This window comes from Maricaulis salignorans, from assembly GCF_900103475.1.
Taxonomy (GTDB): Bacteria; Pseudomonadota; Alphaproteobacteria; order Caulobacterales; family Maricaulaceae; genus Maricaulis; species Maricaulis salignorans.
The window spans coordinates 1-55,732 of the sequence record NZ_FNHG01000008.1; the positions used below are offsets into that span (position 1 = coordinate 1).

Below are 55,732 nucleotides of genomic sequence, written 5' to 3' on the forward strand. Positions count from 1 at the left end.
CTCAGGTCCCTCGCGGGCCCTGCCTCGAAATGACCGTGGACGAACAGTCGAGCATTCATGCTGCCCTTCCCCGATCATGGCCTCACCAGAGCTTGAGGATGTCACCCCTCTGCCCGGACGAGCTCCACGCTCCCGATCGCCGCGAATGACTGAGCTCACGCCTCCCGTGCGACCGGAACGGCTGAAGTATGCGCGCACGTTGGAGGGGTGGGGATAAGTTGCACCATAAATCGTCATTCCAGCGCAGGCTGGAACCCAGACTCGCCGAGCGGGTCAGGCGAAAACTGGCGCTTAATCAAAGAGATGTTGGAGCGTGAATCTGGGTCCCGGTCTGCGCTGGAATAACGATGATTGGAGCGCAAATGCTGGATAAGTGGGTGGCGGGAGGGGCAGGTACCTCTGGTACCTGTCCTCAGGGAAGACTCCCCTTTTCCCCGGGGACGCGTACCAGAGGTACACGTCCCTCAACGTTGCTGTTTTTTGAAGAGGCAGGCCCGCCGGGCCGCACCCCACCCCACCCTGAAATCCATGCCAGCATCCGGCCGACGCGTGTTTGAATAGTCAAGGGCGCGAAGCGCCGTTACGCGGTTGAAACCCTTGACTATTCAAACACGCGTCGGCGCCCTCTCGGCAAGACTTTCAGGGCAGCTCCCCCGGCGAGGCCGGCACATCTATCAGTCGGACGCGGGCCGCCAGAGCTTGACGCCGCCGGCCGCCACAGGCTCCATCGCGCCCAAGGAGACCCGCCATGTATGAAAGCCTCTATTTCGCCCTTCACCTGATCATCTTCCCGGCCTGGGCCCTGCTTTTGCTCGCGCCGCGCTGGACATGGACACAGCGCCTCGTCCACACCGCCTTTCTCCCGCTATTGCTTGGCGCGATCTATGCCAGCTTCCTGTCCGCCGGGGTCTTCTTCGGCCAGGCCAGCGAGGGCGCCGGCTTTTCCACCCTGGCCGGCGTGATGGCACTGTTCGCCCACCCGGTCGGCGCCCTGACCGGCTGGACCCATTACCTCGTCTTCGACCTCTTCATCGGCGCCTGGATCGCCCGCGACGCGGTGCGCCGCGACGTACCCTACTGGCTGATGGCCCCGAGCCTCTTCTTCACCCTGATGTTCGGCCCGGTCGGGCTGGCAATCTATCTCATCGGCCGCAAGCTGACCGGCAAGGGCGGCTGGGGGCTGGCGGAGGACGAGTCCCAAGCCCGCGCCGCTTGACGCCCAATCCCGCAGGGCCTACCTCGGCGGCTTACCGCCAACACACTGAAAGCCACTGCCATGACCGCCCAACTCGCCCTGAATGCCAAAGCCTGGCCGTTCGAACAGGCGCGCCTGCTCCTGAAGCGGATCGAGCAGCATGGGCTGGGCGATAAACCGGTCGTGTTCGAGACCGGTTACGGGCCGTCGGGGCTGCCGCATATGGGCACGTTTGGCGAGGTGGTGCGGACCACCATGGTGCGTCAGGCCTTTATTGCGTTGACCGAGGGCCGTTACGAGACGCGGATGATCTGTGTCTCGGACGATATGGACGGGATGCGCAAGATTCCGGACAATCTGCCCAATCAGGACATGCTCGCGAACTATCTGCAGATGCCGCTGACCGTGGTGCCCGACCCGTTCGGCACGCATGACAGCTATGGCGCCCACATGAATGCGCGCCTGCGCGCCTTCCTCGACAGTTTCGGCTTCCATTACGAGTTTGAATCGGCGACCGCGCTGTACAAGTCCGGCGCCTATGACGCGATGCTGGTGCGGGCGCTGGAGCGCTATGACGACATCATGAAGGTGATGCTGCCCACGCTGGGTGCCGAGCGCCAGGCGACCTATTCGCCGTTTTTGCCGATCTCGCCGAAATCCGGCCGCGTGCTCTATGTGCCGATGAAGTCGATCGATGCGAAGGCCGGCACCATTACCTTTGATGATGAGGACGGGACCGAGACGACGCTGTCCGTCAAGGGCGGCGCGGTGAAGCTGCAATGGAAGCCCGATTTCGGCATGCGCTGGGCCGCGCTCGGCGTTGACTTCGAGATGTTTGGCAAGGACCACCAGACCAATGCGCCGGTCTATTCGCGCATCTGCCGCATCCTCGGCGCGGAGCCGCCGACGCAATTTGTCTATGAGCTCTTCCTCGACCAGCAGGGCGAGAAGATTTCCAAGTCGAAGGGCAATGGGCTTTCTGTCGAGGACTGGCTGAAATATGCGCCGCCCGAGAGCCTGACCTATTATAATTTCGTCAAGCCGAAGACGGCCAAGCGCCTGTTTTTTGACGTCATTCCCAAGGCGGTCGACGAGTATATGCAGCATCTGGCCGCCTTCCCGAACCAGACGCCGGCGCAGCAGCTGGAAAACCCGGTCTGGCATATCCATAACGGCAATCCGCCGGCCGATACGCTGCCGATCAGCTTCGCCCTGATGCTCAATCTCGCCTCGGCGGCGAGTGCGCATAATACCGATGTGATGTGGGGCTTTATCGGCCGCTATTGCGAGGGTGCCTCGCCGGAAAGCCATCCCATGCTCGACCAGCTGGCCGGGTTTGCGGTGAAGTATTTCCAGGACTTCGTCGAACCGACCAAATCCTTCCGCGCTGCCGACGAACGCGAGTGCGCGGCGATGCAGGATCTGATCGACCGGCTCGAGGCCCTGGGGCCGGATTGCCGCGATGGGGAAATGATCCAGAACGAGGTCTATGCCGCAGGCAAGGCTGCCGAGTACGAGAATCTGCGGGACTGGTTCAAGGCCCTGTACGAGGTATTGCTCGGCCAGTCGCAAGGGCCGCGCTTTGGCTCCTTCGTGGCGATCTATGGCATTCCCGAAACGGTGGCCCTGATCGAAAAGGGTCTGGCCGGGGATTTGCTCGAGACTAAATAAGTGTTCAAATACAAGGCGGTCCGTTGAGCGGGCCGTCTTTTTTGCTTTGCGGTGTAAAAAATACTCGACATGGTGTTGCCTCTGCCATACATCTTGCCATGTCAAAAATTACAGACATAAAGTTATGGAGAGTAGACATGTCATTTCGTGAAAAGAGCAATGCCCTGATGCTGGGCGCCATGGTTTTGATCTTCGGCAGTTATTTCGGTGATCTGGCGATGCAGGCGCAGGCCGGCCCGGTTGAGCTGAATATCGGCATGCTGGCTGCGGCCGCCTTCGCGCTGGTGTTTGTCGGTATTGCCGGACATATCGCCATGGCGGCCTTCGCGCCGGCTGAAGCCGGTGAGGGCAGCGATGAACGCGACCGCAATATCGAGACGCGTGGCAGCGCTTTTGGCGGCCGGGTCCTGGCCCTCTTCGCCCTCGCCGCCCTGACGCTGGCCGTCCTGGGTTACCCCGTGGTCTGGGTCGCCAATGCGGTGCTGGCCGGTCTGGTGGCCGGCGAGATTGCCAAGGGTGTTTCGGTGCTCATCGCCTACCGGCAGGGCTAGGCGATGAGCAAAGCCACCGCCATCACCAATACGATCCGCTCGCTGCGCTTCCACGCCAATGAGATGACCCAGGCCGATCTGGCCAAGGCCGTCGGCGTGACGCGGCAGACCATACTCGCCATCGAGCAGGGCAAGTATTCACCCTCGCTCGAGGTCGCCTTCAAGATTGCTGCAGTTTTCAAGGTGCCGCTTGACCAGGTGTTTCAGTATCCCGACGCCTGACGCCGTCTCACCCGCATCGGGACTTCAGTGTCCGGCTGCAGGGTAATGCGCATCACCGGGACCGGGTGACGTGTGCCGGCGAATTCGAAGCGCAGCTTGCGCAAGAGACAGGCGAGCACGATCACCATTTCCATCATCGCGAAACGGGCACCGATACACACGCGCGGGCCCAGCCCGAAGGGCAGCCAGGCATGGCGCGGAATGGCGTCGGCGGCCTCGCCAAAGAAGCGCTCCGGCAGGAAGGCATCGGGCTGCGGCCAGAAATCGCGCTGGCGATGCAGCAGCCAGGTCGAGACCAGCACATCGGTATCGGGCGCCACCGCCAGACCGGCCACCGTATCGGCATCGATCGAGGTGCGCGACAGGATTGGCGCGGACGGGTAGAGGCGCAGGCTTTCCTTGATGATGGCCGTCGTCCACGGCAGGGCGTCCATCCAATTGGCCGGATCGGTATCGTCGAGCGGCGCGTCGTCGATCTCGGCCTCGAGGCGTTCGAGCACGTCGGGTGATTGGGAGAGGAGATAGAGCGTCCAGCTCAGCGAGCGCGCCGTCGTCTCGTGGCCCGCTGCGAGGAAGGTGAGGAGATTGTCGACGACCGCGGTCTCATCGAGCCCGGCGCCGAGCAGAAGGTCGAGAAAGTCAGGCGTGCGGCCCGCCGTTTCGGCATCGGGCTGGGCCCGGCGAGCGGCGGCGACATGGGCGACCTGGCGGCGCAGATCAGCGATCACCTGCCGCGCCGCGCCATGGCCGATGCGCGGGATCCAGCCGGGCAGGTCCATCAGATCAAACATGTGTGGAATGCCCGTGATCTCGATCAGGCGGCAGATCGCGGCGCTGAAACGGGTCTTGTCGAGCGCCTCATCGCCGGAGAACAGGGTTTCGATCAAGACGTCCAGCGTCAGATCGACCATCGCATCGGAGAGCGAGATTGTGCGCCCGTCGACGGCCAGGAAAGACTCGGCCGCCTCGTCGCAGACGGTGCGGATCTTGGGCGCGAAGGCATTGACCCGGCGCGGCGTGAAGACTGGCGCGACGGCGTGGCGCGCGGTTTTCCAGACCTCACCCTCGGCGGTCAGCAGCCCGTCGCGCAGAAAGGGTTTTAACACCGCCTGGCGCACCGGATTCATGCGGTAATTGGCGGCATTGGTGACGAAGCAGTGGTGGATCGCGCCCGGATCATTGATCAACAGGCTGTTGCGCCCGAGAAAGCGGAAGGGGGCGACGAGAAATTCGAAATGATGCTCGCCCCAGATCTCGAGCGGATTGCGGCTCATCGCCCGGAAATAGGTCCAGTAGTCGGACACGGTCAGGCGGCCGGTCTGGCTGTAATTGGCATAGGGCGGTTTGGGCGGCTGAAAGGCTTCGCTGCCGGTCATGTCATCGCTCCGCGCTGGCCAGCTCAAGGAGGAAGCTTGCCCGTCCTTGCGGGCTTCGCCAAGGTGCAAATGGTCGCGGGGCTGGACCGAACGCGTCGATATCGGGGCGCAAAACCTCCGCTTCTTTCCATGCTGCAACTGATCTAGAGTGCGCACATGAGAATCTTCACAGCCCTTGCTATTATCCTGCTCACCGCCTCCACCGCCCGGGCCGATATGGATCAGGCGCGCCAGGCCTATGCCGGCGGTCGCTGGCTGGAGGCTGCCGTGCAGGCAGAATTGTCCGGCGGCGCGGAGGGCTATGCCTATGCTGCGCGCGCCCTGGTGACGCAGCTGGTCCTCGAACCGGAGACACCGGATCGCCAGGCCGTGACACGCCAGGCGGTCAATCTCGCCGAGGCGGCCTATCGCGAGGACAATGACAGTGCCGAAGCGCGATTGAGGCTGGCGATCTCGCTGGGCTATCAGGGCCGCTATACGAGCACGATGCGCGCGCTCTTCCTGCGCGTGCCGCAACGCGGACGGGCCCTGCTGGAATCTGTGGTGATGGACGACCCCGGCAATGTCTGGGCGCTCGGCACGCTGGGGGCGTGGAATCTCGAAGTCGCACGGCGCGGCGGGTCGCGCGGCATGGAGATGCTCGGCGCGTCCGTCGAGGCCGGCACCGGGTTTTACAGCCAGGCCATTGCCCTCGACCCGGACAATCCCGCGCTTCGCTATTTTCTCGCCCTCGGCCTGATCGCACTGGGTGACCGGGACCGCACCGCAATGGCGTGGGAGCAGATCGAGATTGCGCTCGAACTGGAACCGCGCGATGCGTTCGAGGCCGGGCTGCTGGCCAATGCCGCTCAATTGCACGCGCTCCGGGATGACCGCGAGGCGGCAACGGCCTGGGCGGTTGAGCGCATGACGCAATAGAGGCGACGGTCAGGCCTATTGGCTGGCCCAGACAATCCGGGCGATCCAGGCGATCTCGACCAGTTTGACGATGCGGTCCGGACCGGACGGGTTGAGCGGCTTGAGCACCACATCCTGCACGCTGCTGCGGCCCAGCTCCCAGCCACAAATCTCGCCATCGCGGGTTTTCACCATGACGCGGTCGCCCGGGCGCGGCTTGTCGTCGGGGGCGATGATCAAGCGGTCGCCGGGCCGGTAGAGCGGCAGCATGGCCTCGCCCTCCACGGTCAGTGCATAGGCTTCGCTCGACCCGAGATCGGGGAAGGGCACGCGGCTCCAGCTTGCGCCGGTCGGCAGGCCGACCGCGTCGAAGGCGGCGGCGCGGTCGCCATCGGCCAGATCCAGTGCCGGGAGGGATTGCGCCCGGCCTTCGCCGCTGACCAGGGCGGCAAAATCGGCGAAACCCAGATTGGCGGCGCTCAGCGCCTTGGTCAGGCTTTCCGTCGAGGGCCAGCGCAATTTGCTGCCATCAGCCGAGATGCGCTTTGACGGGTTGAACGTCGTCGAATCGAGGCCCGCCCGCCGCGCCAGCCCGGATGGGCTGGTTTGCGCATGGGCGGCGAGACGGTCAATCCCGCGCCAGATCTGGTCGTGCGTGAACATGGTGATGTGTCCTTGGAAGCGCGAAAGTTACAGGAAACTATCCGCATGAACCAGACAGGCTTGCGCAGGTTTGCGGCGCGGGCTAACCCCAGCGCATGAGCGACAAGATTGCATACCGATTGGCGACGCCCGACAGCTGGGCTGCGGTCATGATGGCGGGCGTGTTTCACGGCGAGCCGCACGATATCGCCGATGGATTCATCCATCTGTCCGCGGCCGAACAGGTCGAGGGCACGCTGCTCAAACATTATAATGAACATCCGCGCCTGATCCTGGCCGAGATCGATCTCGAGGCGCTGGGCGACAGCGTCAAATGGGAAAAATCGCGCGGCGGAGCGCTTTTCCCGCACGTCTATGGCGATATCCCGGCCAGCGCCGTGCGTGGTGTGCGTCATGTCCGCCGCAATGAAGAGGGCGACTGGGTCCTGCCGTCCGATCTGGGAGGTCAGTGGTGATTCACGATCTGATCGCACGGGCGCTGCACGTGTTCGAGCCGGAGACGGCGCATCGCTTCGGCGTATTGGGGCTGAAGGCCGGCCTCGGTCCGCGCCAGTTTTCGCGCGACCCGGCCATTCTGGCGACCCGTGTCGCCGGTCTTGATCTGCCCAATCCGCTCGGGCTGGCGGCCGGGTTCGACAAAAATGCCGAGGCGCCGGACGCCTTGCTGGCGGCCGGTTTCGGTTTTGTCGAACTGGGGGCCGTGACGCCGCGCGCGCAGGATGGCAAGCCCCGCCCGCGCATCTTCCGGCTGGCGCCCGACCGCGCCGTGATCAATCGTATGGGCTTCCCCAATCAGGGGCTTGATCCGTTCGAGGCGCGGCTGCGGCGACGTCAGGGTCGCGGCGGGATTGTCGGGGTCAATCTTGGCGCCAATCTCGACAGCGAGGACCGCGTCGCCGATTATGTCACCTGCCTTGAGCGCCTGAAGGATCTGGCGCAATTCTTCACCGTCAATATTTCCTCACCCAATACACCGGGCCTGCGCAGCCTCCAGACCCATGGCGCGCTTGATGAATTGCTGTCAGCGGTGGCGAAGGTGCGCGGTCAGGCCCCGGTCTTCCTCAAGATCGCGCCGGACATTGCCGATGAAGATGTCGCCCCCATTCTTGAGGCCATCGCCCGCCACGGGCTCGACGGCATCATCGTGTCGAATACCACGATCCAGCGGCCTGACAGCCTGACCAGCAAACATATGGGCGAGGGCGGGGGCCTGTCGGGGCCACCGGTTTTTGCACGCTCGACCGAGCTGGTGCGCCAGTTCCGCCGCGCTGCGGGCGCCGATCTGGCGATCATTGGCGTTGGCGGGATTGATAGCGCCGATACGGCCTATGCCAAGATCCGCGCCGGTGCCAATGCGGTCCAGCTCTATACCGGGCTGGTCTATCATGGCCCTGGTCTGGTGCAGCGCATCAAGTCCGGCCTGGTCAAGCGGCTTCAGGCCGATGGTTTCGTTTCGGTCGCCGAAGCGGTCGGGGTTGATTGCAACCGGCGCTCAAGCGACGGGTAGGCGATGACCAGCGTGCCGCCGCGCGCGACATAATAGATCATGAAGGCCATCCAGACGCCGTCATTGCCGAAGGCCGGTGTCAGGATGGCATCGGCGATGAGATAGATCACCACCGTCGCCAGGCCGGCATTGCGCAGGATTTTGCCGCTTGTCGTGCCGATGAAGACCCCGTCCATCAGCCAGGCGCCTGCCCCGAGGAAGGGGACGATAGCGCACCAGGGCAGATAGCGGATCGCCGCCGCGCGCGCCTCGGCATCGTCGATCAGAAAGCCCAGGGCCTGGGCACCGAACAACCAGGTCAGCACGGCGAATATCGCACCGGCGGCGAACATTGGCTCGCCCGTCAGGCGCACGGCCCGGCGCAGACCGTCCAGCGAGCGGCGGCCATAGGCGCGGCCGGCCTCGGTCTCGGCGACGAAGGCAAAGGCATCGAGCACGAAGGCCCAGAGGGTGATCACCTGTAGCAGAACGTGATTGCCCGCCAGTATGGCGGTGCCTTGGCGCGCGCCGGCATTGGCGAACCAGGTAAAGCCGAGCACCAGGCTCCAGGTGCGGATCATGAGGTTGAGATTGACGTTGAACATTTGCCCGATGGCGCCCGGATCGAGCAGGCTGGTCCGGTTGAGCACCGAGCTGGCCCAGCCACCCTGGCGCATCAGCGCATGGCCGACGAAGCCCAGGCCGACGAGAAGGCCGGCCCATTCGGCAATCGCGGTGGCAGCGCCGACTCCGCCGGGTCCATAGCCGAGCCCGAGCACGAACCAGAGATCGAGCCCGATATTGATGGCGCTGAACACGGCATAGATGGCCAGTGTCGCGCTATTGCGGCCCAGCCCGATCAGCCAGCCGGTCAGGGCGAAGGTCGCCAGTGCCGCCGGCGCACCCCAGGCGCGCGCCAGCAGGTAGTCCGCGCCCTTGGCCTCGACGCCGGGCGCGCCCTGCAGCACGGCAAACCCGCCCCAGGCGATCGGATGGCGCAATAGCCAGACCGCAATGCCGAGCAGGGCGGCGATGGCGACGGCACGGATCAGGATGCGCTGGGTCTCGGCCCGGTTATGGGCGCCGTCGGCCTGGGCGGTCAGCCCGGTCGTGCCCATGCGCAGGAAGTAGAAGCTCCAGTAGAAGACCGAGAAGATCGCGCCGCCCAGCGCCACGCCGCCGAGATCGCTCTTGTCGCCCGACAGGCCCAGCACGAATGTATCGACCACCCCGGCCAGCGGCACGGTGGCATTGGCTGCGACCAGTGGCAGGGCGCGCTTGATCACGTCGATACGGGTGAGTTCGGGCCGGAGAGTTTCAGTATCGCTGGACATGATCCGCCACTAGCCCGCTGAGGCACGGCTGGCAAGCCGTCCGCGCGGACTTGCTCACGGGCTCAGTCGGACGGAAATCAAAGGGTCGCTAGACGCCGCACACATCATCGCGGCAGCGATCGCGCGGCCGCATCGGGGCGAGCCAGCGATACAGGGCGTCGAGCGGAATGCGGATCGGCGCCGGGCGTGTCAGCCAGGCGAGCGGGCCCCAGCCGGGCACACGTTCCCAGATTGCGATGAAGGCGGGCCAGCCATCGATCAGTTGACCATCGGGGAGGCGGACATGGAGGGATGCGAGCGCCGCCTCCCGATCGACATCATCGGGCAGGTCACCATTCGCATCGTGCAGGCGAATGATGTGGTCACCATGACGGGCGTAATGGCCCATTTCGCGGCGGCAGATCGGGCACAGCGCGTCATAATAGGCGATCAGGGGGCCGGTGGTGTCCATGGGTTCAATCTGCACCGGGGAGCCGGCCGCGGCCAGCGGTCATCCGGTCGCATGCGACGCGGTGCCGCGGCGGGTCTCAACCGGCCGGGTCGGTGCGCCCCGGTGTGATCAGGAAATGGCCGTGCAGGGTGGCGACAGGGGCGCCGCTGCGGCCTTGCCACGCTTCGGCCCGGACGTTGGCGACGCGGCGTCCGCTGCGATTGACGATGGCGCGGGCGTAGACATCCGCCGCGCGGCCCGGGCGCAGATAGTCAATCGCGACATCAATCGGTCGCGGCAAGCGCTCCAGTGATTGACCGGCCAGCAGGGAGGCCGATGCGACGATTTCGAGAAAGGCGCCGATGGCGCCGCCATGCAGCGCCGGGATGAGAGGGTTGCCGACCAGGATTTCCGAATAGGGCAGTATGCCCGTCAGCTCGTCGCCCTTCTGTTCAAGGCGCACGCCAAAGCGCGCCACATAGGGCGCGGCCAGCAGGGTTTCGATCAGGGCATTGCTCATAGCGGCTGTCCCGAGCGCAGGGCTTCAACCGCGCGTTCCTGCGCCGCCTTCGAAGCGCCGGTCACCATGAAGGCGGCCTGGGCGGTGGCGACGGGATCATTGATATCGCCATCATGTGCGGTGGCGCGAACAAAGGCGACCAGGCCGTGGGATTTGAGGCACACCGCCTCGGCTGTGACATCGAGCCCGGGTTTGGCCGGGCGCATGTAATCGAGACGCAGATCAAGCGTCGCCGGTGTGTCCTGCCCGCCAAAACCGCTGAAAGCCGCAAGGCCGCAGACATGGTCGAGCAAGGCCGTAATGACGCCGCCATGCAGGATGCCGGACTCGGGGTCGCCGACCAGATCGGCCGAATAGGGCGCGCGCATCACGGCAAGGCCGGGTTTCAGCGAGACCAGGGTGAGGCCGAGCGCGACCGCATGGGGTGAGCCATCGACAAGCAGTGGCGCCAGCTCGTCGAGCAGGGTCTGCAGATCGCCGGGAGTATCGGTATCGGACATGCTGAACTTCTATTGCAGCGCGGGCGCCCTCGCCAGATGCAATTCAGCGCTGGCCAAGGCGCTTGTCGACGATCATTTCCAGTCCTGTAACGACCGGATCGCGCAATGGATCGCCATTATCGGCCATGCGGATCAGCTGGGCCAGCGCGGCCCGATGCATTTCAACCACTTCCGCCTCGGCAGCGGCGTAGCTGTCCTGCCGGGAGATGAAGCGTTGCAATGAGCGGCCAACGCGAATGGCGAGCGGATCACCGCTCAGCCGGGTTTCATGCGAGAGCGCGAGGGCGGCGCGACGGGCGGCCTCCATCGGCGTGGTCAGCCCGGCTTCGACATCGGAGCTGCGTTTGAAACTCGGCTTGCGTTCGCGGCGCGGCCGGCGGCGGCGGTCAGGCCCGGCAAAGCGTGATGAATCGACGAACGCCCGCTGGTCTGTTTGCAGGGATTTGAGACGATTGATCAGCGTGATCGGTGCCAGGGGCGTCACGAGGTATTCGCTGGCACCGGCGTCACGCGCGCGCTCGATATCGGCACGCGGTCGCGGCGCGGACATCAGGATGACGGGAGTTTCGCGATAATGTGAGCCTTGGGAGGCGCGAATGCGCTGCAGCAACCGCACGCGATCCTCATCGGGATCGGTCTGTTCGGCCCAGTCAGCGACAATCAGGGCCGGCGAAATTTCGCGCAAGGCATGCATGGCGCGGCTGGCATGTGTCTCGACCACGATGTCGCGCACGCCGGCATCGCGCAGCACATTGATCAGGATATTGCGCATGAAACTGTTGGAATTGAGCACAAGTGTCGGCCTGCGACTCCAGTCGCGAGCGACCGGGGCCGCCGGAGCGCTTTCCGCTTCGGTAAGTCTGAGTGGCTCAATATTCATGCGGGGACGTTAGCGCCCGGAAGTTTCGAACCTGCCAAGAAAAGTGGTTAACAGGTGGGAAATCCGGCGTTTAGCACAAAGTCCCGCGCCCTTAGTCGCGCCGCAACGCCTTCACGACCCGGACCACGATCCAGATCGGCACCACGAGGACGGCACCGAGCAGGAGGTAGTCCACCGCCCACAATGCGCTGTCGCTGATGAAGCCGATAAAGCGGCTCCAGGATTCCGCCAGCGTGCCGAAGAAGTCGACCCAGAGGCGTCGTGGATTGACGTGGAAGGCCGCCAGGAAGAAACCCGCCAGCACACACAGAAAGATCAGCCGGATCAGATCCGACGGCGCAAAGCGCAACAGGCGTTGCACAAAGCTGCGCCGGGGCTGGGCTGTTGTCGTGTCGGGTCGGGTGTCATTGTGTTCGGTCATGCGGTCACTTTAGCGCTAAATGCGGCGCAATCGGGGCCGTAGCCCCGATTGCTGACAGGGTTCAGGATTTGCGGGTGATGTGAACTTCGTGCGGGTAGGGAATGGAGATGCCATCCTTGTCGAAGGCTTCCTTGACGTTTTTCATCGCGTCGAAGAAGACGCCCCAGTAATCGCCGGTCGCACACCAGGCGCGGCAGACAATATCGACCGAGGAGGCGCCATGCGCCTTGACCGCAGTGAACACGGCCGGGTCCTTGAGGACGCGCTTGTCGGCCTCAAGGACTTTGGTGATCGTCGCCATCGCCTTGTCGATATCATCGCCATAATCGATCGAGAAACCCAGATCGACGCGGCGGGTTTCATTGGCGGAATAATTGACGATCACACTGCCCCAGCCTTCGCCATTGGGCACGATCACCTTCTTGTTGTCGCCGGTCGCCAGAATAGTGGTGAAGAGATTGATGTCCTTCACCGTGCCCGACTGTCCGGCCACCTCGACCCAGTCGCCCAGCCCATAGGGGCGGAAGAGCACGATCATCACGCCGGCGGCGAGATTGGACAAGGTCCCCTGCAGCGCCAGGCCGATGGCCAGGGTTGCCGCACCGAGTGTCGCCACAAGGCTGGTGGTCTCGACGCCAAAGCGCGACAGGACCGCGATCAGCACCATGATCATCAGGCCCCAATAGGCCAGCGAGGCAAAGAATGCGCCGAGCGTATTGTCGATCCGCTCGCTCTTGTGCACCGCCTTGACGACCGCTTTGCGGACCGTGCCGGCGACAATCAGGCCGGCAATCAGGATTGCTGAAGCGAGCACAATATTGGTGCCGGCATCGAGCGCGCGCTGGGTCAGTACGGCAATGGTTTCGGGGTTGAGAAAGTCTTCGGGAATCATGGGGCGTGTCCTGTCTGGCGATGATGCCCGGACGGGTAGCAAAGTTTGCGGGCGAGGGGAATGGGGGAGGGCGGACCGCCGGACGCCGTTCACGCCGGCGGCCTGATTGTATCTGACCGGCTATCCCGTAACATGGGCAGACCGCAATTCGAGCCGCCAGGGGATAGCATGTTTGGAAGCCGGTTCTTTTTTGCACTCAAGGCCCTGCGTGAACGTCTCTGGGTGAGACCGCTGACCTATGTCCTGATGGCGGTCGGTCTGATCTTCCTGGCGCAGGCGGCGGACCGCTTGGCCATCCCCATGCCGTTGCCCGATATCAGCGCGGAAACAATCGAAAAACTCCTGACCGTGATCTCCGCCAGCATGCTCGGCGTTGCCACATTCGCTGTTGCCTCAATGGTGTCGGCCTATGCTGCTGCTGGCCGCAGCGCCACGCCGCGCGCCTTCTCCCTGGTGGTCGCCGATCAGGTCTCGCAGACCGCGCTGTCGAGTTTCGTCGGCGCCTTCATTTACTCGATTGTCGGGATCGTCGCGATCCGGGTCGGTCTTTACGAGACTGCCGGGCGCTTCAGCATATTCATCACAACACTGGGTATTTTCAGCTGGGTCGTTCTGACCTTCGTGCGTTGGGTCGACAATATTGCCAGGCTCGGACGGCTGGGGAACACGATCGAGAAGGTCGAGGCGGCGACCCGGGCCGCATTCCGGCCCTGGACCGGCGAGAGCGCCCTGGGCGGCGTGGCTGTCCGTGAGATGAGCGAAAGCGGCATGCCGGTCTGCCCGGCGACGTTTGGCTATATTCAGCATATCGATACGGACGGCTTGCAGAGCTGGGCCGAGGAGCAGGAGGTCGCGCTCGATTTGCGGTCTGTTCCGGGTGCCTTTGTCTCGCCGGCGCGGGCCTTGCTGACGATCGATTGGCAGGGGGCGCCACGTGAGCTTGAGGATGCGCAGCGAGCGTGTCTGGTGCGCGCCTTTGTCATTGGCAGCAAGCGCACGTTCGACGAGGATCCGCGCTTCGGGCTGATTGTCTTGTCGGAGATCGGTTCGCGGGCCCTGTCCCCGGCGACCAATGATCCCGGCACGGCAATCGAGATCATCAACAAGCTGACCCATATCTTGCTGGACCGGGACAGTGCGGCGAAGCGCGATGGGGCGAATCCGCCGCGCTGCAGTCGCATTCGCGTGCCGGCGCTCAGTCCGGATGATTTGCTGGAAGATGCGTTCGCAGCAATCGAGAAGGATGGCGTCAATTCTGTGGAACTGGGAATCCGACTGCAGAAATCCTACAGCCTGCTGGCCCGGGCGCAGGATTGCGGTATGCGCAAGGCGGCGAAACGGCGGTCGGGCCTCGCGCTGGAACGTGCTGAACACGCGCTGACCTTCCCGGACGATCTCGACCGTGTGAGACGCGCGGCCCGTGACGGTGCCGGCAGTCTTGTCGACGGCAAATCGGCGGATGCCGAAGACTGACAGCAGCCGTCGGGCCTCAATGCGCGCCTACCGCCACGGCTCCTGTACTCGCGGTCACGGCAGCGACCATCGCCGCCTGTGCTGCCAGAATGGCGGCGAGATCGCCAGCGGCTGCGATCGGTCTGGCCATGCCGGCCTGTGCCTGGGCAAGGCGCAGGGCGAGGCGGGCGGCGGTCTGGCTTGTCGGTTTGGGTTTGAGCTGGGCGACGGCTTCGAAGGCTTCCACCAGGGCATCGGCCATGACGGGGCCATTGCCGCTGGCCGCAAGGATGGCGAGGCCGGTCTTGCCGGTTCCGTGGCGCAGGGCGGGGCGGCCGCGCACGGCGATATTGAGGCTGGTCCAGGCCCCGGCCAGGCCAGCCGGGTCGGGCTGGCTCAGGGCGACTTCATAGGCGGCGGCCACGGCGTGATGGCGCGGGACACCGGCGGTGATCAGGGCCTGGCGGGCGCGGTTCAGATGATTGACCGCGTCCTCGGGTGTTTCGCCCATGGCGGTAAAGGCGGCGGCGAGGACTTCCTCACGCGGCGCATCGCGCTGCCACCAGGGCGCGGCGATGGCGTCGAGCACATCGAAGAACTGGTCGGCCTGCCACGCATGACCCCCGGCGGTGACCAGGGAGAGGGCGGCACAGGCACCCCCATGCGCGAGACTGCGCGCGCCGCGGGCCTTGCGCTGCAGCGCCAGGGCGCGGCGGGTTTCGAGGAATTGCTGTGCCGTGCGGCCACCCGCGACCAGCGCCGCGGCAAAGACCAGACGCATTGGCCGATTGGGTGAGCGCCAGGGCCCAAGCCCGGCATTGAGTTCATCGCGGGTCTCGAAACAGTTTTCGATAAGGGATTCGAGGTCGATCGGGGCATTGAGCACCGCCAGGGCTGCAAAGCGGGCCTGCAGGCGTTCGCCGCGCGGCGCGCGCGTGTGAAACGCGGCGTCCAGGGCCCGAAAGCGTTGCGTGATCGCATGTCCCATGCCGGAAATTCCCTTAATCAATCAGTTCAAGCCAACTCTATGCCGCAGCGAGCGCGTGCGCGGCAGAGGGACGGTTTTGTGCTTTGTCCCCCCTTCGCTGGCGCGCTAAGTCACAGGCATGAGCCCCGTCGCCGCGCCCCCCTCCCTGCCGCCCGCCTTCCAGGCCTGGTTTGCGGCGCGTGGCTGGAATGTGCGTCCGCACCAGATGGCGATGGTCGAGGCGGCGGCCCGGGGCGAGGATGCGCTGTTGATCGCCCCGACCGGTGGCGGCAAGACGCTGGGTGGTTTCCTGCCCAGCCTGATCGAGCTCGCGGCATTGTCGGAAACCACTCCGAAGCAACGCCCCCACCGGCTGCACACCCTCTATATCTCGCCGCTCAAGGCGCTCTCGGTCGATGTCGCGCGCAATCTCACCACCCCCGTCTCCGAAATGGGGCTGGATCTGCGCATCGAGACGCGCACCGGCGATACCTCGCCCTCCAAACGCCAGCGCCAGCGCGCCTCGCCGCCCGACATCTTGCTGACGACGCCGGAACAACTGGCCCTGTTCTGTGCCTCGCCCAATATCTCCACCTTCTTCGCCGATCTCAGACATATCGTGATCGACGAGATCCACGCCCTCGCACCGCAAAAGCGCGGTGACCTCCTGAGCCTGGCACTGTCGGCGATCTCGCGCTGGGCGCCGTCGGCGCGGCGCGTTGGTCTGTCGGCGACGATCAGGGATGAGGCCGAACTGGCGCGTTGGCTGGCACCACAAAGCCCTGGCGGGCCGGAGCGGCAGGCGGCGATCATTCGCAGTGCGCCAGGGGCGCGGCCGCAGGTCGAGATCCTCGATCCGGCCGAACGCATCCCCTGGGCCGGGCATTCCGCGCGCCATGCGATGGGCGATGTCTATCAGCGCATCAAGGCGGCGCGGCTGGCACTGGTCTTCGTCAATACGCGCTCCCAGGCCGAGTTCACCTTTCAGGAGCTCTGGCGCCTGAACGAGGACAAGCTGGCGATCGCCCTGCATCATGGCTCGCTGGCACCGGAGCAGCGGCGCAAGGTCGAGGCGGCGATGGCGGCGGGCAAGCTCGACGCGGTGGTGTGTACCTCGACGCTCGATCTCGGGATTGACTGGGGTGATGTCGATCTGGTGATCCAGATGGGCGCACCGAAAGGCTCCTCGCGCCTGATCCAGCGGCTCGGCCGCTCCAATCACCAGCTGGATACCCCGTCCCGCGCGCTGCTGGCACCGAGCAATCGCTTCGAGCATCTCGAATGCGAAGCCGCGCGCGAAGCCGTCGCCGCCAATGCGCTCGATGGCGAACCCTTGCATGCCGGCGCGCTCGACGTTTTGGCGCAGCACATTATGGGCCGTGCGTGCGGTGAGCCTTTCATGGCCGATGCCCTCCATGACGAGATCCGCACCGCCACCCCATATGCCGGGCTCGATCGCGACACCTTCGACCGCGTGCTCGATTTCGCCGCCACCGGCGGTTATGCGCTCAATTCCTATGAGCGTTTCCGCCGCATGGTGAAATCGCGCGACGGCCTGTGGAGTGCCCGCACGCCACAGATTGCCCAGCGCCACCGGCTCAATGTCGGCACCATTGTGGAAGCGCCGATGCTGGAGGTGGTGGTGTCCTCGCGTGGCCGCGGCGGGCAGCGGCTGGGCCAGGTGGAAGAGTATTTCATCGAGCAATTGGCGCCCGGCGATACTTTCCTGTTTGCCGGCCAGGTGCTGCGTTTTGAAGCCATCGAGGAGATGACGGCGCGGGTGACGCGCAGCCAGGATACGACGCCGAAAATCCCCAGCTATAATGGCGGTAAATTCCCGCTCTCCACCTATCTTGCTGCCCGGGTGCGCGAGATCGTGCAGGATGCCTCGCTATGGGAAAGCCTGCCGGGGCAGGTCCGGGACTGGCTGGACATCCAGCGGCTGCGGTCGGCCCTGCCACGCGCCGACGGTCTGCTGGTCGAGACCTTCCCGCGCGCGGCCCATTTCTATCTCGTCTGCTATCCCTTCGAAGGTCGTCTGGCACACCAGACGCTGGGCATGCTGCTGACGCGACGGCTCGAACGTTTGCGGATGCGGCCGATGGGCTTTGTTGCCAATGAGTATGCGCTGGCCGTCTGGGGGCTGCGCGATATGTCACGGCTCGATCTTGATGCGCTGTTTGCCCAGGACATGCTCGGCGATGATCTCGATTCCTGGCTGGCCGAAAGTGATCTGATGAAGCGGACCTTCCGCAATTGCGCCATCATCGCCGGCCTGATCGAGCGGCGTTTCCCGGGGCAGGAAAAGAGCGGCCGCCAGATCACTTTCTCGACCGACCTGATCTACAATGTCCTGCGCGAGCACGAACCCGATCACATCCTGCTGCGCGCCGCCTGGACGGATGCCGGCACCGGCCTGCTCGATATTCACCGGCTCGGGCAGGCCTTGACCCGCATCCAGGGCCATATCACCCACCAGGCGCTGAGCCGCATCTCGCCGCTGGCGGTGCCGGTGATGCTGGAAATCGGCCGCGAATCCGTTCGGGGTGAGGGGCAGGAGAGCATTCTGGTGGATGCCGCTGATGAACTGATCGCGGAGGCGACCCGTCTTGACTGACCCTGTCCGCCCGCAGGCCCATGCCTTCCGGCTCAATGGTGTCGAGGCCCTGGCCGATGCCGGCGGGGTCTTGGTCCTGCCCGGCGTCTCGACGCTGATCGTGTCCGATCTTCATTTCGAGAAGGGCTCGGCCTATGCCGCCCGCGGCCAGCTCATTCCGCCCTATGACACACGCTCGACCTTGCGGCGGCTGGCCGAACGCATCGCTCATCACCGCCCGCAGCGCGTGGTCGCTTTGGGTGACAGCTTTCACGATCTCGGGGCTGATGGCCGGATGGATGCGGAGGACGTGGCGGCGCTGCAGGCACTGGTCGGCTCGATTGCCGACTGGGTCTGGATTGAGGGTAATCATGATCCCGCCCCGCCGCCGCGCTTTGGCGGCACCATCCTGCATGAGTTGAGCATTGACGCGCTGACCCTGCGACATCTGCCGGCCGAGGGCGCGGCGCCGGGCGAGATTGCCGGACACCTCCATCCCTGCGCCAGGGTGCGCGGCAAGGGGCGCTCCGTGCGGGCGCGCTGTTTCGCGACCAATGGGGCACGTTTGGTCATGCCGGCTTTCGGGGCTTTTACCGGCGGGCTGAATGTTTGCGATGCCGCGTATGATCGCTGTTTCGGCGCCACGCCGGATGCCCTGATCATGGGCACTGAGACCGTTTACCCGGTCGCGGCGGCGAAACTCATCCCGGACCGGGCTCAGTCGCGGCCGAAAATCAACGCGGCGAGGTAGCCGGCCAGCATCGCCAGGGCGACACAGAACAGGCCGTAAATCATCGGTGCATTATGGGCGAATTCATATACCAGCCGTTCGAAGCCGGCCTTCTCGACGCGCAGGCTGGTGGTGCGGCTGGCGACGGGGCGACCATCGCGGAACAGATAGACCTCGGCGGTATAATTTCCGACCGGTGTGCGCGGCGGCATTTTGAGCACGGCGCGGAACAGGCCACCATCGAGTACGTCGACCCCGCCGGGCGTTTCCGCGTAGAGCGCGTCGCGGCCGCCGGCGCGCAGGACCGCGGCACGGTAGTTTTCCAGCTCCGTTTCATCGGGGTCGTCCTCGTCGGGACTGGTCTGCGGATGCAGCAGGCTCTCAAGCCCGATGCCATTGCGCGTCAGTGATTCCGGTGAGGCGATGACGTCGATCGGCAGCGAGCTGGCCATGGCGTAATAGCTGGGCACGGTGGGGAAATCGACCGGGGCCGTATTGACCCAGATGCCGAAACTGCGGCGCTTGCGCATGACGCGCAAATCCTGATCGGGACCGCGCAACACAACCACAATCTCGTCACGCAAGGTCAGGCCGCGCGTAGCGCCATAGAGCACCAGCGATGTGCCGGCGAAATTCTCGCGGATCTCGACCGTCTCCTGGGTCAGGGCGGCCATGATGCCGGGCGCCTCATTGACCATGGGCTGTTGCACCAGCAGGGCGAGGGCGAGCATCATCATCAGCTGCCCCCTCCGCCATGCGGCAGGACGACGAACATGTCAGCCGGTGTCACGACGAGGTCCAGACCCAGCTTGATGCAGACGCCGACCACCATGATCGCCAGCAGCGCGCGCAATTCCTCGGCCTTGACGTGGCGTCCGGCGCGGGCGCCGAACTGGGCACCGATCACACCGCCGACCGTCAGCATCATCGCCAGCACGACATCGACGGTCTGGTTCTGGGCCGCCTGCAGGAAAGTGGTCAGGGCGGTCACGAACAGGATCTGGAAGAGGGAGGTGCCGACCACGACATTGGTCGGCATGCGCAGGATATAGATCATCGCCGGTACGATCACGAAACCGCCGCCAACGCCCATAATGGCCGAGAGGGCACCGACGAAGAAGCCGATCAGAACAGGCGGGATGACGGAGATATAGAGGCCCGAGCGCGGGAAGCGCATCTTGAAGGGCAGGGTGTCGATCCAGCCGCGCTTGCCACGTTTCACACCGCCCTCGCGGCGTTCCGGGGCCTGATTGCGGCGCAGGATGGAGCGCACGCTTTCGATGAACATCAGCGCGCCGATTGTGCCGAGAAAGCCGACATAGCTGAGCGAAATGATCAGATCGATCTGGCCGAGTTCGCGCATGGCGGTGAAGATCTGGACACCGACAATGGAGCCGGCAAAACCACCCACCAGCAATAGCGTGCCCATTTTGGGATCAAGGGTCTGGCGGCGCCAGTGGACCAGCGCGCCGGAGGCCGAGGAGGCAACGATCTGATTGGCCTGGCTCGAGACGGCGACGGCGGGCGGTATGCCGATGAAGAAGAGCAGGGGGGTCAGAAGGAAGCCGCCGCCGACACCGAACATGCCCGACAGAAAACCCACACCCGTACCCAGTCCCAACAGCAAGAAGATGTTTACCGAGATCTCGGCGATCGGGAGATATATTTGCACCGCCCGCTACCCCGCCGCAGCGCGTTCGAGCCGGTCGAGCAGGCCGGAATCGACACGCCCGGTTTGCGGTAATCCCTGGTCGGCTTCGAACGCCATCACCGCATCATAGGTCTGGCCACCGATCATGCCGTCAATCGGTCCGGGCGAATAGCCCAGGGCGGCCAGGAAGCCCTGGGCGCGGTAGATATCATTGGAGTTGGCAATCGGTGCCTGTTCCCAGGGCAGGTCGCGATAGAGGCCGTTGGCCTGGGCATCGATAGGACGCGGCTGGAAGGAGGTGATGATACGGCGGGCTTCCACGAGGGCGGCCGGCTCCATCATTTCCTCGAGCGCGGCGGCGCGCTGGGAGGCGGTCGGGTCAGACTCGCTGGCGGCGATGGAATACCAGGTGAAGGCATCGGGCACGCTCAACGGCACACCCTGGCCGCTCTCGAACAACAGGGCGAGATTGAACTGGGAGTCGCGCAGGCCGAGCAGGGCGGCCTCCTGGAACCAGCGGGCAGCCTCGTCGAAATTCACGGCTGTGCCGGTGCCGTAGTAATGCATCACGGCCAGATTATGCATCGCCCGGCGGTGGCCGGCATTGGCGGCGCGTTCGGTCCAGCGGCGGGCCGCTTCCAGATCGATGCCGACCCCTTCGCCGGTCTCGAGCAATTTGCCATAGCGGTATTGCGCTGAAGGCACGCCCTGTTCGGCGGCGCGGCGCAGCAGGATGGCGGCGGTGGCGGTGTCACCGGCATCAAGACTGCGCATGCCGAGCATATAGCGCGCCACGGGATTGCCATCAGCTGCGGCGCTTTCGAGCGTGTTCGCGCCACCATTTGTGGTGCTGCGCTGGGGGGCGGTGCGGCTGGGCTCCTGGGGAGCGGGCGCGGTGAGCGGGATGGTGCTGCCCGAAGCGTCGGCGACGGCATTGGCGGGCGCCGGCTGACGCTCGCCTGTATTGTCGCCGGTGTTGGCTGTGACAGGCTCGCTGGAATTAACGGCAGGGCCAGGCGCGGCTTCGGTCGCGGCCGGATCGGTGGAGCCTGCGGGCACGGCTGCACCGGGTGCAGCAGGGTCTGCGGTGGCAAACCCGGCCTCGACCGAGGCAACGAAGCTGCGCTCCTGCACCGCATTCGCGGCCTGGCTGGCAGCGTCGCCGCGAATGGCTTCCCAAACCAGGATGGCGCCGGCACCGCCGAGCATGACGAGCGCGATGACGGGCAGGGCGATGAGCAGGGTGCGGCCAAGCTTGGAGGGGCGGCTGCCGTGATCATAATCGGTTGTTGAGCTCTGGGTGCGGGTGCGTTCGCGCGCCGAGGCGAGGAAGTCGGCATCCGCTGTGGCACCGATGCGCTGTGCGGGCCGGGGTGCGGGTTGAGCTGTCGGCTGTGGTGCCGGGGCCGGTATCGGCTGCGGCGCGGGCCGGGCTGCTGCCTGGCGTGCGGGCTCGGCGGCCGGCCGCACGGGATGGGAATGCGTTGATTGCGTCGCAATGACAGCGGCAACCGGGCGCGGTTCTGGTGCCGGCTGAGCAGCGGGCTCAGCGGCGGCCTGCGGCGCGCGCAAGACCGGTGCCGCCAGCGGTTGAGCGGGCGCTTGTAGCTGCGGTGCCGTCTCGGGCACGAGAAACGGATCGGCTTCGTCGGGCGCGTAGTGACTGCGTGGCGTTTCGGCCTGGGGCGGCGGTGCCAGTGGCATATCGAAATCGATCGCTTCGACCTCTGGCTCCGGCGCGGCCGCCTCGGTGCTTGCCTCAGCGTCTGCTGCCGCGTCGACCTCAGCCGCCATTTCGGCGTCAGCGACGGCTTTCGCCTCGTCGTCCTGCTTGCGCGCCTCGATGGCTTCAAGCCGGTCGGCCAGGGCCGACATGGCGCGCTGTACGGGCGAGAGGACTTCTTCTGTATCGGCACGCACCGTGGCGAGGCGATCCTTGACGCCACTCATCGCATCCTCGATGCGCTGGGCGGTCCGCTCCTCGGACTGGCGCAACCGGTCGGCGAGCGCCTCGTCGGAGGCCGCTTTCTTTTCGTCCAGCCGGGCGATGACCTCGGCCATACGGTCGGTCGCGGCGGCAACCGCGGTGGACGATTGCGCTTCGGCATGGCTGATGCGTTCGGCCAGGGCCTTGCCCATACGAGTGACTTCATCACCCATCCGGCGCAGCGATTCTTTGCCCTCCTGCCGGACATCATCCAGCCGGCGGTCGATATTCTGCTCCGAGCGCGTATCGCGCAGGGCGTCCTGGGTGCGGCGCTCATTCTCGGTCAAGCGGCGCTCGATGGCGCCGGCCAGCTTGGTCAGCTCATTGCCGAGCTTGTGCATGCCATCGCCCTGGCGGCGTTCGGCATCATCAATGCGGCCCAGTGCCTGGGTAAGCGCGTTCTCGAGCCGGTCGACCCGGGGCTCGGCGGCGACATTGCTCAGGGCGCTGGCGAGCTGGGAGCGGGTCTCGGCAATCATGCCGGCGACTTCGCTGGACAGGCGGTCGAAGCGGCGTTCCAGTTCGACATTGTCGCCGGAATTGCGCGATTCCAGTGTTTTCAGCCGGTCTTCGAGACGCGAGACCGTGGTGTCGAGCGCGCGCGCGGCATCATTGGTCTGGCGCTCGGCGCCCTCGACCCGCAGACGCAGGCTGTCGGTTGCCCGGTGCAGACCGTTGAGGACTTCGCCCGAGCGCTCATCGCGGCGCTTGGCCTGGTCGGCCAGGTCGGCGGCGCGGTGTTCGGCCCGCTCGAGCTTCAGCGCCAGCGCTTCGGCAGACTTGCGGGCAGCCTCGCCCTGTTCCTTGACCTGCTGGCCGGTGTCGTGCAGCCGCGCGGCAATGTCGTTTTCATGTTCATAGAGCCGGCGCGCCAGCTTCATGATGGTTGTTTCGATGGCCTTGCCGGTTTCCGGATTGCCCGTCGCCTGGCCGGATTCCATCTGCGCGATCCGGCCGGCCAGATCGTCCTGGCCCTGACGCACCCGGCTGAGATCCTCGCGCGTTTCCTCGAGCTGTTCCGCCTGGCGTTCGCTGCTGCGGCCGACCTTGTCGACAAGCTGGTTGATGGCCTTGTCGAGACTGCCGAGTGTTTGGGAGGACTGGTGTTCGGCCGCTTCGATGCGTTCGGTGAGGCGGTTGACCATGGCGCGCAGCAGACGGTCTTCGCCCGGTTCGGCCGGGCTGGTGCCGCCGCCAAAGCCTGGAAAGCCTTCCAGCGCATCATCCCAGCGCGGATTGGCTGGATCGGAATCGTCGAGAATTACCCGGTTGAGCCACTCGCCCAGGGTAACCCCGTCATGACGCGCAGCCGTCTTGGCACGCGCCCGAGCGCGGGGATCGATTCCCTTGACGCTCCAAGGACCTGCAGACGACATGCGAATCGCTCACCTAATTGCCCAGGCTCAAGCTACCGGGCGGTTAATATTGTGTAAACCAAGGCTGGTAACGCTATATGTAGTGTTTCCACACCCAATGCTGGAAAACGACGCCAAAACGCCGAAATCCTGAGTCTGAACAAGGCTCCGACTCGGTTAACGCGGCGTAAAACCTGTGGGTAAATGGCGTTAATCTGTGTCGGTGGGCGGTTCTGTTTCCGCTTCGGTCCCGGCTGGATCCGTGGCCGGTGTCTCGTCCGATGCCTCGACGGGCTCTTCGACTGGCGCCCCGACTGCGGCGTCAACGGGCACTTCGACCACAGCCTCGACCGGGGCCGGGGGCGGGCGGAAATAATTGGGCGCAATCGCCTGCAATTGCGCATTCATCACCGCGGCTTCGCGAACCGGCGGTGTCGTTGCGGCGGCAGGCACGCTGACGGCGATATCAAACAGCATCCAGGCTGATTCGACATCGGCCTGGCTCGCCGCATATCGGCCCGCATGCCAATAGGTCAGCGCGCAATGCGGGTCGGCCTGGGCGCTGGCGGCGAACAGGCTCAACGGATCGAGTTCCGGGGCGTGGGCGGCGTCAGAGGTGCGCAGCGCTGCCAGGGTCTCGGCGGCGAGCAGGTTGGCGGCTGCACCGGCCAGATCACCACGATCGAGATAGGGGCGCAGGCTCTCGAGCGCGGCGGCGCGGTCACCCTGCAGAGCTGCAAGTGTCGCCATCAATCCCTCGAATTGCTCGTCGCCGAGGCCAGCGGCGACGAGCTGGGAAATCCGCATGCACAAGGGTTCGGTCGAGCGTGCCGGGCAGGCGCCCAGGTGATGGGACGCCTGGTACAGCATCAGCAGCGCGCCGGGCTTGTCGCCAGCGCTGGCGGCGGCCTGTGCTGCATCGAGGAAAACTGCTTCATCGGGGCTGCCGCCAGGGTGGGCCGCTGCGTTGAGGCCGGCATGGGCAAGGGATGCGAGTTCCGGATCAGACCATTCATAATCGGCGGCGGGCGCGGCGGGCAGATTCTCGGGCCAGGGAAAGCGCGCCGTGCTCTCGCCGGCGCTGAGCCGGCTCCAGACTTCGCGCCGGCCGTCCGGGCTGCTCGGGCTGAAGACGATGAAGCCAAACCGCTCCGGAATGCCCGTCAGCGTACTCATGATATTGAGGGCGTCGGGATGGATCGGTGTCGTGTGGCGCAGCCAGCGCCGGAAAAGTTCGACATCGGCCGGGCTGCCGTCCTCGCCAGGCGTGACGCCGAGAATGACGGCGCCGTCGGGATTGCGGCGGATTTCCTGCGCGCCGGCGTCTGTCGTCGTGAGCTGCATGGGGACTTCGGCCAGCCGAACGCCCATCGCGGCTTCAATCCAGAAGCGTTCGAACCGGCTGCCATCGGGGCCGGTCACCTCATCGAGTTCGCCGCCACGCGTATAGAAGGTGAAGGTGTCCATCTGGCGGTGGACATAGCCGATCACCGGGCGGTTGCGCATCACCGGTCCGGTCGGGGTCGCGACCCGGGTCAGGATGCGCTCCTGATTGAAATCGATCACGGCCGCGCCGGGGTCGGTGGCCTCGGTGACATAGCCATCGCCAATGACCACTTCGCGCGTCTCGTCTGATTGCTCCGTGCCGTCGAGGTCGAAGCGTTCGATGCGCCAGCGTGTGCGCAGGACGCGCTCCGCGGTCCCGCCGCGGGCGGCCAGATAGTCCTCGCGGCTCAAAAACGCCCCGGCCGGCGCGTAGACCGGGATCTCAACGATGGTCTCCTCCGGCGCGACCGGGCGCCGCTGGACGACAGAAAACGGGTCGTCGGCGGCTTGCTGGGCAAGCGCCGGCGCGGTGACGGGGGTGGCAGCAAGCGCGAGCAGGGCCAGCAGCCAGGGGCGTGTTGATCGGGTCATGGCCCAACATTGCCGCGCGGCGATCCTCGAGGGAAGGGGGGACGGCAAAAACACCTGCGTCTCGTGGCGGAAAATCAAAATGACGTTGACGTTCGCGTCAACGTGTGCGCATAAGAATGGCATGATTGATCCGGTCGCTCCCGATTCCGAATTCACCATCCGCGAACTCGCGCAGGAATTCGATGTCACGCCCCGCACGCTGCGCTTTTACGAGCAGAAGGGCATGATCCATCCGGTCCGGCGCGGCGCCAGCCGCATCTATTCAGCGATCGACCATGCGCGAATCGAGCTGATCCTGCGCGGCAAGCGCGTTGGTTTCGCGCTCGACGAAATCAAGGAAATTCTCGACCTTGAGCCGATCTACCGGGGTGGCCGCGAGCGGCTTGAGCCTGCGATCGAACGGTTCGAGGCGCGTGTGGCTGTTCTCAAACAACAGCGCGAGGATGTCGATCACGCCATCGCCGAACTGCAGGCCGGCCTCGACTGGATGCGCGACCGGCTCGCCGACCGCGAGCCGTCAGAAGATGTGCGCCGCCGTGCCCGTGCTTTCGAGGCGCTGGCCGCGGCGCGTCTCGATCCCTGGTCGAGCCTGAACGCGGAATAGCCTGAACACTTACAACCCACTTTGCCCTTACGCCCCATCGGAGATCTCACCATGACAACCCCTTATCGCGCCCCGGTTCGTGACCAGCGTTTCATTCTCCATGATGTGCTCAATCTGGCTCAATACGGCGATCTTCCCGGCTTTGCCGATGCCGATGCAGACACCATTGATGCCATCCTCGAAGAGGGCGGGAAATTCTGTGAGGGCGTGCTCGCACCGCTTTCGCATGTCGGCGATGTCGAGGGCTGCGTTCGCGACATGGATGGCAATGTCAAAACCCCGGCCGGTTTCAAGGATGCCTTCAAGCAGATGTCCGAAGGCGGCTGGACAGCGCTGTCCTCCGACCCGGAATATGGTGGCCAGGGCCTGCCGCATGTACTCAATCTGGCGTTCAATGAAATGGTTTCGGCCGCCAATATGGCGTTCGGCATGTATCCGGGCCTGACCCTGGGCGCCGCCGCAGCCCTCCACACCGGTGGCAGCGACGAGCAGAAACGCCTGTATCTGCCGAAGATGATTTCCTGCCAGTGGGGCGGGACGATGAATCTAACCGAACCGCATTGCGGCACCGATCTGGGTCTGCTGCGCACCAAGGCCGTGCCCCAGGCGGACGGTTCCTACAAGATTACCGGCCAGAAGATCTGGATCTCCTCCGGCGAGCACGACATGGCGGAAAATATCATCCACCTCGTCATCGCCCGCATCGAAGGCGCACCGGACGGCGTGAAGGGGATCTCCCTCTTCGTGGTTCCGAAATTCCTGCCCGATAGCGACGGCAATCCCGGCGCCCGCAACACGCTGAAATGCGGCGGGCTGGAAGAGAAAATGGGCATTCACGGCAATGCCACCTGCGTGATGGATTATGACGAGGCCACCGGCTGGCTGGTCGGCGAGGAAAACAAGGGCCTCAAAATCATGTTTATCATGATGAATGAAGCCCGCCTCGGCGTCGGCCTGCAGGGCTATGCCCTCGCCGAAGCCGCCTATCAGCAATCGCTGGGCTTTGCCCGTGACCGCCTCCAGGGCCGCTCCCTGACCGGACCGAAAAATCCGGACGGCCCGGCCGATCCGATCATCGTGCACCCTGATGTGCGCCGCATGCTGATGGACCAGAAGAGCTTCGTTGAAGGTGCGCGCTGTTTCGCGCTCTGGACGGCGCTGCAGGGCGATCTCGAGGAGAAGGCATCCGATCCGAAAGTGCGCGAGAAGGCCGGTGATTACATGGCTCTGCTCACCCCGGTGGTGAAGGGCTATCTGACCGGCAAGGGCTTCGACATGGTCTCCAGCGGGTTGCAGATCCATGGCGGATCGGGCTTCACCGAGGAGTGGGGCGCCTCGCAATTGCTGCGCGATGCCCGCATCACCCTGATCTATGAAGGCACCAACGGCATCCAGGCGCTCGACCTGGTCGGCCGCAAGCTGGCGATGAATGGCATGCGCCCGATCATGAGCTTCTTCGCCGAGCTCGACGCCTTTGTTGCCGCCGGTGGCGGCGAAAGCGAGCAGCCCTTTATCGCCGCGGTTGCCGATTGTAAGGCCAAGCTCGAGGAGGCCACCAACTGGCTGGTCGAGAATGGATTGAAGAATTTCGATCATGCCGGCGCCGCCTCGCATGATTATCTCCAGCTCTTCGGCCTGACCTGCCTGACCTATATGTGGGCCAAGATGGCGAAGGTTTCGGCGGCGAAAATCGCGGCCGGTGACAGCGATCCGATCTATGCCAACAAGATCAAGACCGGCGTCTATTTCATCGAGCGCTGGGTGCCCGAAGGCGCCATGCATCTGGCCAAGGTCAAGACCGGCGCCGATGCGATGATGGCGCTGTCGGCCGAGGAGTTCTGAGGCCACGCCTGAAGGCAGTAGCGAACACGATAAAAACGACACGAGCACCATAACACTGGGGAGTGGGTGATATGCAGGATCCGTTGAACGTACCCAAGCCGGCCTGGCTTGACCGCGAAGACGTCAATATCTTTTCCGAAGCCGTTGCCGGCTTCCTCGAAAAGGAATGCACACCCAATGCCGAGCGCTGGGAAAAGGCGGGTATTGTCGACCGCGAGCTCTGGTACAAGGGCGGCGAGGCTGGTCTGCTCGTGCCGTCCTGCCCGGAAGAATATGGCGGGGCCGGCGGCGACTGGCGGCATGACTATGTCTTCCACATGCAGGCCTCGATGCGCGGCACCGGTGGCTGGGGCGCTTCGCTGCACAACTCCATCATCGGGCCCTATATCTGGCATTACGGCTCGGAAGAGCAAAAACACGCCATCCTGCCGCAAATGGTCTCCGGCGAGCTGGTCGGCGCCATCGCGATGAGCGAGCCGCATGCCGGTTCCGACCTGCAGGCGATCAAGACCACCGCCGTCAAGGATGGCAATGGCTACCGGATCAATGGCGCCAAGACCTTCATCACCAATGGCGGTACCGCCAATCTGATCATCGTCGTCGCCAAGACCGATGCATCAAAAGGCTATGACGGCACCTCGCTCTTCCTCGTCGAGACCGACGGGCTGGACGGTTTTCGCCGCGGCAAGCTGCTCGACAAGGTCGGCCTCAAATCCCAGGACACGGCCGAGCTCTTCTTCGACAATGTCTGGGTTCCGGCCAGTGCCCTGCTTGGTCCGGAAGAGGGCCAGGGCTTCATCCAGCTGATGCAGCAATTGCCCCAGGAACGCTTGCAGATCGCCGTCCAGGGTGTCGGCGTCATGAAGCGCGCCCTGATCGAGACGATCGCCTATGTGAAGGAACGCGAAGCCTTCGGCCGCCCGATCATCAAATTCCAGAACACCCAGTTCAAGCTCGCCGAATGCAAGACCAAGGCGACGCTGGCGGAAGTCTTTGTCCACCATTGCTCCGAACGTCTGCTCAATGGCACGCTCGATGTCTCGACCGCCTCGATGGCGAAATACTGGGTCTCTGACGTCCAGAACGAGGTCGTCGATGAATGCGTCCAGCTGCATGGCGGCTACGGCTTCATGAATGAATATCCGATCGCCAAAATGTGGCGCGACAGCCGCGTCCAGCGTATCTATGGCGGCACGAACGAGATCATGAAACTGCTGATCGCCAGGTCGCTCTAGGGCTTATTGGACGCGAACAATGTACACGCCAAAATACTTCCGCATCGAAGACCAGGCTTCGCTTTCAGCGTTGATGCGGGCCTATGATTTCGCCATCGTGCTGGTGCCCGGTGAGCCGGATCTGGCGGCGACGCATATTCCGCTCAAGCTTGATGATGGCCGCCAGATGCTGATCGGCCATGTCGCCCAGGCCAATCCGATTGCCCAGGCGATCCGCGATGGCAAGGAAGCGGTGGCGATCTTCTCCGGTCCGCATGCCTATGTCTCGCCGACCTGGTATTCGGACCCCAACAATAATGTGCCGACGTGGAATTACATGGCGGTGCATGCGTTCGGGCATTTCATCCCGCTCGAAGGCGAGGCGGCGGAACGCTCGCTCTCGGCACAGATCGCTGATTTCGAGTCCGATTGGCGCATCACCAATATCGAGCTGGGCCAACGCGTCCGGCTCGAGAGCGCCATCCAGGCGTTCGAATTCAAGATTGCCCGCCTCGAGGGCAAGGCCAAGCTGTCGCAGAACAAGCCGGCCAGGGAACGCATGCTGATCGCCAAGGCGCTCGAAGCGCGTGGCGAAAACGCTGTCGCCCACCATATGACTGAAGTGGGGGCGGAAGAATGATGATGTCATCCGCGCAGGCCCCCTCCGCCGGCTGCGCCGGCACCTCCCCCATGAATGGGGGAGGACGAAATGACGATTTCGACTTCGTCTTCCCCCGCCTGCGGGGGAAGTGGTTGAGCGTCAGCGAAACCGAAGGGGGTGCGTTGCGCCCGGGCACCGAGCGCTCCCGAAAGCTGGCGAAGCGATTGCGTCGCGAGATGACAAATGCCGAAGTGAAGCTCTGGGTGCATTTGCGCAAGCGCGATTTGTGCGGGCACCGCTTCCGGCGCCAGCACCCCATCGGGCCTTATGTTGCGGACTTCGCCTGCGTTGCGCTGAAGCTGATCGTTGAAGTCGATGGCGGCACGCACGGAACGCCGGAGGAAATCGCTCACGATCGGCGCCGTACGCGCTTCCTTGAAGCGCAAGGCTGGACAGTCATTCGATGCTTCAATGTCGATGTCTACAGCAATCTCGACGGCGTTCTGACCCAGATCGCCGAGGCGCTCATCAATCTCGACCGCGAAGCGGCGGTGTCTCGTACGAACCTATCCCCGCAGCCTGCGGCTGCGGCCCCATCGGCCCGGACTTCGTCCGCGCCATTTCCCCGTCGGGGCGGGGACGAAAGCGACTTTCAGAAACCAAGAAACCCAGTCGATAGAGCATTCAACCCGAATACGGGAAAGGACGTTACATGACCGAAGCTTATATCTATGACGCCGTTCGTACGCCGCGCGGCAAGAAGAAGAATGGCGCGCTCAACGCCATTACGGCGCTGCAATTGGCGACCCAGCAGTTGCAGGCGATCCGCGACCGCAACGGGCTCGATACGGCGCTGGTCGATGATGTCATCATGGGCTGTGTCTCGCCGGTGGGTGAGCAAGGCGCGGACATCGCGCGCTCGGCCGTGATCAATGCCGGCTATGCTGAAAGCACGGCCGGTTTCCAGGTCAATCGTTTCTGTGCCTCGGGCCTGGAAGCGGTCAATCTGGCGGCTGCCAAGGTGATGTGCGGCGAAGCTGATTTCGCGATCGGCTCCGGCGTTGAATCCATGAGCCGAGTACCAATGGGTTCCGATGGCGGTGCCATGGGCGTCGATCCGGAAATGAGCTTTGATCACTACATCGTGCCGCAGGGCATTTCCGCCGACCTGATTGCCACCAAGCACGGCTTCAGCCGCGACGATGTCGATGCCTATGCGATGGAAAGTCAGCGTCGCTCGGCCCAGGCCTGGAAAGAGGGCCGGTTCAAAAAATCCATCGTGCCGGTCAAGGACCAGCTCGGCCTGACCATTCTCGACCATGACGAACACATGCGTCCTGGCACCGACATGCAGGCGCTCGGCAGCCTGAAATCGGCCTTCAAGGACATGTCTGATTTCGTCGGCTTCGAAGCCGTGGCGCTGCAGCGCTATCCCGATATCGAATATCTCAACTGGGTCCATACCGGCGGCAATTCCTCCGGTATCGTCGATGGTTCATCGGCCGTGTTGATCGGTTCCAAGGAAGCGGGCCTCAAGGCCGGCCTCAAGCCACGGGCGCGTATCCGCTCGATGGCCTCGATTGGTTCCGAACCCACCATCATGCTGACCGGTCCGGTCGCCGTCACCGCCAAGGCTTTGAAGAAAGCCGGCATGTCGTCGAAGGATATCGATCTGTGGGAGCTCAATGAGGCGTTTGCCGCCGTCGTGCTGCGCCTGATGCAGGCCTATGAAATTCCGCACGACATCATGAACGTCAATGGCGGCTCGATCGCCATGGGTCACCCGCTCGGTGCTACCGGCGCGATGATCCTTGGCACGCTGCTCGACGAAATGGAGCGGACCGACAAGGAAACCGGCCTCGCCACGCTCTGCGTCGGCGGCGGCATGGGCACCGCGACCATTATTGAACGCGTCTAATCGGATCGATCAGGAGATATTAGAGATGAAAAACTTCACATTCGAGATCGATAGCGACGGCATTGCTCTCATCACCTTCGACAGCCCCGGCAAGTCGATGAATGTCATTTCCGCCGACGTCATGGCGGATTTCGATACGCTGACAGCCAAGATCAGCTCGGATGACAGCGTCAAGGGCGCGGTCATCACTTCCGGCAAGGATGCGTTTTGCGCCGGTGCCGATCTGTCCGAACTGGGTGGGTCTGCGGCTGAACTGGCCAAGCTTCCCGAAGACGAGATGAAGGCCAAGCTGTTCGAGCAATGCTTCCGTCTCAACAGGACTTTCCGGGCACTGGAAACCTGTGGCAAGCCGGTTGCGGCCGCGATCAATGGCCTCGCCCTGGGCGGTGGCTTCGAGATCGCCCTGGCCTGTCATTACCGCGTCATGCCGTCGGATAATTCCAAGGCCAAGCTGGGCCTGCCCGAAGCCATGGTCGGCGTTCTGCCTGGCGGTGGTGGCACCCAGCGTCTGCCGCGCCTGGTCGGTCTGATGAATGCCGCGCCAATCCTGCTGCAAGGCAAGCAGATCGACGCCAATACGGCTCTGGCCCAGGGCATTGTCCACGCCGTCGTGCCAATGGCCGAGCTGGTCGCCAAGGCCAAGGAATTGGTCAAGGAAAACAAGCTCGAGTCCAAACAGCCCTGGGATGCCGACAAGTTCCGCTTCCCCGGTGGTGGCCCCTACCATCCAGCCGGTGCGCAAATGTTCGGCGCTGCCAGCCCGATGCTGCGCAAGACCACCTACGGTAATTACCCGGCCCAGCGTTACATCCTGTCCTGCGTCTATGAAGGCTCACAGGTCTCCATGGATGAGGCGATCAAGATCGAGAGCCGCTATTTCACCAAGCTGATGCTGCGGCCTGAAAGCCGCAACATGATCCGCTCGATCTTCCTGTCAAAGCAGGCGCTCGACAAGGGTGGCCGTCGTCCGGCCAGCCAGTCCAAGGGCGAGATCAAGAAGGTCGGCGTCATCGGTGCCGGCTTTATGGGTGCGGGCATTGCCACGGTTTCGGTCCAGGCCGGGATCGAGATTGTCCTGATCGACGCCACGCAAGAGGGCGCCGAGAAGGGCAAGCAGCATGCGATGGATCATTTTGCCGGCGGCGTGAAGCGCGGCAAGCTGAGCCAGGAAAAGGCTGACAAACTGGCCGGCATGATCACCCCGACCACCGATTACAACCTGTTGAAGGATGTCGATCTGGTCGTCGAGGCCGTGTTCGAGAATTCCGAACTCAAGCACAAGATCACCAAAATGGCCGAGGATGTCATTCCTGAAGGCGCCGTGTTCGGCTCCAACACTTCCTCGATCCCGATCACATCCCTGGCCACCGCTTCCAAGCGGCCTGACCAGTATATCGGCATCCATTTCTTCTCGCCGGTCGAGAAGATGAACCTGGTCGAGATCATCATGGGCGAGAAGACGGGCGATTATGCCCTGTCACGCGCGATCGATTTCGTCACCAAGATCAAGAAAACCCCGATCGTGGTCGCCGATACGCGTGGCTTCTACGCCAATCGTTGCGTCATGCGCTTCATCGGCGAGGGCATGAATATGCTCGCTGAAGGTATCAAGCCGGCCCTGATCGAGAATGCCACCCGTATGGCCGGCATGCCGGTTGGTCCGCTCTCCCTGCAGGACGAGGTTGCCCTCGATCTTGGCGTGAAGCTGATCAAGCAGACCAAGGCCGATCTCGGGGCTGACTACAAGCCATCCCCGACCGAGCCGATCCTGTTCAAAATGGTCGAGGAATATGAGCGTTTTGGCCGCAAGAACGCCAAGGGCTTCTACGATTATCCGGCCGAAAAGGGCCAGCCCAAGCGTCTCTGGCCTGAGCTGGAGCAATTCGCTCCGGGCGGAAAATACGCTGAAGAGCAGCCATCTGCCGACGAGATCAAGGATCGTATCCTCTACACCCAGGCGCTCGAAGCGGCGCGCTGTATGGAAGAGGGCATTGTCCAGGATCCACGTGAAGCCGATGTCGGCTCCATCCTCGGCTGGGGCTTTGCGCCCTATACCGGCGGCGCGCTGAGCTTCATCGACACGGTGGGGGCCGCGGCCTTCGTCAAGCGTGCCGATGAGCTGGCAAAGGCCTATGGCGACCAGTTCGCCGTGCCGGCCCTGCTGCGCGAAATGGCCAAGAAGGGTGAAACTTTCTACGGCCGTTTCGGCAAGGAATCTGCTGCCGCCTGATTGGCAGCGATGGTTTGACATGAGAACAGGCCGGTCCGGTTTTCCGGGCCGGCCTTTTTCATGACCGCCGTCCAGGCGGCCAACCGTCTGTAAACCTTTCATTAATCAAATATGACATGCGCGGTGTTGCGAAGGGACGAAGATGAGGCGTCTCACTGGAGTGAGTCGCGACATGGAATTGCGCATGACCCGTTTTGGCCGAATGACGTGGCACTCTTCTGCGCGGCTTGTCGCGCTTGCTTCCTGGGCTTTGGCGATTGCCTTGACCGGCAGTATGGGCTGGCAGGCCTGGACAGCGATCCAGGAGACCAATGGGGCGCAGCGCTATGGTGGTTCCCAGGTCGACACTGCCATGATGGCGTCGCAATCGCTGACCGATGCCCAGCTGATTGCCCACAAGAACCGCGTCGCGCGCTAGGGGCGGCGCGCGCCGGGGGCTGACCCCGGCCAGGGTTGGCCTTTCTACAGATTCTCCGGCCTGGAATCAGGCGGTCTTCCCGTTGACAGGATGCCGCTTGCGCTGCGTTCAGCAAGCGTCCAAACTCCTGAAAACATAAGGGAGTCTCGCCATGACCTATACGCTGATCGGCACCGCAGTTTCGCTCTATACCGGCAAGGTGCGCGGCTATCTGCGCTGGAAGAATGTGGCTTTCCGCGAGCAACTCTCGACGGTTGAGGCTTACAAGTCGGTTATCCTGCCGCGCATTGGCTGGCCTGTTGTCCCGGTCCTGCTGCATGACGACGGTAGTGCACGTGGTCGCGCCGTGCAGGACACGACCGAGATCATCGACTATGTCGAGGCGCACGAGCCGGGGCCTTCGGTCTATCCGGACGGACCGGTGCAGAAGCTGGCGGCGCTGATCCTTGAACTGTTCGGCGATGAGTGGCTGGTCATTCCGGCGATGCATTATCGCTGGGCCTATAATCGCGATTTCGCCCAGGCGGAATTTGGCGCGACCTCCTATCCGGACCTGCCGCCGGAGGAGCGTCTTGCGGCGGTCCAGAAATCGGTCGACTTCTTCTCCGGCGCACTCCCGGTGCTGGGTATCGCGCCCGATAGCGTCGCCGCCGTGGAAGCTTCGTTCGAAGCGTTTCTTGCCGCGTTCGAAGCGCATCTGGAGCAGCATGACTTCCTGTTCGGCTCGCGGCCCTCGATCGGTGATTACGGTTTTCTCGGACCGCTCTACGCGCATTTGCTGCGCGATCCGGCCTCCGGCGAAATCATGGAAAGACTGGCGCCGCGCGTTGCCGACTGGGCCCGGCGCACCCATGCACCGCAGCACGCCCTGACGGGTGATTTCCTCGAGGATGACGACATTCCGCCAACCCTGATGCCGATGCTGGAAATGTTCGCGGCGCAGCAATTGCCGGTTCTGCTGGGCACCGCCAGGGCGCTGGCCGAATGGTCCGAAGAAAACCCGGATGCCTCTGAATTGCCGCGCATTTTCGGATTCAACAAAGCCATGATCGGACACGGCGACACTGTCGTCGAGACCGACCGGGCCATCTTCCCCTACCCACTCTGGATGCTGCAACGTGTCACCGATCATCTCGCCGGCCTGGACGGCGAGGCGCGGCAGTCAGCCGAGAAAATGCTGCGCAGCATAGGTGCAGCAAAATTGATCGGTTTTGAACTCCCCATCCGGCTCAAACGCGAGAATTACAAACTCGTCCGGGGCTGATCCGCTCTTGATCGCAACGGGGCAATGCCGCATGAATTCGCTTCGCTTTATCGCTTGAGGAAATAATGGACCGGATCGACGCCTTGCGGCTCTTCTCCTCTGTCGCCGAGCTGGGCAGTTTCACCCAGGCCGCCGAGCGCGAGGGCATCACGCCCGGCGCCGCATCGAAACAGATCACCGCCCTGGAATCCCGGCTGCAGGCCCGCCTGTTCGAGCGCACGACGCGGTCGGTCCGGCTGACCGAGGCGGGCGCCGCCCTGCTCGATCGCGTGCGGCCCTGGCTGGGCGAATATGATGCGCTGGAAGAAGGTGTCGCGGATGCGCGCTCAGCGCCGGCCGGCCTGTTGCGGGTGACGGCTTCGGTCGATTTCGGGGCGCGCCAGCTGATGCACCCCATCGCCAGCTTCATGGCGCAATGGCCCGGGGTCGAGGTGCGGCTCTCGCTGGTCGACCGCATGGTCGATCTGGTCGAGGAGGGCTTCGATGTCGGCGTGCGGATCGGCAATCTTGATGACAGCGCCCTGATCGCCCGCCGCCTGGCGCCGGCCTGTATGAGCCTGGTCGCCTCGCCGGCCTATCTCGACGCACGCGGCACGCCCCGGCATCCTTCCGAACTGGCGACGCACGACATCATCATCGACCGCAACAAGCCGGCGCCGCAACAACTCAAATTCACCCGCGGCAGCGAGGAGACCGATGTGCGCGTCTCCGGCCGTCTGACCCTGAATGGCGCCAGCGCTGCGATCGAGGCCGCCGCCGCCGGTGTCGGCATTGCCTGCTCGCCGCGTTATGCCGCCCAGGCCGCGCTGGACGATGGCCGCGTCGTGCCGCTCCTGCCCGACTGGGAACCGGACCACCGCAATCTGTGGGCTGTGTTCCCGTCGAGCCGCTATCTCACCCACCGGGTCCGCCTGTTTGTGGATCATCTCGCCGAGCACTTCACCAGCAGCATTTGAGGCTGTGGACAAGTCTGTGGAAATCCTGTGTGGAGGTCTGTGGGTAGTCCTGGACGTCGCACAGGGCCGGCCACCTTGCGGGCGGCAGCAGACCGGCGGAGATTCCCGATTCTGCCCTGCACCGCTTCGTGATATAAGCCCCGGCAAGGTAATCGTGAATTCCGGGGGATGTCGATGAAACAGTTATGGGTGGCGGCACTGGTCTGTGCCGGTCTGACGGCGTGCGCGAGCACAGGTGGCGGCGTTGGCGGCAGCGTATCGAACAGCGCCTTTGACTACGCGCCCTCCCGGGCCAATCGCTCGGCCGATACCCGCATTGGCTATCGCCTCACAGGCGAAAGCTGGCAGGGGCGGATGGTGTTTGAAACAGTCGGCGGCGAAGTGCGCGTTGATCTCGGTCTCGACGGACTTGAGAGTGGTGCCGCGCGAGCCGAACTCTTGATCGCCATGCCCTATCTCGACGGCGGAGTGCGCCGCTATGAGGGTCTGGCCGATACCGGCCGGCCTGTCACTGTCGAGCTCCAGGCCGGGCCTTGCCATGCTGGCGATGGTGCGACCCATCCCTATTTCGCCAAAGTGCGCATGGGTATGAGCGAGATCCGCGGCTGTGCCTCGGAGACGGCACCGGTTGATCGCTGGTCCAATTATCTCGCGCAATACCTGCCGGCCATCGATGCCTGCCTGGCGGAAATGTCGGGCAATGCCGATCACATCTCGCTCGCCTACACCCTGTCTGGCGGCGCCACCGGGATCCGCCTGGTTGACCGCGACGGCGCCAGCTGGGAATGCGCCACGCGCGAGGACGGCCACCGCGTCAATTCCCTGCGCCCGATCGACGCCGCCGATGCCGTGCTCGGCGAGGGCGACCCGATCTTCGTCCGTTCCGCCATGCCTGATGCGCAGATGAGCTGTTACGTGTTTGAATCCGTCCGGGAAGCCGATGGCCGGCTGATCGGCGCGCTGGGTCATGATGCCTGCGATGGCGGTTTTGACGGCAGTATTGGCTGAGCCGCGCGCGATGCTGATTGTCCGCTCCCGGCGGGTGCACTTAACGCGGCCTTAACGCGAAGCGGTGGAGGGCATGATGATGCGCGCCCTGATTTTTCTCTGCCTTGCCCTGTCGATGGCCTCTCCCGCCCATGCCGAATTGCGCGATTTGCGCGCCCGGCTGTCCGGGCAGGAAGGTCTGATCTGGATCGCCTTTGATGGCCAGCCAACGCTGCTGCGCCGTCAGGCAACAGCGTCCGGCCTCGAACTTGTCCTAGAAGGCGTCAGCGTCAATTCGCGTGAGATCGTCCCGCGCGATCGCGATCTGGTGACCGCCGTCCAGGTTGAGCCGACCGAGCGCGGCGCCCGTATCGAACTGGTCGCCGGCCAGGCCTGGGCCACCAGCGAAGCCGAGTTGCGCGAAGGCGGCGTGCTGGTCCGGGTCCGCCTTGCCCAATCCGGCGCGTCGGTGATGCCAGTCGCCACGGCCTATCCGGCGACAGCGCCCGACTGGCAGCCGACACCGACGACAAGTCAGGCGCCGGCCGCCATGCACACCGCGCCGCCGGTCGCGCGCGCCCCATCACCGTCCGCCCCGCGCTCGACCGATCCTGCGGTCCAGCCGCAAGCTCCCGCTCCAACTCCAAGGCCAACCCCGGCTCCAGCCCAGGCCCAGGCCCAGGCTCCGGCTGCGAGCCAGCCGCCCCGGGCGAGCTCGATGCCGGCCCAGGCCGCCGCGATGGCTGCTGCCGCTTTGCCAGCCGGGCAGCCGGGTTGTTCCGAAGCGGCCGCCGCCGTCGAGGCCAATCCCTGGGATGATGCGAGCCTGATGCAGCATGCCCGCTGCCTGTCGGGCGGCGGCGATACCGCGTCGGCGATCCGGATCTATGAACAAATGCTCGCCTTCGAGCCGGAAAATGTCACCGCAGCGCTGGCCCTGGCGGATCTGCGTCTGCAACAGGGCGATCGCGCCGCGGCACGGACGCTCTATCTGCGCGCGGCTCGCCATGCCAATAGCGATGCCGAGGCCATGCGCGCGCGCGGTCAGGCCGAGGCGCTGGGCCCGGAATAACAGCGCAGCCATGCCGGAGAGACTGATGGAACACGAACATGCCGGCCGCGTGCTGGTCATCGCCGGATCCGATAGCGGCGGCGGCGCCGGTATCCAGGCCGATATCAAGGCGATTGCGGCCCTGGGCGGCTATGCCACCACTGCGATCACGGCGATCACGGCCCAGAACACGCTCGGCGTAACGGCCGTGCACCCGGTCCCCGTCGACATCGTCATCGCCCAGATGACTGCGGTGCTCGATGATATCGGTACGGACGCGATCAAGACCGGCATGCTGGTCAATGAGGCGATTGTGCTGGCTGTTGCCGATCTGATCGAACAACGCGCGCCGGGCCGGCCCTTCGTGCTCGACCCGGTGATGGTCGCGACCTCGGGCGATGCCTTGCTTGATGCTGGCGCCGAGGCCGCGATCCGCGACCGTCTTCTGCCGCTGGCAACGCTGGTCACACCCAATTTCCCGGAAGCTGAACGCCTGGCGGGCGGCAAGATCGAGGATATTGACGGCCAGATCGGTGCGGCAGAGGCCCTGATGGAAATGGGCGCCCGCGCCGCCTTGATCAAAGGCGGGCATCTGCCCGGCAAGGTCGCGCGCGATGTGCTGGTCTCCTCGCGCGGCATGGAGCTGATCGAGCGGCCGAAGATCGAGACCCGCCATACGCACGGCACCGGTTGCACCCTGGCCTCGGCGATCGCGGCCCTGCTGGCGCGCGGTTATTCACTGCCGGATTCCGTCAAGCATGCCGGCGATTATCTCTATGAAGCGATCTCCCGCGCGCCGGGCTTCGGCGCCGGTCACGGCCCGGTTGACCATATGTGGATGATCCGGGAATAGGCGAACCGGTCAGACCGGCGGCGGCAGGACCGCTTTCTTGCGCGCAATCCAGACCCCGGCGAGGATGATCGCCAGCGCGAGCAGCGCAGTCCAGCCAAGGGTTTCGCCAATCAGCAGGCCGGTCGCGACGGCGGCAATCGGGGTCATGTAATTGACCGTCGCGAGGAAGCTCGGCCCGGCCGTGCGCGCGATCTGCATCAGCAGGACCGAGGCCAGTGCCGTCGGCCCGATCGCCAGCCAGAACACGCTCATCCAGGCCGAAACCGGGGCGGCGGGCATATGGGTCAGATCCCAGATCCCGAAGGGCAGGGAGAGCAGCGCGCCCATGATCAGCATGCCCGCACCCGAGAGCGAGGGCGGCGTGTCGGGCAGAAGGCGCGCCAGCACCGCATTGATCCCGTAGCAGATCGCCGCGCCCAACACGCCGATCTGGGCCACCAGCCCCGAGCCGCCCAATCCTTGCAGGGCAACCGGCCCGAGCAATACGACGACACCGGCAAAACCGATCAGGAATCCGGCCAGGCGCCGTGCATTCATGCGCTCGCCGGGCACGAAAACATGCGCCAGCGCGATGGTGGTCAGCGGCATGGTGGCGATCAGAATACCGGTCAGCGAGCTGTCGATGGTTTGCTGGCCCCAGCTGATCAGGAAGAAGGGCGCGGTATTGCCGAACAGGCCCAGCGCGCCAAACCATAGCCAGCGCTTGTCATTGAGTGGCGGCAGGCGGTGGCCGCGCGCATAGGTCCAGCCGGTCAAGAGAATGGCCGCGCCGGCGATGCGCACCAGGATCAGGGCGGAGGGGGAAAAACTGATCACCGCATGCTTGATGAAGGCATAGGCCGAGCCCCAGAGCAGGGTCAGAATGATCAGCATGGCCCAGTCGCGCAGGGTCGGGTGGTGGAGCGGGCGGGTCAAATCAGAGCTCGGCTTTCAGGGCGGCGACAAGCCGGGCCAGATCGGCCGGGTCATTATAGAGATGCGGCGTCACGCGCAGCCGGTCGCCGCGCTGCGAGACATAGACCTGGCGTGCCGCGAGACGCTTGACCAGGTCGGCGGGCGCGCCGCCGGGCAGGGCGAGGCAGAGATAATGCGGCGCGCGTTCCGGCGTCGCATCGCGCAGGCCGAGCGGGGCCACGGCGTCGGCGATCTCGGCGGTGCGGGCACCGAGGGTTCGGGAAATCTCTGCGACGCCCCAGTCGAGCATGTGTTGCAAACAGACATTCGCCGCCGGCACCAGCTGGAAGGCCGAGCGTTCGCCCATGTCGAAGCGGCGGGCACCGGGCGCGTATTCATCGGCATAATCGACCAGACGGGCGAAATCCTCGGCCCGGTCGCGCACGATCCAGTTTTCCTCCAGCGGCTCGCCTTGCTGATGTTGTGGCGCGACATAGAGGGCGCCGATCGAATAGGGCCCCAGCATCCACTTATAGCAGGCGGCGACGGCAAAATCGGGCTGGATCGCCGCCATCTCGAACGGCAATACGCCGAGCGACTGGGTCAGGTCGAGAACGAGCGCCGCGCCCTGCCGCCGCGCTGCATCGCTGATCGCCGCAAGGTCGAGCTGGCCGCCATCGGCCCAGTGCACATGCGGGCAGGCGACGATCGAGGTCGCGGTGCTGATCGCGCCGAGCATGGCATCGGTCCAGCTCTGGTCCTCACGCCGCGTCACTGTGCGGATGCGGGCGCCATATTGTTTCGCCAGGCCGTGCCAGACATAGATATTCGACGGAAACTGCGCGTCCAGGACGAGGATTTCCGACCGGGCGTCGGGCGCCAGATTGCGCGCCGCCGTCGCCAGTCCGTAGGAGGCCGCCGGCACGATGGCGACATCATTGCGGCTCGCCCCGAACAGGGCTGCCGCCCGGGTGCGAAATCCTTCCGGCGCGGCAAAGAAATCGGCCTGGATGTCGAGCGTCCAGGGCCGGGTCTTGCGGGCATAGCTGGTCGCCCCGGCACCGGAGGCTGCGATCGGCATTGGCCCCATATAGGCGGCGTTGAAATAGGCGACCTCGCGCGGCAGGTCGAACAGGGCGCGTTGTGATGCGATCATGCAAAGCCTCTTGCCCCGCTGCGCGCGGGGCGTCAACGTGTCGGCGACTCCCTCACGCCCCCCGATCCGGAGATACAAGTGGCCGATTCCCAGAGTGCAGCTGTCGACACCCCCAATTCCAAACCGATGATCCGCCCCGCCGATCCGCGTTTTTCCTGTGGACCGGTCAAGAAACATCCGGGCTGGACCTGGGAGGGGCTCAGCGAGGCGCCACTATCGCGCACCCACCGCGCCGGCCAGGCCGTGGCGCGGATCAAGGAGGCGATTGACCGCACCCATGCGCTGCTGGAATTGCCCGAAGGCTATCATGTCGGGATCCTGCCCGGCTCCGATACCGGTGCGATGGAAGCGGCGATGTGGTCGCTGCTCGGACAGCGCGGCGTTGATGTGTTCGGCTGGGATGTGTTCGGCAAGCGCTGGATCCTCGATGCCCGCGACGAGCTGCCGCTCGATGATCTGCGCATTTTCGAGACGCCAGCCGGGCAATTGCCCGATCTGGCCCAGCATGATGGCAAGCGCGACACCGTCTTCACCCTGAATGGCACAGCGGCCGGCGTCTGGGTGCCCGATCTCGACTGGATCGACCCCGCGCGCGAGGGTCTCACCCTGTGTGACGCCACCTCGGCCGCCTTTGCCGTCGATATCGACTGGTCGAAGATCGATGTCCTCACCTTCTCCTGGCAGAAATGCCTCGGCGGCGAAGCCCAGCACGGCATGCTGGTGATGAGCCCGCGCGCGATCGAACGGCTCAACAGCTACAAGCCGGCCTGGCCCATTCCCGGCCTGTTGCAGCTGCATTCCGGCGGCAAGGCGAATATGGCGGTCTATGAGGGCTCGACCCTCAACACGCCGTCGCTGATGTGTGTCGAGGATTATGTCTCCTCCCTGAAATGGGCATCACGCATTGGCGGATTGCCCGAGCTGGTGCGCCGCAGCGAGGCGAATTTCGCGGCGCTTGATGCCTGGGTGAAACAGTCGGACTGGCTGGGTTATCTGTGTGAGGACGAGGCGGCGCGCTCGCCGGTTTCGGTGACGCTGAAATTCACCGATCCGCGCATTGCAGTGATGGATGCCGAGGCGCAATGGGCGCTGACCAAGCGCATTTGCTCCCTGCTCGAGCGTGAAAATGCGGCGCTCGACATCTCGATGCACCGCCAGTCCGTGCCCGGCATCCGCATCTGGTGCGGTCCGACGATCGAACGTGATGATTTGGCCGCACTCGGTCCCTGGCTCGACTGGGCCTGGCGCGAGGCGCTGGACGCGGCGTAACGGGCGCGCTATCCGTTGCACGACAGGGATTTGGCATCAGGCCATAGCTCAAAGGGGTGATCATGACACGTTTGATGATGGCGGCGGCAGCCGCCGCCTTGCTGGCCGGAACGGCGCAGGCAGAAGATCGCGGGATGGAGTTCCGCTTCGGTGTGACGGCGCATGATCTGGCAGACCATGTCGAGGACGGGCCCAACCTGACCGCGGAAATCCTGTTCGGTTCGCCGGACTTCCTCTCCGCCATCTGGTCGCCGCGGCCCTATGTCTATGGCTCGTTCAACACCAATGGACTGACCAATTTCGGGTCCGCCGGCCTGGCCTGGAATATCCCGCTGACCGAGCGCCTGAATTTCGAGATCAAGGAAGGCCTGTCCTATAATGACGGCGTCGTCGATATCGATCAGAACGCGCCGGCCAGCGATCCCAACCGGATCCGTCTGGCCACGACGCGGGCCCTGATGGGCAGCCATATCCTGTTTCACACCACGCTCGGTCTCGATTACGACATCAATGAGCGCTGGGCGGTCGGGGCCTATTACGAGCACATCTCGCATGGCCAGATCCTCGCATCAGGGCGCAACCAGGCGCTCGATAATGCCGGTGTCCGCCTGAGCTATCGTTTCGGGCGCTAAGCCGTGCCGCGCTCGCCGGTCTTGCGAATCCTGATTGTCATCGCCGGCGTGCTGGTGATGGCTCTGGCGTCTGCCTGGCTCTGGCTCGACTCCCTGTTCGAAGTCCCCGGGACGCGCACTGTGCCGTCGATTGCCGGAGAGGTGGGCGCGCAATCCGTGCTCGCCGTCTTCGCCCATCCCGATGACGAGCAATCGGTCACCGGCCTGCTGATCCGGGCGCAGACACGTGACGGGGCGGTGACACGCATGATCACGGCGACGCGCGGCGAGGCGGGAACCCCCTTGCCGCAGGTCAGCCGGATGGAAGAATTGGGCATTATCCGCCATGCGGAAGTGCTCAAGAATGGCTGGGCACTGGGGCTCGAGGAACAGGAAGTCTGGGACTATCCCGATGGCGGCCTGCCGGATGCGGATTTCGAGGTCTATGTCGCCCGCCTGATGGAGCGCATGCAGGCCTGGCAGCCCGATCTGGTGGTGACCTTCTGGCCGGAAAGCGGCCTGTCCTGGCATCCCGACCACCGCACGGCGGGGCGCGGCGCGACCGAGGCGGTGCGCCGTCTGCGCGAACTTGATCCCGATAATGCCCCGCGCGCCATCGCCTATATCCTGGCACCGCCGCGCATGATGGCCCAGTTTGGCGGCGAGACCGGCCAGCTGATCGTCGACAACCAGCCGGCGCCCAATCTGCAAATGCCGGGCGAGGCCTGGGCCAAGGTGCGCGGCTGGCAGATCCACGCCTCACAGCGCGATTACCTGCAACACGCCTATGGTTTCCCGACGCAGGTGATTTACGGCCTGTATGACAAGGAACATTATTACCTCGTCGAATTCTGACGCGGTGCAAATTGATCTGGTCCGGGTCACGGCTTCGTGACAAGAACCCGCGACAAGGCAGGAGTCAGACATGGCGAACGTGACCGTAGTGGGTGCCCAGTGGGGCGATGAGGGCAAGGGCAAGCTGGTCGACTGGCTCAGCCATCGCGCCGATGTCGTGGCCCGTTTCCAGGGCGGGCATAATGCCGGCCATACGCTGGTCGTCGGCGAGAAAGTCTACAAGCTCTCGCTTCTCCCCTCCGGTGTCGTGCGCGGCAAGCTCTCCGTGATCGGCAATGGCGTCGTCGTCGACCCCTGGGCTTTCCTCGCCGAGGCGGAACGGATCACCGCCCAGGGCGTCAATATCACGCCCGACGTCGTCAAGATTTCCGAGACGGCTGCCCTGATCCTGCCGATCCACCGCGAACTCGACGCCTTCCGCGAAAACCGCGATGATGGCGAAGCCATCGGCACCACGCGCCGCGGCATTGGCCCGGCCTATGAAGACAAGGTCGGCCGCCGTGCCATCCGTGTCATCGACCTGATGGACGAGACCGCCCTGAAAGCGCGCGTCGCCGATATCCTGCACCATCACAACGCCCTGCGCCGCGGCCTCGGCCATCCGGAATACCCGGCCGAGCAATTGCTCGCCGAAATTCTCGAGATTGCACCGAAAATCATCCCCTATGCCGCGCCGGTCTGGCGTGTGCTGGCCGATGCGATCCGGGCCGATCAGAAAATCCTGTTCGAAGGTGCGCAAGGCGCGCTGCTCGATGTCGATCACGGCACCTATCCCTTCGTCACCTCATCCAACACCGTCTCCGGCCAGGCGTCGGCCGGTACCGGCGTCGGGCCCAAGGATGTCGGCTATGTGCTCGGTATCGCCAAGGCCTATATGACCCGCGTCGGCGCCGGCCCGTTTCCCAGTGAATTGCACGATGATGACGGCCAGCAGCTCGGCGAGCGCGGCCATGAATTCGGCACTGTCACCGGGCGCAAGCGACGCTGTGGCTGGTTTGATGCGGTGATCACGCGCCAGACCTTGCAGGTCGGCGGCGTCACCGGTGTCGCCCTGACCAAGCTCGACGTGCTCGACGGTTTCAAGACGCTGAAAGTCTGCGTCGCCTATGAACTCGACGGCCAGCGTCTCGATTATCTGCCCGCCGGCAAGGAAGCCCAGGCCCGGGTCACCCCGGTTTATGAAGAGCTTGAAGGCTGGCAGGGCTCGACCGCCGGCGCGCGTTCCTGGGCGGAACTGCCCGCCGAAGCGGTCAAATATGTCCGCCGCATCGAAGAGCTGATCGAATGCCCGATTGCCCTGGTCTCGACCAGTCCGGAACGCGAAGACGTGATCCTGATGCAGGACCCTTTCCGGGCGTGATGGCGCGGGCAGGGGGGAGGCGGTAATGGCGCTCTCCAATGCCCTCATTCTCGCTGCCGCCCTGCTGACCGGCCTGGTGCTGGCCTTGCCGCGCGTCGCCGAAAACCGTCTGTGGCGCGCGACCATCACGCCGCTCGCCTCGATCATCGGCAGCGGTTTCCTCGTGCTCGGTCCGGTGCTGGAAACCTCCTATGGCTATCTGGCGCCACTGGTGATGGCGGGCATGTGCGCCGGCGCCTGGATGTTCGGTGCCGCGATCCGCGCCAATATCCACCAGCTTGACCAGGCCATCAGCCCGCGCAGTGTGCTGGAGAACCGTCTCGAAACCGCCGCCTCCTGGGTGCTGGCCTTCGCCTACATCATTTCGGTCGCCTATTATCTCAACCTGCTCGGTGCCTTTGGCGTCAGCCTGACCGAGGTCGATGACCGCTATCACGCCCGCCTGCTGGCCAGCGCCGTACTGGTGCTGATCCTGGTAGTCGGCTGGACGCGCGGTTTTCACGCGCTGGAGCGGCTGGAGCAGGTCTCGGTCGGTATCAAGCTGGCGATCATTGCTGGGCTGATTTTCGGGCTGATCCTGTTCAATGCCGAACATTTGCGCGCCGGCGATCTGCAATTCTCGCCGCCGGAACTGACCGGCTGGCCCGCCATCACCCTGGCTTTCGGCCTGATCGTCACTATCCAGGGCTTCGAGACCTCGCGCTATCTCAAGGCCAGCTATGACGCTGCCACCCGCATCCGCTCGATGCGGCGCGCGCAGCTGGTCTCGGCGGCGATCTATATCGTCTATATCGGCCTGATCGCCTATGTCTTCACGCCCAGCGACCTGCCTTTCAGCGAGACGGCGATCATCGACATGATGCGCATCGTGGCGCCCGTTCTGCCGGTTCTGCTGGTCGCCGCCGCCCTCAGCGCCCAGTTCAGCGCCGCCGTTGCCGATACCGGCGGATCGGGTGGGCTGATGGTGGAATTGAGTGGCGGCCGCATCAAGCTGCGTCAGGCCTATGCCGTGCTGGTCGGGGCCGGACTGGTGCTGACCTGGACGGCCAATCTGTTCGAGATCATTGCCTATGCCTCGCGCGCCTTCGCGCTCTACTACGCGCTGCAGGCGGCGCTCGCGGCGCTGGGGGCCTGGCGGGCCGGCGGCCAGTCCTTGCGGATGACGGGCTATGCCAGCCTGTGCCTGCTCGGCCTGGCGATCACCGCCTTCGGAACGCCGGTCGAGGGCTGACCCCTATTCAGCGGCAACCATGCGTGGCTGGCGCATCCAGTTGAGCAGATGGGGCTTCATGGCCAGGGCGGGCTTTTCGACCGTCACCCGCATCACCCAGCCGGCGGCGATGGCGCTGACCAGCATGATGGCGAAAAGGGTGTTGGCATCCAGGCCCGGCATCAGGGCGAAGGCCATCATGCCCAGCGGCCAGTGCAGGATGTAGACACCGTAGGACACATCCTCGACCTCGCGCAGCGCCTTGCCGACACGGCCAGGGACATCAAGGAAACCAACCCAGAGATAGAGCCAGGCCAGCGCGATCTGCAGCATCACCGGGCCCATCGCCGTGCCCTGGCTGGCAAAGGCCGCCAGCAGTGCCAGGCCGACATAACCCGAAGAGAGCGGGATCTGGTCACGGGCGGCGTAAAAACCGGCGCCGATCATGAAGGCAGGGCCGAAGCGGGCCATGGTGCCGATCGTGCCTTCACCAATGCCGCTATAGCCGAACATCTCGTAGAGCACGCCGCAGACCGCTGCCAGACCGGCCCAGACCAGGATCAGGCTGCGATGACGGTAGAGGCCGACCGCGGCCAGCAGGCCGACACCGAGATAGGCGAGCAATTCATAGCGGATCGTCCACAGCGCGCCGTCCATCGCCCGGCCAATTGGCGAGGCATTGAAGACCTCCGGAAGGCCGGCCAGCGGATCCGCTTGCGACAGGACCATCAGCGGGAATTGCAGCGTCTGCGCATGGCTCCAATACTGGCCCAGCGGCAGTTCGGTAAAGAGCGGGCCGATCACGAGCCACATCAGCAGGACGACAGCGATCAGGCCCGGGAAGATCCGCAGCACGCGCGACAGGGTGAAGGAGAGCATGTCCGGGCGATTGAGCAGGCTGGCGGTGATCATATAGCCGGACAGGATGAAGAAGCCGTCGAGCGCCAGCTGGACCGTCGCATCGACAAATTCCGGCCAGACACCGTGATAGGGCAGGCCCATCGGGATCAGGATGGCATGGGCATAGACAACGATAATGGCGAAGACGATCCGCATGGCGGTGAATGTGTTCGACTTGTTTTCGAGCCGGCCATGGCCGGAATGAAAGATCGCCCGCATGATTTCGTCCTCATTTGATCGTTTGTGTTAGGGAATGAGCAATAATTGGGCCGTGCCGCCTGGTCCTGGAAGCCTTTCGTTATTGAATTGAATTTGTTGAAAAATCTGGCCCCCAACTTGGTTCGAGCTTAAGCCGCCGCGCCCAGTCTTCTTCCCGTAATGGGAAAAAGGAGGGGCCGATGTCCCGATTCAGCTTGCGGTATTCACTGGCCCTGGCGCTCGGCCTGGCTGTTCAGGCCGGATGGGGCGCATCCGCCCAGGCCGATGATTGTTCGCGCTTCGCGGCCGCCCGCGATAGCTATCTCGGCCAGACCAGCGATGGCATGACCGCCGCGCTTGAACAGATGGCGCGCCAGCGTCAGATCCCCGTCGATGCGGCGGCCTTTTACTGGGGCGGGACGCTGTTACAGGCTGATGACCGCGCCAGTCTCGCCAGCCTGGCCCAGCTCACCCTCGCGACCTATCAATGGCAGGGCCATTGGGAGCGGGCCGAGCACGCCATGACCCGCATCGCCGATGAGCATGGCAGCCGCGTTGCGGCCCTGTATGCCGGGCTGATGTTCACGGACAATCGCGGCGCGCGCGACCCGTACAGGGCCCGCGCCTATCTCGCCGAGTCCGCCCGGGGCGGCAATCGCGATGCGGCAGCCTTTCTGGATATGCATGATGCCTGTTCCGGGCACAGGATGGCGCTGAACTGATCTTGCCCGGCGGCGCTGACCGCTATTTTTGCGGGGCCGGACAGGGCCCGAACTGGCGCAGGACGCGGCCGGTTGAAATCAGCACGCCGCGTTCAGCCGGCCCCGCGGTGACAATAGACCGATCAGGCGCAGCCGCACTGTGCAGGCCGCGCCGGTCATTTTCCCACAGTTCGAGGATTTCGATATCGCCATCCTCATACTGTCTCAAGGTCAGGCTCAGCGCGCCGGTAGTGCTGCCGTCGAACACGTCATCCTCGTAGCGTCCGGCCGTCGTGATCCGCGCCGCTCCGATCAGGGCCTCGCCCGCCACGCCATGCCTGGCAGGCATTTCTGCCTCGTGGATCGCATATAGCGGTTGGGGTTCGGGATCGGCGTCAAGATTGAACGAGACCAGGCCGGCACTGGCTTCGTAGATCGCGGCGGCGAGAAAATCGAGCCGGCGGACCTGACGCACCCGGATCGTGATGAAAGCGGCATCGCCGTCCTCGCATTGCAGCGCACCGTCGTCGTCGCGTTCGACAAACCGGCCCTCGGGGAATATCGCACCGTGTTCCGGTGCGGCCGGTCCGGCGCCTTGCGCAAGGAGCGCGGCGATCAGTGTCATTGCCTGGTGCATCAGGAACGGGTCCCGTATTGTGGATATTCGGCCTGCCCTGCGGAGCCTTGCGGCGGGGCGACTGGCAGGCCGGCAGGCGGTATCCATCTAAGGTCTGCGCGGATGAATGCCAGCTGAACGGCCGGGAGACTGGCCGATTGCGTTCGGGTCAGGCCGAGCGTCTATTCCTCTCATGATCCGTCTCTGAAGCGAGGCTGACAGGCGGAGCGCCGCGTTTCTGAACAGGATTTCATCATCCAAACCACGAAGCTGAGGCATCATGGTGACGGGTCCGGCCTTTCGCCGGGCCGGGAGGTTGATGATGCAGCACGCGCAGCTCTTTGCAGGCAGCGGGACCAGCGCCCGGTTGAGCTATTACGCGCCGGGCGCCTCGATGGCGGCGCATCATCATGAAGTCCACCAGTTTTCCTGCCTTCTGATCGGCGAGTTTCTCGAAGCGCATGCGGGACATGAGCGGGAGATTGGTCAGCCCAGTGTCGGCGTCAAACCGGCCGGTCTCGAGCACTATAATCAATACGGGCCCAATGGCGCCCTGATCCTGTCGATCAATCTGGAACCCTCTCGGATGGACGAGTATCTGCCCGGCTGTTCAACCGATTGGCGCTGGCAGGCAGGTGTCATGGCCGGGCGCGAGCGGCGTTCGGTGCTGGCGCTCTCCTCACTCCCGCGCGGATCCCAGGCCGAGGCGGAGACGCGGATTTGCGACCTGCTGGCGGTCATGACCCCCGAGCGCGACCGGCCGGCGAGCGCATCGCCGGGCGCGGCGGTGCCGGGCTGGCTCGCCCGGGTCCGCGACGCCCTGCGCGAGAGCGAGACTTCACCCGATTTGCAACGCCTGGCCGACGAGGCCGGCGTTCACCGCGTGCACTTGTCGCGCGTCTTTGCCCGCGAGTTTGGTGTGCCGCCCAGCCTGTATCGCCGCCGTTGCCGTCTGGCGCGGGCGATCGCCGACATGCTGCAAGGCGCCACGCTGGCTGATGCGGCCCATAGCGCCGGCTTTGCCGATCAGAGCCATTTTTCCCGCTTCGCCAAGACCGAGACCGGCTATTCCCCGAACCGGCTGAAAACCCTGCTCGCGGCGGCCTGAGCCGGCGATGTTACACGCGTTCAATACCGAGGCCCTTGCCTCTGCTTGATTGAGCGCAAGCAAGCTCCCCACCGTGGAGCGCCAATCTGGAGCAGACCATGTTACGTCACACCCTCGCGGCCATCAGCGCCCTCCTGTTGACCGGAACCGCCACGCTGGCGGAGACCCCGCAAGTCGCGGCGGCCCAGCTGGACGAATTCCTCGACCGCTTCCCCGATCTCGGACCGGGCTTTGCCGTCGTTATCGTAACCGCCGATGATATCATCATGAACCGCACCCAGGGCGAGCGCCGCGCCGCGACCGGGGCGCCGATGACGTCGGAAACGCCGATCTATATCGCCTCGCAAACCAAGGCCTATATGGGTCTGCTGGCGGCTTATCTGGACGCCCAGGGCATTCTCGCGCTCGACAGCCACATCACGGATTACTGGCCCGATCTGCAATTTCCCGAGGGTGTTGACCCGGCCGAGTGGACCTTGCGAGATCTGATCTCGCACCAGGTGCCGATCAGTGTTGAGATGATCACCATTCTGGAAGCCTATGTCGGCGAGGTCGCCGCGGCCGATTATCCGGCGCTGATCGCGCGCTATGGCGAGGCTCGCGAGCCGGGATTTGAGTATGATAATCTCGGCTATAATATTTACGGTGCCATCCTCGAGACGGCGACCGGGCGCAGTTGGCAGGACTGGCTCGACCAGGTGATTTTCGATCCGCTCGGCATGGACCACACGTCCGCCCGCACCTCCGACTTCTCCCTCGACGAACTCTCCTGGGGTCATGTCTGGCAGGGCGAGGGCGCCGGCTGGTATGAGGTCCGGCCCAAGACCGACGCCATCATGCAATCGGCCGGCGGTCTGGTGACCTCGACCGATGACATGGCGCAATGGCTGCAGCTGCAATTGCGCGGCTCAGGCCCAGAGGGCAGCGGCATCACTGCGGGCATGATCGCCGATGCCCAGACCGTCGCGGCCGAGACCCATCGCGATGACCGCCGCAATGCGATCGAACTGGTCTGCTCCGGCTATGCGTTGGGCTGGAATGTCTGCGATTTCGAAGGCCACCCGCTCTATGTCCATGGCGGCGGCTATACCGGCATTCGAACCATGATGGCCTTTGCGCCCGATCTCGGTGTCGGCATCGCCACCTTCTCCAATTCCGACAATATGACCGGTTGGGTGACCTCGCGCACTGTGATCATGTATCTGCAATTCCTCACCGAACATGCCGATGCCGAACGCTGGTCCGAAGCGCGGCCGCGGCTCTATCCGGAGCGCGCCGCCTGGCTGCTCAACCGGCGTCAGGAAAGCCTGGCCGAGACCTGTGCCGAGGCCCGCTGGGGCGATTGGAGCTGGACGCCAGACAGTGAAACGCTCGCCGCCTATCAGGGCCGCTGGAGCACGGGCGATCCCTATCTCGATTTCGAGATCGCGCTGGAAGCCGGTCAGCTGGTCGCCCACTGGGGTGTCTATACGGTGCCGATGCAGCCGGCGACGCCCGACGTCTTCGGTGGCCAGACCGACCCGTCCGCGGGGCTGGAATATTTCCACTTCTCGCGTGATGAATCCGGCGCGCTCAGCGGTGTCGTCTGGGATGAGCACAGCTATACCCGCATTGCCGGCGAATAGGGCCGGGCCTTTGCTTCGCGCGCTGCCTCAGTCCATTTCGACGGCGCAGCGCTCGAAAGGCTGCAACACCTCGCCATTCATCGCAGCGCCGTGGACACCCGGTGCGCGGGCCGAGCGGATCAGGATGATCGGCTCGCTGGCATAGGTCAGGACGGCGCTGACGATCTCGGTATCGCCATCGGGGTTGGTGAGGATGACGGCGCGCAGCGGGTAGGACGGCGAGCCGTCCGCCGGTGTGTGCCAGCCATCGATCAGATTCATGATGCGCATGCCGTTGTCGAATTCCGGATCGGGGCGGGACCCGCCCAGGGAGAGGGCATAGCTGAGATGGTAGCGCGCCGCCTGGCCGCCCAGGGCAAGAACAAGCTCGCCGGCATCGCCATCCATGCCCGAGGGATTGCCGGGTGTGGCACGTATGTCGAGATCAAAACTGCGCGCCGATGCATCGCCGCAAGCCGAGCTGCCATCGGCGAGGCGTTCGACATAATGGCCATTGGGCAAGGCGGGGAGGCCAAGGATGACATTCTCCGGGACGGCGCCCTGGAGCAGCGTGGCGGCGAGTAGTCCTGTTGCGATCAGCATGGCAAATCCCTGTCTTCGCGGTTCAACCCTGTGCGCCCCGTCAGCCTGCCTCGGCCGGGCAGCGTTCGAAGGGTTGCAGCGCGGCGCCATTGGCCAGGGCACCATGAGTGCGCGGCTCGTGGGCTGTGATCACCAGGTGGATTGGCGGCCCGCCGTCGGAGGCGGTGGCATTGGTTAGCTCGGCATCGCCATTGGCGCTGGTGAGAAAACTGGTCCGCAGGGTGTAGGGGCCCGTCCCGTCGTCCAGCGTGACGCGGCCATCGATCATGTGCATCGTGCGCATGTCGAAGGCCGGATCGGGTTCGGCGAAGGAGAGCGCGTAGGTGAGCTGATAGTCCACCGGCGCGGCACCCAGCGCGACCACGAGGCTGCCGGCATTGCCGTCAATACCGGAGGGGTTGTTCGGCGGGGTGCGAACCTCGAGGTCGAACCAGCGCGCCGACGCGTCGCCGCAGGCGGAGCTGCCATCGGCCAGACGCTCGACATAATGCCCGTTGGGAAAGGTGGACAGGCCCGGGAGCTCGGCGGGCGCGTCGGCGCCCTGGAGCAGCGTGGCGGCGAGCAGGCTGGTGATGACGAGCATGGCGTACCTCCGGTTTGAGCCCATCATCCTAGTCGCCAGGGCTGCGCAGTGCATCCCCGGAACGGGGGAGGGCCGCCGGACCCCGAACCCGCTTGCCAGAATCGCCGCGTCACGGCATGCTCGCCACCAGATTTCCGAGGGGCGTCGCGCTGGCCAGCCAGCGTGACTGAGAAGCACCCTTAGGACCGGATCCGGGTCATGCCGGCGGCGGGACGGAGAGGGTGATGGACGAAACCGAATTCAACGCATTCTGCGGCACGCTGCCCGCCACCAGCACGGTCGTGCAGTGGGGCGAGGCGCATGTCTGGAAGGTCGGCGGCAAGGTGTTTGCCGTGGGCGGCTGGTCCAAGGATATCGACGGCTTCGGTATCTCGTTCAAATGCTCGCCGATGACGTTCGAGATCTACAAGGATGAGCCGGGCATGCGCCCCGCGCCCTATCTCGCCTCGCGCGGCATGAGCTGGCTGCAATGGACCGGCCCTGAAACCCTCGATACCGCGACGCTGGCCGACTATCTCGGCGAAAGCCATCGGCTGGTCGCCGCCGGCCTGACGAAGAAGGCTCGCGCCGAGCTGGGCCTGGACGAATGACGCCGCCAGTCTCCACCTGGCTCATCCTCACTGCCGCAGCGACGATCTGGCTCGGCACGGCCGCGTGGATGTTGTTCCAGGCACCGCGTCCCGTCGAAACGGTTCTGCGCCTGACCGGTGACCCCGGCCTGCGGCGGCGGGTCTTCCTTCCTGTCGGCGCGGTCGGACTGGTGGTGATCGCGATCCAGCTCGTCTCGCCCGGCGCGCGCGATCTGGAGAACGGGCTGAACCTGCTGGCCTTCGCCCTCGCCGGCGGTTGTGTCTGGTTGAGCCTGAATGCCTTTCTCACCTGGCGGCCTTCGCCGGCCTATCTCAAGATCCTGCAGGGCTGGGCCCGCTCGCTCCGTCTAATCTTCCGCTGGGTTGTCGCACCGTTCCATATCGGACTTTCAGCCGCGGCCCTCTTCTTCCTCATTCGTTTGCACCCCTTTACCGCCCTCTAGGACACCCCCAATGAACAAGCCCACCACCCAAGCCAGTTTCGAGACCCCCAAGGTCACCACCGGCGCCTTGCCGGGCTCGCGCCGCGTCTGGACCTCTCCGGTCACCGCGCCGGGCCTGAAAGTCCCGCACCGCGAGATCGACCTGCATCCGACGGCGAATGAGCCGCCGGTGCGGGTTTACGATACCTCCGGGCCCTACAGCGATCCGAACGCCAAAATCGATGTCGAGCATGGCCTGCCGCGTATCCGGCTGGCCTCGATCCTGAAGCGTGGCGGCGTGGAGGAATATGAGGGGCGCCCGGTCACCCCGCTCGATAATGGCGGCGCGACGGGCAAATATCTGGCGCGGGAATTTCCCTCGTTGCGGCGGCCGATGCGCGGTCTGCCCCCATCGTCCGCTGGCGCGGACACTTCCCCCATGAATGGGGGAAGAAATGGCGCACCCTCGTCCTCCCCCGCGAGCGGGGGAGGTGTCAGCGCAGCTGACGGAGGGGGGCGGAACGGGGAGAGCCGGGGCCTCGTCACCCAGTATGAATTTGCCCGCGCCGGCATCATCACGGACGAAATGATCTATGTCGCCGAGCGCGAAAATCTCGGTCGCAAGACGCCGATGGCCGGTTATCAGGAGCGCATGGCCGATGGCGAGAGCTTTGGCGCCTCGATCCCGGAATTCGTGACGCCGGAATTCGTCCGCTCCGAGATCGCCCGCGGCCGCGCCATCATCCCGTGCAATATCAATCACACCGAGCTGGAGCCGATGATTATCGGCCGCAATTTCCTCACCAAGATCAATGCCAATATCGGCAATTCCGCGGTCACATCGAGTGTCGAGGAAGAGGTCGACAAGATGGTCTGGGCGATCCGCTGGGGCGGCGATACGGTGATGGATCTCTCGACGGGCAAGAATATCCACAACACCCGCGAATGGATCCTGCGCAACTCCCCTGTGCCCATCGGCACCGTGCCGATCTATCAGGCGCTGGAAAAGGTCAATGGCGTCGCCGAGGACCTGACCTGGGAAGTGTTCCGCGACACGCTGATCGAACAGGCCGAGCAGGGCGTGGATTATTTCACCATCCATGCCGGCGTGCGCCTGGCCTATGTGCCGATGACCGCCGACCGCGTCACCGGCATCGTCTCACGCGGCGGCTCGATCATGGCCAAATGGTGCCTGTCGCATCACAAGGAGAGCTTCCTCTACACCCGCTTCGAGGAAATCTGCGACATCATGCGCGCCTATGATGTCAGCTTCTCACTGGGCGACGGCCTGCGCCCCGGCTCCATCGCCGACGCCAATGACAAGGCCCAGTTTGCCGAGCTGGAAACCCTGGGCGAGCTCACAAAGATAGCCTGGGAAAAAGGCTGCCAGGTGATGATCGAGGGCCCGGGCCATGTCGCCA

The 55,732-nt window shown here is 64.5% G+C and carries 54 protein-coding genes and 1 riboswitch (1 of these 55 cut by a window edge); of the genes, 34 read left to right on the forward strand and 20 right to left on the reverse strand.

Annotated features, from left to right (window positions below; all coding sequences use genetic code 11):
* Window positions 1-748 precede the first annotated feature (748 nt).
* The 4 genes from BLT42_RS07785 (at window position 749) to BLT42_RS07800 (ending at window position 3,639) form a co-directional block, all read left to right on the forward strand.
* Complete coding sequence (locus BLT42_RS07785; protein ID WP_091769405.1) at window positions 749-1,216, forward strand: ABA4-like family protein; 468 nt, start codon at window positions 749-751, stop codon at window positions 1,214-1,216.
* Window positions 1,217-1,276: 60 nt separating this feature from the next.
* Window positions 1,277-2,866 carry a lysine--tRNA ligase gene (locus BLT42_RS07790; RefSeq protein ID WP_091769408.1) on the forward strand — a complete coding sequence of 530 codons (1,590 nt, stop codon included), beginning with the start codon at window positions 1,277-1,279 and terminating at the stop codon, window positions 2,864-2,866.
* A 137-nt stretch (window positions 2,867-3,003) separates the two neighbouring features.
* Window positions 3,004-3,417: a hypothetical protein gene (locus BLT42_RS07795; RefSeq protein WP_091769411.1), complete on the forward strand. Its 414-nt coding sequence runs from the start codon at window positions 3,004-3,006 to the stop codon at window positions 3,415-3,417.
* 3 nt (window positions 3,418-3,420) lie between these two features.
* Window positions 3,421-3,639 (forward strand): helix-turn-helix transcriptional regulator, encoded by a 219-nt coding sequence (locus BLT42_RS07800; protein ID WP_091769414.1) that lies wholly within the window; start codon window positions 3,421-3,423, stop codon window positions 3,637-3,639.
* Here BLT42_RS07800 and BLT42_RS07805 read toward each other — a convergent pair.
* Window positions 3,621-5,015 (reverse strand): cytochrome P450, encoded by a 1,395-nt coding sequence (locus tag BLT42_RS07805; RefSeq protein ID WP_143024084.1) that lies wholly within the window; start codon window positions 5,013-5,015, stop codon window positions 3,621-3,623. The genes BLT42_RS07800 and BLT42_RS07805 overlap by 19 nt on opposite strands.
* A 156-nt stretch (window positions 5,016-5,171) precedes the next feature.
* Here BLT42_RS07805 and BLT42_RS07810 point away from each other — a divergent pair, with 156 nt between their 5' ends.
* Complete coding sequence (locus BLT42_RS07810) at window positions 5,172-5,933, forward strand: tetratricopeptide repeat protein (RefSeq protein ID WP_091769420.1); 762 nt, start codon at window positions 5,172-5,174, stop codon at window positions 5,931-5,933.
* 15 nt (window positions 5,934-5,948) lie between these two features.
* On the opposite strand, the gene BLT42_RS07815 is transcribed toward BLT42_RS07810, so the two are convergent.
* Window positions 5,949-6,575 carry a S24 family peptidase gene (locus BLT42_RS07815; RefSeq protein WP_091769423.1) on the reverse strand — a complete coding sequence of 209 codons (627 nt, stop codon included), beginning with the start codon at window positions 6,573-6,575 and terminating at the stop codon, window positions 5,949-5,951.
* 95 nt (window positions 6,576-6,670) lie between these two features.
* On the opposite strand from BLT42_RS07815, the gene BLT42_RS07820 reads away from it, so the two are divergent.
* Together BLT42_RS07820 and BLT42_RS07825 are read left to right on the forward strand one after the other, a co-directional pair.
* Window positions 6,671-7,030, forward strand: a complete 360-nt coding sequence (locus BLT42_RS07820; RefSeq protein ID WP_091769425.1) for a DUF952 domain-containing protein — start codon at window positions 6,671-6,673, stop codon at window positions 7,028-7,030.
* Complete coding sequence (locus tag BLT42_RS07825; RefSeq protein WP_091769428.1) at window positions 7,024-8,082, forward strand: quinone-dependent dihydroorotate dehydrogenase; 1,059 nt, start codon at window positions 7,024-7,026, stop codon at window positions 8,080-8,082. Before BLT42_RS07820 ends, BLT42_RS07825 begins: the two co-directional genes overlap by 7 nt.
* Here BLT42_RS07825 and BLT42_RS07830 read toward each other — a convergent pair.
* The 7 genes from BLT42_RS07830 to BLT42_RS07860 form a co-directional block, all read right to left on the reverse strand.
* A complete protein-coding gene (locus tag BLT42_RS07830; RefSeq protein WP_091769431.1) occupies window positions 8,010-9,395 on the reverse strand; it encodes an MATE family efflux transporter in 1,386 nt (461 codons plus the stop codon). The two genes, BLT42_RS07825 and BLT42_RS07830, sit on opposite strands and share 73 nt — an antisense overlap.
* An 88-nt stretch (window positions 9,396-9,483) precedes the next feature.
* On the reverse strand, window positions 9,484-9,846 hold the full coding sequence (locus tag BLT42_RS07835; RefSeq protein ID WP_091769434.1) for a thiol-disulfide oxidoreductase DCC family protein: 363 nt from the start codon (window positions 9,844-9,846) through the stop codon (window positions 9,484-9,486).
* A gap of 76 nt (window positions 9,847-9,922) precedes the next feature.
* Window positions 9,923-10,345: a PaaI family thioesterase gene (locus BLT42_RS07840; RefSeq protein ID WP_091769437.1), complete on the reverse strand. Its 423-nt coding sequence runs from the start codon at window positions 10,343-10,345 to the stop codon at window positions 9,923-9,925.
* Window positions 10,342-10,845 carry a PaaI family thioesterase gene (locus BLT42_RS07845; RefSeq protein ID WP_091769440.1) on the reverse strand — a complete coding sequence of 168 codons (504 nt, stop codon included), beginning with the start codon at window positions 10,843-10,845 and terminating at the stop codon, window positions 10,342-10,344. Before BLT42_RS07845 ends, BLT42_RS07840 begins: the two co-directional genes overlap by 4 nt.
* A gap of 43 nt (window positions 10,846-10,888) precedes the next feature.
* A complete protein-coding gene (locus tag BLT42_RS07850) occupies window positions 10,889-11,725 on the reverse strand; it encodes a response regulator (RefSeq protein ID WP_091769443.1) in 837 nt (278 codons plus the stop codon).
* A gap of 91 nt (window positions 11,726-11,816) precedes the next feature.
* Window positions 11,817-12,146: a DUF6460 domain-containing protein gene (locus tag BLT42_RS07855; protein WP_091769446.1), complete on the reverse strand. Its 330-nt coding sequence runs from the start codon at window positions 12,144-12,146 to the stop codon at window positions 11,817-11,819.
* 61 nt (window positions 12,147-12,207) lie between these two features.
* Window positions 12,208-13,038, reverse strand: coding sequence for a mechanosensitive ion channel family protein (locus tag BLT42_RS07860; RefSeq protein ID WP_091769449.1), 831 nt, complete (start codon window positions 13,036-13,038; stop codon window positions 12,208-12,210).
* A gap of 168 nt (window positions 13,039-13,206) precedes the next feature.
* Between BLT42_RS07860 and BLT42_RS07865 the strand changes: the two genes are divergently transcribed.
* The gene (locus BLT42_RS07865; protein WP_091769452.1) at window positions 13,207-14,511 is read left to right on the forward strand and encodes a DUF2254 domain-containing protein; all 1,305 of its coding nucleotides are present in this window, start codon (window positions 13,207-13,209) and stop codon (window positions 14,509-14,511) included.
* Window positions 14,512-14,527: 16 nt separating this feature from the next.
* Here the strand turns inward: BLT42_RS07865 and BLT42_RS07870 are convergent, their stop codons facing one another.
* Window positions 14,528-15,478, reverse strand: a complete 951-nt coding sequence (locus tag BLT42_RS07870) for a hypothetical protein (protein ID WP_091769455.1) — start codon at window positions 15,476-15,478, stop codon at window positions 14,528-14,530.
* A 118-nt stretch (window positions 15,479-15,596) separates the two neighbouring features.
* Here BLT42_RS07870 and BLT42_RS07875 point away from each other — a divergent pair, with 118 nt between their 5' ends.
* Together BLT42_RS07875 and pdeM are read left to right on the forward strand one after the other, a co-directional pair.
* Window positions 15,597-18,074: a ligase-associated DNA damage response DEXH box helicase gene (locus BLT42_RS07875; RefSeq protein WP_091769458.1), complete on the forward strand. Its 2,478-nt coding sequence runs from the start codon at window positions 15,597-15,599 to the stop codon at window positions 18,072-18,074.
* Window positions 18,067-18,804, forward strand: a complete 738-nt coding sequence (gene pdeM, locus BLT42_RS07880; protein ID WP_091769461.1) for a ligase-associated DNA damage response endonuclease PdeM — start codon at window positions 18,067-18,069, stop codon at window positions 18,802-18,804. The genes BLT42_RS07875 and pdeM overlap by 8 nt, the downstream gene beginning before the upstream one ends.
* On the opposite strand, the gene BLT42_RS07885 is transcribed toward pdeM, so the two are convergent.
* From BLT42_RS07885 to BLT42_RS07900, 4 genes are all read right to left on the reverse strand, one after another.
* Window positions 18,771-19,520, reverse strand: a complete 750-nt coding sequence (locus BLT42_RS07885; protein ID WP_091769464.1) for a TIGR02186 family protein — start codon at window positions 19,518-19,520, stop codon at window positions 18,771-18,773. The genes pdeM and BLT42_RS07885 overlap by 34 nt on opposite strands.
* On the reverse strand, window positions 19,520-20,455 hold the full coding sequence (locus tag BLT42_RS07890) for a sulfite exporter TauE/SafE family protein (RefSeq protein WP_091769467.1): 936 nt from the start codon (window positions 20,453-20,455) through the stop codon (window positions 19,520-19,522). Before BLT42_RS07890 ends, BLT42_RS07885 begins: the two co-directional genes overlap by 1 nt.
* A gap of 6 nt (window positions 20,456-20,461) precedes the next feature.
* Window positions 20,462-23,797 carry an SEL1-like repeat protein gene (locus tag BLT42_RS07895; RefSeq protein ID WP_091769470.1) on the reverse strand — a complete coding sequence of 1,112 codons (3,336 nt, stop codon included), beginning with the start codon at window positions 23,795-23,797 and terminating at the stop codon, window positions 20,462-20,464.
* Window positions 23,798-23,986: 189 nt separating this feature from the next.
* Complete coding sequence (locus BLT42_RS07900) at window positions 23,987-25,693, reverse strand: hypothetical protein (RefSeq protein WP_091769473.1); 1,707 nt, start codon at window positions 25,691-25,693, stop codon at window positions 23,987-23,989.
* A gap of 121 nt (window positions 25,694-25,814) precedes the next feature.
* Here BLT42_RS07900 and BLT42_RS07905 point away from each other — a divergent pair, with 121 nt between their 5' ends.
* The 13 genes from BLT42_RS07905 to thiD all read left to right on the forward strand — a co-directional run bounded on the left by BLT42_RS07905 (window position 25,815) and on the right by thiD (window position 39,631).
* A complete protein-coding gene (locus tag BLT42_RS07905) occupies window positions 25,815-26,297 on the forward strand; it encodes a MerR family transcriptional regulator (protein WP_091769476.1) in 483 nt (160 codons plus the stop codon).
* 51 nt (window positions 26,298-26,348) lie between these two features.
* Complete coding sequence (locus tag BLT42_RS07910; RefSeq protein ID WP_091769478.1) at window positions 26,349-28,139, forward strand: acyl-CoA dehydrogenase C-terminal domain-containing protein; 1,791 nt, start codon at window positions 26,349-26,351, stop codon at window positions 28,137-28,139.
* A 71-nt stretch (window positions 28,140-28,210) separates the two neighbouring features.
* The gene (locus BLT42_RS07915; RefSeq protein ID WP_091769481.1) at window positions 28,211-29,374 is read left to right on the forward strand and encodes an acyl-CoA dehydrogenase family protein; all 1,164 of its coding nucleotides are present in this window, start codon (window positions 28,211-28,213) and stop codon (window positions 29,372-29,374) included.
* Window positions 29,375-29,393: 19 nt separating this feature from the next.
* On the forward strand, window positions 29,394-29,993 hold the full coding sequence (locus BLT42_RS07920) for an FMN-binding negative transcriptional regulator (RefSeq protein ID WP_091769484.1): 600 nt from the start codon (window positions 29,394-29,396) through the stop codon (window positions 29,991-29,993).
* The gene (locus tag BLT42_RS07925; RefSeq protein ID WP_233342384.1) at window positions 29,990-30,670 is read left to right on the forward strand and encodes an endonuclease domain-containing protein; all 681 of its coding nucleotides are present in this window, start codon (window positions 29,990-29,992) and stop codon (window positions 30,668-30,670) included. The genes BLT42_RS07920 and BLT42_RS07925 overlap by 4 nt, the downstream gene beginning before the upstream one ends.
* Window positions 30,667-31,872 carry an acetyl-CoA C-acetyltransferase gene (locus BLT42_RS07930; RefSeq protein WP_091769487.1) on the forward strand — a complete coding sequence of 402 codons (1,206 nt, stop codon included), beginning with the start codon at window positions 30,667-30,669 and terminating at the stop codon, window positions 31,870-31,872. The genes BLT42_RS07925 and BLT42_RS07930 overlap by 4 nt, the downstream gene beginning before the upstream one ends.
* Before the next feature lie 25 nt (window positions 31,873-31,897).
* The gene (locus BLT42_RS07935) at window positions 31,898-34,102 is read left to right on the forward strand and encodes a 3-hydroxyacyl-CoA dehydrogenase NAD-binding domain-containing protein (protein ID WP_091769490.1); all 2,205 of its coding nucleotides are present in this window, start codon (window positions 31,898-31,900) and stop codon (window positions 34,100-34,102) included.
* A 184-nt stretch (window positions 34,103-34,286) separates the two neighbouring features.
* On the forward strand, window positions 34,287-34,520 hold the full coding sequence (locus BLT42_RS15125; RefSeq protein WP_233342385.1) for a hypothetical protein: 234 nt from the start codon (window positions 34,287-34,289) through the stop codon (window positions 34,518-34,520).
* Between the two features lie 151 nt (window positions 34,521-34,671).
* Complete coding sequence (locus tag BLT42_RS07945) at window positions 34,672-35,784, forward strand: glutathione S-transferase family protein (protein ID WP_091769496.1); 1,113 nt, start codon at window positions 34,672-34,674, stop codon at window positions 35,782-35,784.
* Window positions 35,785-35,849: 65 nt separating this feature from the next.
* Window positions 35,850-36,740 carry a LysR family transcriptional regulator gene (locus tag BLT42_RS07950; protein WP_091769499.1) on the forward strand — a complete coding sequence of 297 codons (891 nt, stop codon included), beginning with the start codon at window positions 35,850-35,852 and terminating at the stop codon, window positions 36,738-36,740.
* A gap of 174 nt (window positions 36,741-36,914) precedes the next feature.
* Entirely contained in the window at window positions 36,915-37,748 is an 834-nt protein-coding gene (locus tag BLT42_RS07955; RefSeq protein WP_143024085.1) for a hypothetical protein, read from the forward strand.
* Window positions 37,749-37,821: 73 nt separating this feature from the next.
* Window positions 37,822-38,799, forward strand: a complete 978-nt coding sequence (locus BLT42_RS07960; RefSeq protein WP_091769505.1) for a tetratricopeptide repeat protein — start codon at window positions 37,822-37,824, stop codon at window positions 38,797-38,799.
* Window positions 38,800-38,824: 25 nt separating this feature from the next.
* Window positions 38,825-39,631, forward strand: a complete 807-nt coding sequence (thiD, locus tag BLT42_RS07965; protein WP_091769508.1) for a bifunctional hydroxymethylpyrimidine kinase/phosphomethylpyrimidine kinase — start codon at window positions 38,825-38,827, stop codon at window positions 39,629-39,631.
* Window positions 39,632-39,640: 9 nt separating this feature from the next.
* On the opposite strand, the gene BLT42_RS07970 is transcribed toward thiD, so the two are convergent.
* Both BLT42_RS07970 and BLT42_RS07975 read right to left on the reverse strand, forming a co-directional pair.
* Complete coding sequence (locus BLT42_RS07970) at window positions 39,641-40,546, reverse strand: DMT family transporter (protein ID WP_233342386.1); 906 nt, start codon at window positions 40,544-40,546, stop codon at window positions 39,641-39,643.
* A gap of 1 nt (window position 40,547) precedes the next feature.
* On the reverse strand, window positions 40,548-41,681 hold the full coding sequence (locus BLT42_RS07975; RefSeq protein ID WP_233342387.1) for an aminotransferase class V-fold PLP-dependent enzyme: 1,134 nt from the start codon (window positions 41,679-41,681) through the stop codon (window positions 40,548-40,550).
* Between the two features lie 126 nt (window positions 41,682-41,807).
* Between BLT42_RS07975 and BLT42_RS07980 the strand changes: the two genes are divergently transcribed.
* From BLT42_RS07980 to BLT42_RS08000, 5 genes are all read left to right on the forward strand, one after another.
* The gene (locus BLT42_RS07980; protein WP_091769688.1) at window positions 41,808-42,950 is read left to right on the forward strand and encodes a phosphoserine transaminase; all 1,143 of its coding nucleotides are present in this window, start codon (window positions 41,808-41,810) and stop codon (window positions 42,948-42,950) included.
* A 62-nt stretch (window positions 42,951-43,012) separates the two neighbouring features.
* The gene (locus BLT42_RS07985; protein WP_091769511.1) at window positions 43,013-43,582 is read left to right on the forward strand and encodes an acyloxyacyl hydrolase; all 570 of its coding nucleotides are present in this window, start codon (window positions 43,013-43,015) and stop codon (window positions 43,580-43,582) included.
* Window positions 43,583-43,585: 3 nt separating this feature from the next.
* A complete protein-coding gene (locus tag BLT42_RS07990; protein ID WP_091769514.1) occupies window positions 43,586-44,416 on the forward strand; it encodes a PIG-L deacetylase family protein in 831 nt (276 codons plus the stop codon).
* 70 nt (window positions 44,417-44,486) lie between these two features.
* Window positions 44,487-45,776 (forward strand): adenylosuccinate synthase, encoded by a 1,290-nt coding sequence (locus BLT42_RS07995; RefSeq protein ID WP_091769517.1) that lies wholly within the window; start codon window positions 44,487-44,489, stop codon window positions 45,774-45,776.
* A 25-nt stretch (window positions 45,777-45,801) separates the two neighbouring features.
* Window positions 45,802-47,007, forward strand: a complete 1,206-nt coding sequence (locus BLT42_RS08000) for an APC family permease (RefSeq protein ID WP_091769520.1) — start codon at window positions 45,802-45,804, stop codon at window positions 47,005-47,007.
* A gap of 3 nt (window positions 47,008-47,010) precedes the next feature.
* On the opposite strand, the gene BLT42_RS08005 is transcribed toward BLT42_RS08000, so the two are convergent.
* Window positions 47,011-48,105, reverse strand: coding sequence for an acyltransferase family protein (locus BLT42_RS08005; protein ID WP_091769524.1), 1,095 nt, complete (start codon window positions 48,103-48,105; stop codon window positions 47,011-47,013).
* Between the two features lie 179 nt (window positions 48,106-48,284).
* Between BLT42_RS08005 and BLT42_RS08010 the strand changes: the two genes are divergently transcribed.
* Window positions 48,285-48,806 carry a hypothetical protein gene (locus tag BLT42_RS08010; protein WP_091769527.1) on the forward strand — a complete coding sequence of 174 codons (522 nt, stop codon included), beginning with the start codon at window positions 48,285-48,287 and terminating at the stop codon, window positions 48,804-48,806.
* 22 nt (window positions 48,807-48,828) lie between these two features.
* Here BLT42_RS08010 and BLT42_RS08015 read toward each other — a convergent pair whose 3' ends face one another.
* A complete protein-coding gene (locus BLT42_RS08015) occupies window positions 48,829-49,410 on the reverse strand; it encodes a hypothetical protein (protein ID WP_233342389.1) in 582 nt (193 codons plus the stop codon).
* A gap of 313 nt (window positions 49,411-49,723) precedes the next feature.
* On the opposite strand from BLT42_RS08015, the gene BLT42_RS08020 reads away from it, so the two are divergent.
* Window positions 49,724-50,509, forward strand: a complete 786-nt coding sequence (locus BLT42_RS08020) for an AraC family transcriptional regulator (RefSeq protein WP_176780297.1) — start codon at window positions 49,724-49,726, stop codon at window positions 50,507-50,509.
* A 98-nt stretch (window positions 50,510-50,607) separates the two neighbouring features.
* Window positions 50,608-52,134, forward strand: a complete 1,527-nt coding sequence (locus BLT42_RS08025) for a serine hydrolase domain-containing protein (RefSeq protein ID WP_091769536.1) — start codon at window positions 50,608-50,610, stop codon at window positions 52,132-52,134.
* Between the two features lie 27 nt (window positions 52,135-52,161).
* Here BLT42_RS08025 and BLT42_RS08030 read toward each other — a convergent pair whose 3' ends face one another.
* Complete coding sequence (locus tag BLT42_RS08030; RefSeq protein WP_091769539.1) at window positions 52,162-52,716, reverse strand: hypothetical protein; 555 nt, start codon at window positions 52,714-52,716, stop codon at window positions 52,162-52,164.
* A 40-nt stretch (window positions 52,717-52,756) separates the two neighbouring features.
* Window positions 52,757-53,299, reverse strand: coding sequence for a hypothetical protein (locus tag BLT42_RS08035; RefSeq protein WP_091769542.1), 543 nt, complete (start codon window positions 53,297-53,299; stop codon window positions 52,757-52,759).
* A 127-nt stretch (window positions 53,300-53,426) separates the two neighbouring features.
* Window positions 53,427-53,529, forward strand: a riboswitch (TPP riboswitch).
* On the opposite strand from BLT42_RS08035, the gene BLT42_RS08040 reads away from it, so the two are divergent.
* The 3 genes from BLT42_RS08040 to thiC form a co-directional block, all read left to right on the forward strand.
* Window positions 53,524-53,889: an MmcQ/YjbR family DNA-binding protein gene (locus BLT42_RS08040; protein WP_091769545.1), complete on the forward strand. Its 366-nt coding sequence runs from the start codon at window positions 53,524-53,526 to the stop codon at window positions 53,887-53,889. (Overlaps the previous riboswitch by 6 nt.)
* Complete coding sequence (locus BLT42_RS08045) at window positions 53,886-54,332, forward strand: hypothetical protein (RefSeq protein ID WP_091769549.1); 447 nt, start codon at window positions 53,886-53,888, stop codon at window positions 54,330-54,332. The genes BLT42_RS08040 and BLT42_RS08045 overlap by 4 nt, the downstream gene beginning before the upstream one ends.
* A gap of 10 nt (window positions 54,333-54,342) precedes the next feature.
* Window positions 54,343-55,732 carry the 5' portion of a phosphomethylpyrimidine synthase ThiC gene (thiC, locus tag BLT42_RS08050; RefSeq protein WP_091769552.1) on the forward strand. It continues 617 nt past the right edge of the window, so the window shows 1,390 of its 2,007 coding nt (coding positions 1-1,390); it begins with the start codon at window positions 54,343-54,345; its stop codon lies off the right edge, out of view.

Coding starts and splice junctions, on each gene's coding strand:
- BLT42_RS07785 (WP_091769405.1), top strand. CDS start 749: ATGTATGAAAGCCTCTATTTCGCCCTTCACCTGATCATCTTCCCGGCC.
- BLT42_RS07790 (WP_091769408.1), top strand. CDS start 1,277: ATGACCGCCCAACTCGCCCTGAATGCCAAAGCCTGGCCGTTCGAACAG.
- BLT42_RS07795 (WP_091769411.1), top strand. CDS start 3,004: ATGTCATTTCGTGAAAAGAGCAATGCCCTGATGCTGGGCGCCATGGTT.
- BLT42_RS07800 (WP_091769414.1), top strand. CDS start 3,421: ATGAGCAAAGCCACCGCCATCACCAATACGATCCGCTCGCTGCGCTTC.
- BLT42_RS07805 (WP_143024084.1), bottom strand. CDS start 5,015: ATGACCGGCAGCGAAGCCTTTCAGCCGCCCAAACCGCCCTATGCCAAT.
- BLT42_RS07810 (WP_091769420.1), top strand. CDS start 5,172: ATGAGAATCTTCACAGCCCTTGCTATTATCCTGCTCACCGCCTCCACC.
- BLT42_RS07815 (WP_091769423.1), bottom strand. CDS start 6,575: ATGTTCACGCACGACCAGATCTGGCGCGGGATTGACCGTCTCGCCGCC.
- BLT42_RS07820 (WP_091769425.1), top strand. CDS start 6,671: ATGAGCGACAAGATTGCATACCGATTGGCGACGCCCGACAGCTGGGCT.
- BLT42_RS07830 (WP_091769431.1), bottom strand. CDS start 9,395: ATGTCCAGCGATACTGAAACTCTCCGGCCCGAACTCACCCGTATCGAC.
- BLT42_RS07835 (WP_091769434.1), bottom strand. CDS start 9,846: ATGGACACCACCGGCCCCCTGATCGCCTATTATGACGCGCTGTGCCCG.
- BLT42_RS07840 (WP_091769437.1), bottom strand. CDS start 10,345: ATGAGCAATGCCCTGATCGAAACCCTGCTGGCCGCGCCCTATGTGGCG.
- BLT42_RS07845 (WP_091769440.1), bottom strand. CDS start 10,845: ATGTCCGATACCGATACTCCCGGCGATCTGCAGACCCTGCTCGACGAG.
- BLT42_RS07850 (WP_091769443.1), bottom strand. CDS start 11,725: ATGAATATTGAGCCACTCAGACTTACCGAAGCGGAAAGCGCTCCGGCG.
- BLT42_RS07855 (WP_091769446.1), bottom strand. CDS start 12,146: ATGACCGAACACAATGACACCCGACCCGACACGACAACAGCCCAGCCC.
- BLT42_RS07860 (WP_091769449.1), bottom strand. CDS start 13,038: ATGATTCCCGAAGACTTTCTCAACCCCGAAACCATTGCCGTACTGACC.
- BLT42_RS07865 (WP_091769452.1), top strand. CDS start 13,207: ATGTTTGGAAGCCGGTTCTTTTTTGCACTCAAGGCCCTGCGTGAACGT.
- BLT42_RS07870 (WP_091769455.1), bottom strand. CDS start 15,478: ATGGGACATGCGATCACGCAACGCTTTCGGGCCCTGGACGCCGCGTTT.
- BLT42_RS07875 (WP_091769458.1), top strand. CDS start 15,597: ATGAGCCCCGTCGCCGCGCCCCCCTCCCTGCCGCCCGCCTTCCAGGCC.
- BLT42_RS07885 (WP_091769464.1), bottom strand. CDS start 19,520: ATGATGATGCTCGCCCTCGCCCTGCTGGTGCAACAGCCCATGGTCAAT.
- BLT42_RS07895 (WP_091769470.1), bottom strand. CDS start 23,797: ATGTCGTCTGCAGGTCCTTGGAGCGTCAAGGGAATCGATCCCCGCGCT.
- BLT42_RS07900 (WP_091769473.1), bottom strand. CDS start 25,693: ATGACCCGATCAACACGCCCCTGGCTGCTGGCCCTGCTCGCGCTTGCT.
- BLT42_RS07905 (WP_091769476.1), top strand. CDS start 25,815: ATGATTGATCCGGTCGCTCCCGATTCCGAATTCACCATCCGCGAACTC.
- BLT42_RS07910 (WP_091769478.1), top strand. CDS start 26,349: ATGACAACCCCTTATCGCGCCCCGGTTCGTGACCAGCGTTTCATTCTC.
- BLT42_RS07915 (WP_091769481.1), top strand. CDS start 28,211: ATGCAGGATCCGTTGAACGTACCCAAGCCGGCCTGGCTTGACCGCGAA.
- BLT42_RS07920 (WP_091769484.1), top strand. CDS start 29,394: ATGTACACGCCAAAATACTTCCGCATCGAAGACCAGGCTTCGCTTTCA.
- BLT42_RS07925 (WP_233342384.1), top strand. CDS start 29,990: ATGATGATGTCATCCGCGCAGGCCCCCTCCGCCGGCTGCGCCGGCACC.
- BLT42_RS07930 (WP_091769487.1), top strand. CDS start 30,667: ATGACCGAAGCTTATATCTATGACGCCGTTCGTACGCCGCGCGGCAAG.
- BLT42_RS07935 (WP_091769490.1), top strand. CDS start 31,898: ATGAAAAACTTCACATTCGAGATCGATAGCGACGGCATTGCTCTCATC.
- BLT42_RS15125 (WP_233342385.1), top strand. CDS start 34,287: ATGACCCGTTTTGGCCGAATGACGTGGCACTCTTCTGCGCGGCTTGTC.
- BLT42_RS07945 (WP_091769496.1), top strand. CDS start 34,672: ATGACCTATACGCTGATCGGCACCGCAGTTTCGCTCTATACCGGCAAG.
- BLT42_RS07950 (WP_091769499.1), top strand. CDS start 35,850: ATGGACCGGATCGACGCCTTGCGGCTCTTCTCCTCTGTCGCCGAGCTG.
- BLT42_RS07955 (WP_143024085.1), top strand. CDS start 36,915: ATGAAACAGTTATGGGTGGCGGCACTGGTCTGTGCCGGTCTGACGGCG.
- BLT42_RS07960 (WP_091769505.1), top strand. CDS start 37,822: ATGATGATGCGCGCCCTGATTTTTCTCTGCCTTGCCCTGTCGATGGCC.
- thiD (WP_091769508.1), top strand. CDS start 38,825: ATGGAACACGAACATGCCGGCCGCGTGCTGGTCATCGCCGGATCCGAT.
- BLT42_RS07975 (WP_233342387.1), bottom strand. CDS start 41,681: ATGATCGCATCACAACGCGCCCTGTTCGACCTGCCGCGCGAGGTCGCC.
- BLT42_RS07980 (WP_091769688.1), top strand. CDS start 41,808: ATGATCCGCCCCGCCGATCCGCGTTTTTCCTGTGGACCGGTCAAGAAA.
- BLT42_RS07985 (WP_091769511.1), top strand. CDS start 43,013: ATGACACGTTTGATGATGGCGGCGGCAGCCGCCGCCTTGCTGGCCGGA.
- BLT42_RS07995 (WP_091769517.1), top strand. CDS start 44,487: ATGGCGAACGTGACCGTAGTGGGTGCCCAGTGGGGCGATGAGGGCAAG.
- BLT42_RS08000 (WP_091769520.1), top strand. CDS start 45,802: ATGGCGCTCTCCAATGCCCTCATTCTCGCTGCCGCCCTGCTGACCGGC.
- BLT42_RS08005 (WP_091769524.1), bottom strand. CDS start 48,105: ATGCGGGCGATCTTTCATTCCGGCCATGGCCGGCTCGAAAACAAGTCG.
- BLT42_RS08010 (WP_091769527.1), top strand. CDS start 48,285: ATGTCCCGATTCAGCTTGCGGTATTCACTGGCCCTGGCGCTCGGCCTG.
- BLT42_RS08015 (WP_233342389.1), bottom strand. CDS start 49,410: ATGACACTGATCGCCGCGCTCCTTGCGCAAGGCGCCGGACCGGCCGCA.
- BLT42_RS08020 (WP_176780297.1), top strand. CDS start 49,724: ATGCAGCACGCGCAGCTCTTTGCAGGCAGCGGGACCAGCGCCCGGTTG.
- BLT42_RS08025 (WP_091769536.1), top strand. CDS start 50,608: ATGTTACGTCACACCCTCGCGGCCATCAGCGCCCTCCTGTTGACCGGA.
- BLT42_RS08030 (WP_091769539.1), bottom strand. CDS start 52,716: ATGCTGATCGCAACAGGACTACTCGCCGCCACGCTGCTCCAGGGCGCC.
- BLT42_RS08035 (WP_091769542.1), bottom strand. CDS start 53,299: ATGCTCGTCATCACCAGCCTGCTCGCCGCCACGCTGCTCCAGGGCGCC.
- BLT42_RS08040 (WP_091769545.1), top strand. CDS start 53,524: ATGGACGAAACCGAATTCAACGCATTCTGCGGCACGCTGCCCGCCACC.
- BLT42_RS08045 (WP_091769549.1), top strand. CDS start 53,886: ATGACGCCGCCAGTCTCCACCTGGCTCATCCTCACTGCCGCAGCGACG.